This window comes from Andreprevotia chitinilytica DSM 18519, from assembly GCF_000711875.1.
Lineage (GTDB): Bacteria > Pseudomonadota > Gammaproteobacteria > Burkholderiales > Chitinibacteraceae > Andreprevotia > Andreprevotia chitinilytica.
In genome coordinates this window covers 57,672-115,342 of the sequence record NZ_JONM01000011.1, presented here as the reverse complement: position 1 = coordinate 115,342, position 57,671 = coordinate 57,672, and the positions used below count along the sequence as shown (strand labels likewise).

Annotated in this window: 48 protein-coding genes (2 of these 48 cut by a window edge); 21 read left to right on the top strand and 27 right to left on the bottom strand. The window is 58.9% G+C overall.

The window, feature by feature from the left end:
- The 3 genes in view from BR41_RS23060 to BR41_RS15210 are tightly spaced (each overlapping or abutting the next) and all read right to left on the bottom strand, a layout consistent with a single transcriptional unit that may run on beyond the window.
- A protein-coding gene (locus tag BR41_RS23060) for a PulJ/GspJ family protein (RefSeq protein WP_156970725.1) crosses the window boundary here: on the bottom strand, window positions 1-401 show its 5' portion. It extends 49 nt beyond the left edge of the window; only the first 401 of its 450 coding nucleotides appear in the window; the start codon lies at window positions 399-401; the stop codon falls past the left edge of the window.
- Window positions 379-822 (bottom strand): type II secretion system protein, encoded by a 444-nt coding sequence (locus tag BR41_RS15215; protein ID WP_084187235.1) that lies wholly within the window; start codon window positions 820-822, stop codon window positions 379-381. The genes BR41_RS23060 and BR41_RS15215 overlap by 23 nt, the downstream gene beginning before the upstream one ends.
- Window positions 816-1,172 (bottom strand): type IV pilin protein, encoded by a 357-nt coding sequence (locus BR41_RS15210; RefSeq protein ID WP_051711042.1) that lies wholly within the window; start codon window positions 1,170-1,172, stop codon window positions 816-818. Before BR41_RS15210 ends, BR41_RS15215 begins: the two co-directional genes overlap by 7 nt.
- Before the next feature lie 37 nt (window positions 1,173-1,209).
- Between BR41_RS15210 and BR41_RS24690 the strand changes: the two genes are divergently transcribed.
- Entirely contained in the window at window positions 1,210-1,569 is a 360-nt protein-coding gene (locus tag BR41_RS24690) for a hypothetical protein (RefSeq protein WP_169741310.1), read from the top strand.
- 863 nt (window positions 1,570-2,432) lie between these two features.
- Here BR41_RS24690 and BR41_RS23670 read toward each other — a convergent pair.
- From BR41_RS23670 to BR41_RS15195, 3 genes are read right to left on the bottom strand one after another with little or no spacing between them, the layout of a single operon-like run.
- Window positions 2,433-4,463 carry a ferritin-like domain-containing protein gene (locus BR41_RS23670; RefSeq protein WP_084187234.1) on the bottom strand — a complete coding sequence of 677 codons (2,031 nt, stop codon included), beginning with the start codon at window positions 4,461-4,463 and terminating at the stop codon, window positions 2,433-2,435.
- Window positions 4,464-4,465: 2 nt separating this feature from the next.
- Complete coding sequence (locus tag BR41_RS15200) at window positions 4,466-5,236, bottom strand: type 1 glutamine amidotransferase domain-containing protein (protein WP_035058506.1); 771 nt, start codon at window positions 5,234-5,236, stop codon at window positions 4,466-4,468.
- 46 nt (window positions 5,237-5,282) lie between these two features.
- Window positions 5,283-5,588 (bottom strand): putative quinol monooxygenase, encoded by a 306-nt coding sequence (locus BR41_RS15195; RefSeq protein WP_035058504.1) that lies wholly within the window; start codon window positions 5,586-5,588, stop codon window positions 5,283-5,285.
- 107 nt (window positions 5,589-5,695) lie between these two features.
- Here BR41_RS15195 and BR41_RS15190 point away from each other — a divergent pair, with 107 nt between their 5' ends.
- Window positions 5,696-6,619, top strand: coding sequence for a LysR family transcriptional regulator (locus BR41_RS15190; RefSeq protein WP_035058501.1), 924 nt, complete (start codon window positions 5,696-5,698; stop codon window positions 6,617-6,619).
- Window positions 6,620-6,740: 121 nt separating this feature from the next.
- On the opposite strand, the gene BR41_RS15185 is transcribed toward BR41_RS15190, so the two are convergent.
- From BR41_RS15185 to BR41_RS15170, 4 genes are all read right to left on the bottom strand, one after another.
- Window positions 6,741-7,445 carry a YoaK family protein gene (locus tag BR41_RS15185; RefSeq protein ID WP_051711072.1) on the bottom strand — a complete coding sequence of 235 codons (705 nt, stop codon included), beginning with the start codon at window positions 7,443-7,445 and terminating at the stop codon, window positions 6,741-6,743.
- Entirely contained in the window at window positions 7,445-7,873 is a 429-nt protein-coding gene (locus BR41_RS15180; protein ID WP_051711040.1) for a DoxX family protein, read from the bottom strand. The genes BR41_RS15185 and BR41_RS15180 overlap by 1 nt, the downstream gene beginning before the upstream one ends.
- A gap of 8 nt (window positions 7,874-7,881) precedes the next feature.
- Window positions 7,882-9,726: an amidohydrolase gene (locus BR41_RS15175; RefSeq protein WP_035058498.1), complete on the bottom strand. Its 1,845-nt coding sequence runs from the start codon at window positions 9,724-9,726 to the stop codon at window positions 7,882-7,884.
- Window positions 9,727-9,852: 126 nt separating this feature from the next.
- The gene (locus BR41_RS15170; RefSeq protein ID WP_035058495.1) at window positions 9,853-10,506 is read right to left on the bottom strand and encodes a hydrolase; all 654 of its coding nucleotides are present in this window, start codon (window positions 10,504-10,506) and stop codon (window positions 9,853-9,855) included.
- 173 nt (window positions 10,507-10,679) lie between these two features.
- Here BR41_RS15170 and BR41_RS15165 point away from each other — a divergent pair, with 173 nt between their 5' ends.
- The gene (locus BR41_RS15165; RefSeq protein WP_035058492.1) at window positions 10,680-11,600 is read left to right on the top strand and encodes a LysR family transcriptional regulator; all 921 of its coding nucleotides are present in this window, start codon (window positions 10,680-10,682) and stop codon (window positions 11,598-11,600) included.
- 227 nt (window positions 11,601-11,827) lie between these two features.
- On the opposite strand, the gene BR41_RS15160 is transcribed toward BR41_RS15165, so the two are convergent.
- Window positions 11,828-12,628, bottom strand: coding sequence for an alpha/beta fold hydrolase (locus BR41_RS15160; RefSeq protein WP_035058490.1), 801 nt, complete (start codon window positions 12,626-12,628; stop codon window positions 11,828-11,830).
- Window positions 12,629-12,809: 181 nt separating this feature from the next.
- Here BR41_RS15160 and BR41_RS15155 point away from each other — a divergent pair, with 181 nt between their 5' ends.
- The 6 genes from BR41_RS15155 to BR41_RS15135 all read left to right on the top strand — a co-directional run bounded on the left by BR41_RS15155 (window position 12,810) and on the right by BR41_RS15135 (window position 20,598).
- Window positions 12,810-13,721 carry a LysR family transcriptional regulator gene (locus BR41_RS15155; protein ID WP_035058477.1) on the top strand — a complete coding sequence of 304 codons (912 nt, stop codon included), beginning with the start codon at window positions 12,810-12,812 and terminating at the stop codon, window positions 13,719-13,721.
- Window positions 13,722-14,209: 488 nt separating this feature from the next.
- Window positions 14,210-15,274, top strand: coding sequence for a TMAO reductase system periplasmic protein TorT (torT, locus tag BR41_RS15150; RefSeq protein WP_308417276.1), 1,065 nt, complete (start codon window positions 14,210-14,212; stop codon window positions 15,272-15,274).
- 147 nt (window positions 15,275-15,421) lie between these two features.
- Window positions 15,422-15,562 carry a hypothetical protein gene (locus BR41_RS24220; RefSeq protein WP_156970723.1) on the top strand — a complete coding sequence of 47 codons (141 nt, stop codon included), beginning with the start codon at window positions 15,422-15,424 and terminating at the stop codon, window positions 15,560-15,562.
- A gap of 209 nt (window positions 15,563-15,771) precedes the next feature.
- The gene (locus BR41_RS15145) at window positions 15,772-17,286 is read left to right on the top strand and encodes a hypothetical protein (RefSeq protein WP_051711038.1); all 1,515 of its coding nucleotides are present in this window, start codon (window positions 15,772-15,774) and stop codon (window positions 17,284-17,286) included.
- Between the two features lie 311 nt (window positions 17,287-17,597).
- Entirely contained in the window at window positions 17,598-19,838 is a 2,241-nt protein-coding gene (locus tag BR41_RS15140; protein WP_035058474.1) for an NHL repeat-containing protein, read from the top strand.
- Between the two features lie 91 nt (window positions 19,839-19,929).
- Window positions 19,930-20,598 carry a dihydrofolate reductase family protein gene (locus BR41_RS15135; protein WP_245615919.1) on the top strand — a complete coding sequence of 223 codons (669 nt, stop codon included), beginning with the start codon at window positions 19,930-19,932 and terminating at the stop codon, window positions 20,596-20,598.
- Between the two features lie 24 nt (window positions 20,599-20,622).
- Here the strand turns inward: BR41_RS15135 and BR41_RS15130 are convergent, their stop codons facing one another.
- Window positions 20,623-21,525: a LysR family transcriptional regulator gene (locus BR41_RS15130; RefSeq protein WP_035058595.1), complete on the bottom strand. Its 903-nt coding sequence runs from the start codon at window positions 21,523-21,525 to the stop codon at window positions 20,623-20,625.
- Between the two features lie 149 nt (window positions 21,526-21,674).
- Here BR41_RS15130 and BR41_RS15125 point away from each other — a divergent pair, with 149 nt between their 5' ends.
- Both BR41_RS15125 and BR41_RS15120 read left to right on the top strand, forming a co-directional pair.
- Window positions 21,675-23,111: an aldehyde dehydrogenase family protein gene (locus BR41_RS15125; RefSeq protein WP_035058468.1), complete on the top strand. Its 1,437-nt coding sequence runs from the start codon at window positions 21,675-21,677 to the stop codon at window positions 23,109-23,111.
- Between the two features lie 149 nt (window positions 23,112-23,260).
- Window positions 23,261-23,878, top strand: a complete 618-nt coding sequence (locus BR41_RS15120) for a hypothetical protein (protein WP_035058465.1) — start codon at window positions 23,261-23,263, stop codon at window positions 23,876-23,878.
- A gap of 390 nt (window positions 23,879-24,268) precedes the next feature.
- On the opposite strand, the gene BR41_RS15115 is transcribed toward BR41_RS15120, so the two are convergent.
- Window positions 24,269-26,047: a glycoside hydrolase family 64 protein gene (locus BR41_RS15115; protein WP_211251762.1), complete on the bottom strand. Its 1,779-nt coding sequence runs from the start codon at window positions 26,045-26,047 to the stop codon at window positions 24,269-24,271.
- A gap of 312 nt (window positions 26,048-26,359) precedes the next feature.
- On the opposite strand from BR41_RS15115, the gene BR41_RS15110 reads away from it, so the two are divergent.
- From BR41_RS15110 to BR41_RS15100, 3 genes are read left to right on the top strand one after another with little or no spacing between them, the layout of a single operon-like run.
- Window positions 26,360-26,932 (top strand): hypothetical protein, encoded by a 573-nt coding sequence (locus BR41_RS15110; RefSeq protein WP_156970722.1) that lies wholly within the window; start codon window positions 26,360-26,362, stop codon window positions 26,930-26,932.
- 5 nt (window positions 26,933-26,937) lie between these two features.
- Complete coding sequence (locus BR41_RS15105; protein WP_035058459.1) at window positions 26,938-27,585, top strand: suppressor of fused domain protein; 648 nt, start codon at window positions 26,938-26,940, stop codon at window positions 27,583-27,585.
- 55 nt (window positions 27,586-27,640) lie between these two features.
- Window positions 27,641-28,087, top strand: coding sequence for an HD domain-containing protein (locus tag BR41_RS15100; protein WP_035058593.1), 447 nt, complete (start codon window positions 27,641-27,643; stop codon window positions 28,085-28,087).
- Window positions 28,088-28,167: 80 nt separating this feature from the next.
- Here BR41_RS15100 and BR41_RS15095 read toward each other — a convergent pair whose 3' ends face one another.
- From BR41_RS15095 to BR41_RS15080, 4 genes are all read right to left on the bottom strand, one after another.
- Window positions 28,168-28,653 carry a hypothetical protein gene (locus BR41_RS15095; protein ID WP_035058456.1) on the bottom strand — a complete coding sequence of 162 codons (486 nt, stop codon included), beginning with the start codon at window positions 28,651-28,653 and terminating at the stop codon, window positions 28,168-28,170.
- Window positions 28,631-29,707, bottom strand: a complete 1,077-nt coding sequence (locus tag BR41_RS15090) for a hypothetical protein (RefSeq protein WP_035058453.1) — start codon at window positions 29,705-29,707, stop codon at window positions 28,631-28,633. The genes BR41_RS15095 and BR41_RS15090 overlap by 23 nt, the downstream gene beginning before the upstream one ends.
- Before the next feature lie 302 nt (window positions 29,708-30,009).
- Entirely contained in the window at window positions 30,010-32,745 is a 2,736-nt protein-coding gene (locus tag BR41_RS15085) for a glycosyl hydrolase family 18 protein (protein ID WP_156970721.1), read from the bottom strand.
- A gap of 368 nt (window positions 32,746-33,113) precedes the next feature.
- Entirely contained in the window at window positions 33,114-33,575 is a 462-nt protein-coding gene (locus BR41_RS15080; protein ID WP_035058450.1) for an Mpo1 family 2-hydroxy fatty acid dioxygenase, read from the bottom strand.
- A gap of 545 nt (window positions 33,576-34,120) precedes the next feature.
- On the opposite strand from BR41_RS15080, the gene BR41_RS15075 reads away from it, so the two are divergent.
- The 3 genes from BR41_RS15075 to BR41_RS15065 all read left to right on the top strand — a co-directional run bounded on the left by BR41_RS15075 (window position 34,121) and on the right by BR41_RS15065 (window position 41,136).
- Window positions 34,121-37,585: an alpha/beta fold hydrolase gene (locus tag BR41_RS15075; protein WP_035058448.1), complete on the top strand. Its 3,465-nt coding sequence runs from the start codon at window positions 34,121-34,123 to the stop codon at window positions 37,583-37,585.
- A gap of 290 nt (window positions 37,586-37,875) precedes the next feature.
- On the top strand, window positions 37,876-39,780 hold the full coding sequence (locus BR41_RS15070; RefSeq protein WP_051711068.1) for a c-type cytochrome: 1,905 nt from the start codon (window positions 37,876-37,878) through the stop codon (window positions 39,778-39,780).
- A gap of 177 nt (window positions 39,781-39,957) precedes the next feature.
- Window positions 39,958-41,136 (top strand): metallophosphoesterase family protein, encoded by a 1,179-nt coding sequence (locus BR41_RS15065; RefSeq protein ID WP_035058446.1) that lies wholly within the window; start codon window positions 39,958-39,960, stop codon window positions 41,134-41,136.
- Window positions 41,137-41,245: 109 nt separating this feature from the next.
- Here the strand turns inward: BR41_RS15065 and BR41_RS15060 are convergent, their stop codons facing one another.
- The 3 genes from BR41_RS15060 to BR41_RS23055 form a co-directional block, all read right to left on the bottom strand.
- Window positions 41,246-41,731, bottom strand: a complete 486-nt coding sequence (locus BR41_RS15060; protein WP_035058444.1) for a hypothetical protein — start codon at window positions 41,729-41,731, stop codon at window positions 41,246-41,248.
- Entirely contained in the window at window positions 41,709-42,785 is a 1,077-nt protein-coding gene (locus BR41_RS15055; protein WP_035058441.1) for a hypothetical protein, read from the bottom strand. The genes BR41_RS15060 and BR41_RS15055 overlap by 23 nt, the downstream gene beginning before the upstream one ends.
- A 195-nt stretch (window positions 42,786-42,980) precedes the next feature.
- Window positions 42,981-44,024, bottom strand: coding sequence for an IQM protein middle domain-containing protein (locus BR41_RS23055; RefSeq protein ID WP_051711037.1), 1,044 nt, complete (start codon window positions 44,022-44,024; stop codon window positions 42,981-42,983).
- A gap of 462 nt (window positions 44,025-44,486) precedes the next feature.
- Here BR41_RS23055 and BR41_RS15045 point away from each other — a divergent pair, with 462 nt between their 5' ends.
- A complete protein-coding gene (locus BR41_RS15045) occupies window positions 44,487-44,687 on the top strand; it encodes a hypothetical protein (protein ID WP_035058439.1) in 201 nt (66 codons plus the stop codon).
- A 27-nt stretch (window positions 44,688-44,714) separates the two neighbouring features.
- Here BR41_RS15045 and BR41_RS15040 read toward each other — a convergent pair whose 3' ends face one another.
- Both BR41_RS15040 and BR41_RS15035 read right to left on the bottom strand, forming a co-directional pair.
- Window positions 44,715-44,972 (bottom strand): hypothetical protein, encoded by a 258-nt coding sequence (locus BR41_RS15040; RefSeq protein WP_035058436.1) that lies wholly within the window; start codon window positions 44,970-44,972, stop codon window positions 44,715-44,717.
- A gap of 126 nt (window positions 44,973-45,098) precedes the next feature.
- Window positions 45,099-47,228 carry a multicopper oxidase family protein gene (locus BR41_RS15035; protein WP_211251761.1) on the bottom strand — a complete coding sequence of 710 codons (2,130 nt, stop codon included), beginning with the start codon at window positions 47,226-47,228 and terminating at the stop codon, window positions 45,099-45,101.
- A 397-nt stretch (window positions 47,229-47,625) separates the two neighbouring features.
- Here BR41_RS15035 and BR41_RS15030 point away from each other — a divergent pair, with 397 nt between their 5' ends.
- The gene (locus BR41_RS15030; protein WP_211251760.1) at window positions 47,626-47,793 is read left to right on the top strand and encodes a hypothetical protein; all 168 of its coding nucleotides are present in this window, start codon (window positions 47,626-47,628) and stop codon (window positions 47,791-47,793) included.
- Window positions 47,794-48,226: 433 nt separating this feature from the next.
- Here BR41_RS15030 and BR41_RS15025 read toward each other — a convergent pair whose 3' ends face one another.
- The 4 genes from BR41_RS15025 to BR41_RS24210 all read right to left on the bottom strand — a co-directional run bounded on the left by BR41_RS15025 (window position 48,227) and on the right by BR41_RS24210 (window position 53,112).
- On the bottom strand, window positions 48,227-49,693 hold the full coding sequence (locus BR41_RS15025) for a hypothetical protein (protein WP_156970720.1): 1,467 nt from the start codon (window positions 49,691-49,693) through the stop codon (window positions 48,227-48,229).
- 509 nt (window positions 49,694-50,202) lie between these two features.
- Window positions 50,203-52,314: an EAL domain-containing protein gene (locus tag BR41_RS15020; RefSeq protein WP_051711036.1), complete on the bottom strand. Its 2,112-nt coding sequence runs from the start codon at window positions 52,312-52,314 to the stop codon at window positions 50,203-50,205.
- 226 nt (window positions 52,315-52,540) lie between these two features.
- Window positions 52,541-52,933 carry a hypothetical protein gene (locus BR41_RS24680; RefSeq protein WP_035058429.1) on the bottom strand — a complete coding sequence of 131 codons (393 nt, stop codon included), beginning with the start codon at window positions 52,931-52,933 and terminating at the stop codon, window positions 52,541-52,543.
- Window positions 52,934-52,953: 20 nt separating this feature from the next.
- Window positions 52,954-53,112 carry a hypothetical protein gene (locus tag BR41_RS24210; RefSeq protein WP_156970719.1) on the bottom strand — a complete coding sequence of 53 codons (159 nt, stop codon included), beginning with the start codon at window positions 53,110-53,112 and terminating at the stop codon, window positions 52,954-52,956.
- Window positions 53,113-53,850: 738 nt separating this feature from the next.
- Here BR41_RS24210 and BR41_RS15005 point away from each other — a divergent pair.
- Window positions 53,851-54,465 (top strand): CAP domain-containing protein, encoded by a 615-nt coding sequence (locus BR41_RS15005; protein WP_169741311.1) that lies wholly within the window; start codon window positions 53,851-53,853, stop codon window positions 54,463-54,465.
- Between the two features lie 152 nt (window positions 54,466-54,617).
- Here BR41_RS15005 and BR41_RS23050 read toward each other — a convergent pair whose 3' ends face one another.
- Window positions 54,618-56,219 carry a carbohydrate-binding protein gene (locus BR41_RS23050; RefSeq protein WP_156970718.1) on the bottom strand — a complete coding sequence of 534 codons (1,602 nt, stop codon included), beginning with the start codon at window positions 56,217-56,219 and terminating at the stop codon, window positions 54,618-54,620.
- Between the two features lie 805 nt (window positions 56,220-57,024).
- On the opposite strand from BR41_RS23050, the gene BR41_RS14995 reads away from it, so the two are divergent.
- On the top strand, window positions 57,025-57,671 hold the 5' portion of the coding sequence (locus tag BR41_RS14995) for a glycine C-acetyltransferase (protein WP_035058581.1). It continues 553 nt past the right edge of the window; 647 of the gene's 1,200 nt are visible here — the first part of the coding sequence; its start codon is at window positions 57,025-57,027; its stop codon lies off the right edge, out of view.

Sequence of the window (57,671 nt, the reverse complement as noted above, 5' to 3'; positions counted from 1 at the left end):
CTATCCGTCGCAGCAGTACCCACGGTGGCGTTGATATACGGTGCATTGCTGCTGCTGATCGCCCCGCTGGGTACACCTGTTCCACTGATTGTTACCGCCGCTCTGGTGCAATTCGTGGCCTGCAGGGTGGAGGACTGACCGCCGATCTGGATGCTCGCCCCGGTTGTGCCTGCCGCACACAGCCCTGACAAGCCGGTGGTCTGCAGCTTTTCGCGCAGTTGCTCCACGGCCAGGTTCTGGGTGTTCATATAGCGTTGGCTTGTCATGGTGCGCGATGCGGCATAGGTCAGCCCTAGCCCAAGGACTGCCATCAGTAGCATGCCGACCAGGGCTTCAATGAGCATGTCGCCGCGCTGGCGGTGCGGCACGACGGCGCGATTATTGCAAGGTGCCACTGACACTGCGGCCTCCGTTACTGATGGAATAAGAAGTGCCTGCAGCCGGGATGCCTGTGCTGCTGAATGCCAAGCTCCAGCTGTTGCTGGTGCCGTTGAGCGCGACGCTGGCGGAAATGGTGCTTTGCATAACGAAGGTGGTGCCTGTTGCCGAGCACGTGCTTGCAGTGGGGTCGCCCGCACAAATGAGCAACATGCCTTGGCTGAGCTTGAGCCCCGCCGCGGTTGTGCTGTTGCCGGTCGGATTCCGCAGGGCGACTGCTTGTGCTTGCCGATACGCTTGGACCAGTTGGCTTGAAGTCTTCTGTAGCGTGGCCGTTGCCATGTAATCGTTGACCGACGGGATGGCGATGGCCAGCAGAATCCCCATGAGGGCGACGACGATCATGACTTCAACCAGGGTGAAGCCTCTTTGGCTCGTTACCATGTGGTAAACCCGCAGGTAGAAGTCGCAGATCGCGAATTGGTGTTATTCAGCGTGAGTGTGCAGCCGGTCATGCTGCCGGTGCCGTCAGCAGTCAGGGTGTAGGTGCTCGCGGTGGAGACAACCTTGTAAGCGAATGCCGAGGATTGCGACGCGGCCCACCCGTTGATGCCTGCAGTGGTGAGCGACGAATTGGTCGTCGTCGTGTCGGTGGTTTGAGCGATCGTCGGGTAAGCCAGCGTCTTCTGGAAACTATTCTCCAGAAACAGGCTTAATGCCGTTAGGTCACCGGCGGCGGATTTGGCTTTTCCCTTGCGCAGATAGCTTTGGTAGGCTGGGATAGCGATTGCCATCAAGATACTCAAAATGGCAATGACAACAAGCAGCTCAATGACCGTAAAACCAGACTCTCTTCTAAAGTGCCTACTCATAATTGTATTTATTGTAAATAGGGTGATTTATTTGGTGGCGTTTTTACCAGAGAAGCGGGCGGATTTGCGATTGCCATTGGTCAGCAGACGAACGGGTTCTCGTCAGGATGGAGGCATGTACCGTTCAGTAGCGATGGCTGATGAAAGCTATGGGTATGATTTAAAAGATATTTCTTCTGTTTTGAACGATGTGGCAGGTTTGGTCATAAGCAAGACCGATGTGCGGGATAAAAAAGCAAGCACTTTAGTTTGCAAATCCGCAGCGGAGGGAGGGAGGCTGCAGGTGCGCCAGTCACTGCCAAGGTCATGCCCAATCTAGCAATGGAATGGCGCGTCAGAGAGACGGCCGACGGAACATCGCCCGTGTGTTGCCTTGGGTTTTTGGTAGTAAAAAACTTGGTGCTAGGGGCCCGTCCGCTTCGCACGGAGCCTTGCATGCCAAGTGACTTCTAGGGGACATTGGTCGGAATTTGGCATCCGCTTCACATATCCCAAAGGCTATTCCCAACTAATAATTGCCGAACATCCGTTCGGATAACCTTATACCTTTACCAATCTCCCTCATCGCTCGTTTCCTAACGCCCTCTCCAGGCCGATATGCCGATCTGTTTATCAATAAGCTACGGGCACTGGGAGACACCCGTGCTTGGCAATACGATGCGCAGCAGAATCGCCTGACCATCCCCGCCGCGAATGGAAAGACGCATGTAGATATTGTTAACTTGGTAAACATGTATCACGAATATGCAGCAGCGAAGCGCAGGGTACGAAAAGACACCCTTCAGCGCCAAGCAATGGGGATGATGCAACGATACATTCCCGAAACGCTTTTAGAAGCCAAGCCCCATCTCAGGCCTGTCGTTCGAAGCAGCACGGAGCGAGGGCAGGCTTACTCTCGCACAGATCGCCTACCGTCGTTTTTCCGGTGCCCTGACGGCCTGCCCGCACGACTCAATGACTTCGGCTTTTGCAAGGGCTGACCAAGACGGGCTTCTATGAAGCGGTGCCCGTTCACACTACGGCCAGAAAGACAAAAGTCCCGCAGGTCGGGGCTTCATGCCTGATACAGGGATCACCGGTTCAGTACGATCAGAATGCTTTCGTCGTTCGCGCACGTTGCTTCCAGATCGATCACAAGAACCAGCATCATGGTGACGTCTTATAAGTGCGCGTAATGTACGGTTACGCACCCGGCGCGATAAAGCCAATCGCGCGGTGACTACCATCGCAGAACGGCTTGGCTTGGGAATGGCCGCAGCGACACAACCGCGTCTCTGTCACCCGTTGCACCACACGGCCGTTGCCAGTGCAAAGCTCCAGATTGCCGGAGACGGCAAGTGGCCCATTTTGCTGCGGTTCGATCTGCAACGTGCCGTCACGGGCGGCTAAAGGCTCTAGGCTGACGGTTGCCGGTTCGCCACTGGCAACAAAATCTGCTGCTGCGTGGGAGCCATCGCAATAGGGTTTGTTTTTCGAAGCCCCGCAGCGGCACAGCGTGGCGCGAAAGCCTTGTTCTCCTCCCGCAATCACCAAGGGGGCATGGATGGCATAGGGGCCGTTTTCCCGCAGGCGCAGCATGTTGACCGGCGGTGCGGCCTCATTGGTCTTACCGTCCTTGCGTCGATAGGCGACCGCACCGGATGGGCAGGCATGGGCAATCCCGACCAATGTCTCCACATCGGTCTCATCGGGGTGCAACCATGGGCCCACCACATTCGCCACGAAGGTTTTCGGTGCGCCCGTCACGCAATGGCGGGCGTGGATACAACGTTGCCCGTCGACGATCAGGGTGAGTTTTTCACCCTCGACGATTTCCGGCTGGCCCGCAGCTGGCGGCTGCGCAGTGGGCAGCGCGGGTTGCGCTGCAACGCCTGGGGCAGCCGCAGTGATGACCTGCGGCTGGGTGAATGCACTGGCAAGCGGCTTGCCCCCAAAGGCGGCAAGCTGTGCATGCACCCGTTCGAGCGCGGCGACCGCCGTGCGCATGCGCGGGGTCTGCAGCTGGGCTTGGCCTGCATCAACCAGCGTCTTCAACCGATGGGCAAACGTGGGGATGGCCACCTGCGCGGCGGCGGGCGAGGCCACCTGCCGCAAGGCGGCGAAGCTCATGCCCGCATTACAGGCATCCTGATCATTCGCCTTGATGCGGGCCAACTGCTTGCCGAGCGGATCGACCGCCTGCATCAACTTGATGGCGGCATCGATCATGAGCTTTTTCTCGGCCTGGTCATTGGCGGCAAAACCTTGCGCCAGGCATTGCAGCATCAGCTCATAGGTTGCATTGGCGAGATCCAGCACGGATTGCGCCTCCGCATTTGCTACCCAAACGCGGCCTTGTGGGTCGGGCGGTTTGCGCATGACCGGGTTGGTGGCCGCCGGATGGGCCGGTACAAAGTCCGGATTCCGGGCCAGCATGGCCTCATAGGCCTCGCGCACGGAAATGAAACGGTGGTAGTGCCCGTCGGGAGCGTTGTCCTGCGCGCCTTCGCCTTGCTCGACGATGGTTGCAATCGCCTGGCAGGCGGATGCGAGGTCCGTGACCGCGATCAAGCCCTTGAGCCCGACCACCGAAGGGCCGACCTGCAAAGCGGGATCGCCGCAGAACAGCGCAGCTTCGCCGAGTGTTTCGCTCAAGGCGCGCAGGCCCGCCTCGACCGAACGGTAAAGATGGCCGACCGTGAGATAGTCCTGCGCGGTGGGTGTCAGCGTCAGGCCATGCAAGCCGCGCACATAGGTGCTGGTATGCGCGAAGCCGGCACCATCGGGCTCATCGTCGCCTTCGGGGCGCTCCAGGTGCACGAAATGCTGCAGTGTGTCGCGATTGAACGGTGCCAGCCGTACCTGCATGGCGGCAGGATGGTAGCCCGGCGCGATCGGAAAATTAGGCCGGTTGAAATGCGCAACGCCGCCGATGGCGTTCATGAGGTTGCCGACCAAGGCCAGGTGCGCCATTTCGTCGATGGCGACATCCAGAATGATGCGCCGCCAACGCTGTAGTTCGTCGCGCTCATCCGGCGGATCATCGGCTTCGGTCTTCAAGCTCCAGCTGGCATAGAGGTAGCAGCACATCAGGTTGTGCTCGATCTCGGCGGCTTCGCTCAGGGTGTGCAGCAGTTGCTCTCGGCTATGGATGACGAGGGCAGGTTCGGCGGCGCTTGGGGCACCGCTTGATCCAGCGGCCATGTGCATCTGTTGGTCGACGGGCTCGGTCATCTTCAGGCCCCCAATGCTTCGATCACCAACTCGGCGGTTTCCATGCCCGAAAAATTCTGCTGGCCGGTGATTAGATTGCCGTCGCGCACCGAAAAGCTGCGCCACAGCCCGGCCTGAATGAAATTGGCGCCCATCGACTTTAGCGTGTCTTCGATCCGCCAAGGCATGACGTGCTTGTCTTTGGGCAACAAGTTCATCGACCACACGGCCTCATCGGCAAAGTCTTCCTCGACATTGGCAAACCCGGTCACGGTTTTGCCCTTGGCGAGAAACTCGCCGTTTGAAAGCCGTGCGTACTTCAAGATTGCAACACCGTGGCAGAGCGCGGCGGCCACCTTGCCGGCTTCGTAGAACTCAACGAACTTGGCGACCAGCCCGTCGGCCGTGTCGAAGCTGAACATGGGCGATTGGCCGCCGGCGACCAGGATGGCATCGAAGGCATCGAGTTTGATGGCACTCACTGGCTGTGTGTTTTCGACCAAGGCCATCAATTCGGGCGTTGCGATGAACCCCATCGAAATCAGATCGGTTTTGGAATAGCCGGATGGATCACGCGGATCGCTGAGCGAATCCGCCTCGCATTTGCCGCCCTCGGGTGAGAACAGCGCGACTTCATAGCCCTGTTCCGAGAAAGCGAAGTACGGATGGGTCAGCTCGCTCCACCAAAAACCCACGGGCCAGCCGGTGGTGGTGGAGGTCGCTGGATTTGCCAAGACGATGGCAACCCGTTTGGGTTTTGCAGCATGAACGCGATTGGGGTTTTTCAAGCTCATTGCAACGTGCTCTCCGTGGTTTTGGGGGAAATCGGCCTGACCGCGCTCAACGTGTCCACGCGAGCCCGGTGCTCGCGTAGTGACGCATCTCGACGATTTCGTCGATAAAAGGCTTCACCGCAGCAAAGAAATCGGGAAATTGCGGGCCTTTGCGGAATTTCTGCAGATGGTCCTCGGTAGAGGTCCAGTGGATGCGCAAGACAAATGAGGTTGGTGCCTCTTCGCACCGGGTCAGGTCGTAACCGAGGCACTCGGGCGACGCTTGCAGGCACTCGCAAGCCGTCCGGTAGGCCAGGATCAGTTCTTCGCCGCTGTGCTTTGTCAGTTCATAACGAATGTATTCGGTAGTCATGATCGGTCCTTGGTGAGGAAGGCGTTGCGATCTGCAAGCGAGCACGTTTGGCAATCAGCGGCATGGTAGGCTTGGGTTTATTACAATCAAACTGATATCTTTTCATTATGGATATCGATAAAGCTAAGATCAGGCGATTGGATTTCTCACTGCTCCTGATTTTTGACGAACTGGTGCGGCATGAACGCACGACCGTGGTGGCAGAGCGGCTGGGACTGAGCCAGTCGGCGATCAGCCATGCCTTGGCGCGGCTGCGCGATCTGTTTGACGATCCACTTTTCCTGCGTCGCCCCGACGGCCTGACCCCTACCCGGCGCGCGCTCGAATTGACGCCCAAAGTCCGCGCGCTTTTGCAACTCACTCAGGATGTCGTCAGCACGCCGTCCGCATTTGATCCAGCGACGTCAGGCCGGTTGTTCAGATTAGCCGCCAATGACCTCGTTTCAACCTTGATTGGAGAGCCACTGCTGGCGAAGTTGATGGTGGAGGCCCCAGGAGCAGGGCTGACAACGCGCTTTGCCGTGGGCAGGCCCGCCCTTGAAGCCCTGCGCAGGGACGACATCGATCTGGCGATCGGTCGTTTCTATGAACTGCCGGAGGAGTTTGAATCCACGATTCTTCTGCAAGAGCGCTTTGTCGTCGTCGCCCGTCAGGATCACCCGGCCGTGACCATGCCGCTGAGCCTGGAGACCTATATCTCCCTGGACCACGTGCTGGTGTCGTTTACCGGACAACTGACCGGCATGGTCGATGAAGCACTGGCAAGACAAGGTTTGAAACGTCGTGTGCGCGTTAGCGTGCCAATGTTCCTGACCGCCTTGGCTGCGGCTGCCGCAAGTGATCTGGTCGCCACGGTACCCAGTCAACTCGCCAAGCGGTTCGGTGCCAAGTTCGGCCTGCGTTTACTTGACCCACCGTTGGAGATAGAGCGCTTTCCCATCAGCCTGATGCGGCACGCATCAACCCGATCCGACCCGGGCCTGGACTGGCTGGTCCAATCGGTTCAGACCATCGCCGATACGCTGCGTTGAGACCTTAAAACGTGCAACCATCGCCTCTCCTGGTGCGCGCCCACCCAATGTTCGGACTCTCACGATGTCGAGGTCATGCGCGACACGGCGTTGAGGAAGCCAGTCAAAAAGGTGCGGGCCGCTAAAGGGTCGCAGACCCTTGGATTGGCTCAGGCGGGGTGAGCGTTGAGGGCTCCAGGGCCAAGGCGGCCACCAGCGTGATGGGGGCGAGCAAGGCCATGAATCCCAGGTGCTCATATCCCAAGGCACCGGCGAGCGCGCCCAGTCCGAAGCCTGTAATCGGCCCCAATTGCTTGATGATGCGGGCACGCGTTTCCGTCTTTGTACTGCCTATGGCCATGTCGACCAGGTCGATGACGAGCTGGGTGACGTTGCCCGTCATCACGGTCGTCGGCGTTAGCTTTGCCAGGGCCAACCGCCCGAGTCCGTTCTGGATGCCCATGGCCATGGCGCCGGCTAGGCCAGCGATGATGGCCATGGGCGTGCCCGGCGACGCGATCGGTGCGGCTTGCATGCCGGCAGCCATGAAGGCGAGCAGCAGAACCGCCTCCAGCATCAACAACAATCGCACGGGCGAACGCGCGCGGCGCTCGTAGTGCAGGCTGATCAGGCGGCTGAGGGCCACGGCCAGGATAAAAGCCGGGAAGACCAGCAGCTTGAGCAGCACGCCATGCCCTGGCTTTGCCAGCTCGCTGCCGATCAACACGAAGTTACCGGTGACGTGGGCCGTGAACAGGCCAAACAGCGCCACGAACCCCAGCGTGTCGACATAGCCCGCGACCAGGGCAAGCGCCGAGGCGCCACGATTTGGATTGATCAGCGCCATCAACATGCTCCCAGTTGTTGCGCGGTCAGGGTGAGCAGTCCGCTCACCATCACCAAGTGTTCCAGAAAGGCCGTTAGCTGATGCTGCCGCACCTCGCCCCGCGTGAGCCAGAAGCGGTGGAACAGCACCGTCGCCACCAACGTGAAGCTGGCCAGCATCAGCGCGCCCAAGGCGACCAGAATCGGCGTCAGGCTCAGCAGCATCAGCCCGCCCAGTGCCTGGACCAGGATGGTGCCGCTCAGCATCGCGGCCGGCAGCTGCAGGCCGCTCTCCCGTATCTCCGCCAAGGCCGCCGGGCGATGGCGCAGCTTGTCCTGCGCGCTATAGACGAAGACTGCCGCCATGCCGGCACGCAGCAGCCAGGCACCGCCGCCGTGTCGCAACGGCGCCAGTACCCCGGTAAGTTCGCTGGCGAGATGATCGAACATGGCCGGCCTCAGAAGGCGAAGCAGGAGCAGCCCAGCGCGCCCCAGAAGCCCTGGGGTTGCGCTGCCGGCACCTCGCTGCGCCGCGCGCGGTCATGCGAGTGGCCATGCACACCACAAGCGCCCACGCACTGATGCGGCAGACGGCTCGTGGCCGGAGTGGGGCGGTAGTGCCCAGGGACCAGCTTGACCGGCGACCATTCAGGCAGCACGGGTAGCGGTGCCGGGGCCAGCGGGGCGAAGTCGCCATCGCCATATACCACCTTGCCGCCCACCATGGTCATCACCGATTCGATGGCCTTGATGTCTTCCTCCGGCACGTGCATGTAGTCGGCCGAGAGCACGGCAAGGTCCGCCAGCTGGCCGACGGCGATATGGCCCTTCTTGCCCTGCTCGTTGGAGAACCAGGCGCTGCCGGCCGTCCAGAGTTCCAACGCGGTTTCGCGGGTGAGGCGGTTCTGCGGCGCATACAGCGTCATGCCTCCCACAGTCTTGCCCGATACCAGCCAATACAACGCCGTCCAAGGGTTGTAGCTGGCGACGCGGGTGGCATCGGTGCCAGCGCCTACGGGCACGCCCATTTCCAGCATGCGTGCTACCGGTGGCGTGGCCTCGGCGGCCTTGGCACCGTAGCGGTCTACGAAATACTCGCCTTGGAAGGCCATGCGATGCTGAATGGCGATGCCACCGCCCAGTGCTTTCACCCGCTCGATATTGCGTGGCGAAATGGTTTCGGCGTGGTCGAACAGCCAGTGCAGACCATCGAATGGGATGTCGCGGTTCACCTTCTCGAATACGTCGAGCATGCGGCCAATCGACTCATCGTAGGTGGCATGCAGGCGGAAAGGCCAGCGATGCTCCACGAGGTGGCGCACCACCTTTTCCAGCTCGCCCTCCATCTCCGGCGCCAGATCGGGGCGGGGTTCGAGGAAATCCTCAAAATCGGCTGCCGAGAACACTAGCATCTCGCCTGCGCCGTTGTGGCGATAGAAGTCACTGCCGTCGCCGGGTTTGACCTGCGCGGTCCAGGACTTGAAATCGTCCAGCTCCATGCCCTTGCGCTGGGTGAAGAGGTTGTAGGCAATGCGCACGGTCAGCTGCTCGTCCTTGGCCAACTGCGCGACCACCTCGTAGTCGTCAGGGTAGTTCTGAAAGCCGCCGCCGGCGTCGATCGCACTGGTCACGCCCAGGCGGTTGAGCTCGCGCATGAACTGCCGTGTTGAATTCACTTGCAGTTCAAGCGGTAGCTTGGGCCCCTTACCCAGGGTGGCATACAGGATCATGGCGTTGGGCCGCGCGATCAGCATGCCGGTGGGGTTGCCCTGTGCATCGCGCTGGATCTCGCCGCCAGGCGGGTTGGGCGTGTCCTTGGTGTAGCCCACGGCCCGCAGCGCCGCGCGGTTGAGCAAGGCGCGATCGTACAGATGCAGGATGAAGACCGGCGTATCGGGCGCCGCCGCGTTGATCTCGTCGAGGGTGGGCATACGCCGCTCGGCGAACTGGAATTCGGTCCAGCCGCCCACCACGCGTACCCACTGCGGCGATGGCGTGCGCGCGGCCTGCTCGCGCAGCATGGCCAGCGCATCGGCCAGCGAAGGCACGCCCTCCCAGCGTAGTTCGAGGTTGTAGTTGAGCCCGCCGCGGATCAAGTGCAAGTGCGAGTCGTTGAGGCCGGGGATGACGCGCTTGCCCTTGAGGTCGATGATCTGCGTATCGGTATGGGCGAAGGCCATCACTTCGTCCAGATCGCCCACCGCGCTGAACTTGCCACTGGTGATTGCCACGGCCTTGGGGTTGGGGTTGCGGCGGTCTAGCGTGGTGAAGCGGCCATTTGTCAGGATGATGTCGGCGTGCATGGTGGGCTCCTTGATGTCGTTTGTGTGCTGGCTGGTGGCGGTTTGTTCGCGGGTGGCAATGGCGCAGCCAGGGCCTTGGTGCCCTGGCCGCGAGCCGGCCCTTCGCAGTTGTTTTTCAACGGTCTGTTAGTGGCCTTCTGCGCCGCCGAACATGGCCTTGGCGTAGATCAAGCCCAAGCCGTAACCGCCGCCATGGGCGATGGAGGTGGCGACCGTCTCGTGATAGGTTTCGCCGCGCGCCCAGTCGCGTTGCAGTTCGAGGAGGTACTGCAGCGAGGTCATCGGGCGGGCACCTTGCTGCACCATGCGTTCTACCGCCCGCTGGTGCGCCTCATCGCTGATGTCGCCGCTGGCATCGGTGATCACATAGACTTCGAAGCCCTGGTCGAGGGCGGACAAGGCCGGGCCGACGATGCAGACGGAAGTCCACAGACCGGCCAGCACGATCTTGCCCTTGCCCAGACGATTGACCTCAACGGCGATGCGCTCGTCTTCCCACGTGTTCATCGTGGTGCGGTCGATCACCGGGTGCTCGGGGAAGACCGACTTGATCTCATCGAACATTGGGCCGGAGAAGGATTTTTCGGCAACCGTGGTCAGGATGGTGGCGACCTTGAATTCGCGGGCGGCCTTGGCAACGAGCGCCGCGTTGTTGCGCAACTGGACCGGATCAATCGACTTGGTGGCGAAGGCCATCTGCGATTGATGGTCGATCATGATGAGGGTGTGGTCGGTCGGGTTCAGCAGGCTTTTGCCGGGGGTGGCCTTGGCGATGGGCATCGTAGACTCCTTGAGTGTCTCTTTGTCGAAAAATTGTAATAAGCTTTGCAAGTACGACCTGTGCTGCAGGATCGTTAAATTTCAATGATTGCAAGCGAGTTATGCCACTATATGCCGTACGAAAAGCGCAGGAAAACGGATAGTTTTAACCAGTTAAATCGAAAATTTTGACCATGAGAATCAGCCTTGAAGCCCTTGCCGTGCTCGACGCCATCGATCGTCGCGGCACTTTCGCAGCCGCAGCTGAAGAACTGCACCGCGTGCCATCCTCGCTCAGCTACCTGGTGCAGAAGCTGGAGAGCGACCTGGACGTCACCATCTTCGACCGCAGCGGTCATCGCGCCCAGCTCACCAAGACCGGCGCTTTGCTGCTGGAGGAGGGAAGGCGGCTGCTGCACGCCGCCGCCACGCTGGAGGCGCGCGCCAAGCGTATCGAAACCGGGTGGGAGACCGAGCTCAGCATCGCCGTCGATGCGATGGTGCCATTCGGGCGTGTGATGCCGGCGCTCGATGCGTTCTACGCCGACAACCCTCACACGCGGCTACGTTTCAGGCACGAGGTGCTGGGCGGGTCGTGGGATGCCCTGGTTACCCAGCGGGCCGATTTGGCTATCGGTGCCAATGGCGATCCGCCGCCAGGCGTCGGCCTTTCGTTCCAACCGCTCGGCCAACTTCAGGTCGTATTTTGCGTGGCCCCGCAGCATCCGCTTGCTGCCGCGCCCGAGCCGCTCGAATGGGAAACGCTGGTCACCCATCGCATCGTATCCATCGCCGATACCTCGCATCGCCTGTCGGTACGCAATCTCAATGTCATTCCCGGCCAGGACAATCTCAGCGTGCCCAATGTGGCCGCCAAGCTCGAAGCCCAACTGGCTGGGCTGGGCTATGGTCACCTACCGACCTGCATCGCCCAGCCATACATCGACCGTGGCGAACTGGTCGTCAAGCAACTGCGGGAGGCCCGGCCGCCCCAGCGCTTTTACTTGGCCTGGCGCAGCAACGACCAAGGGCCGGCCTTGCGCTGGTGGATCAAGCACTTCGACGATGCTGACTTCATCAACGATGAAATGATGGCTGCGCCTGCTGGCCGGTAGCGGCTGCAGTCAATGGACCAAGGGAAAATCTATTCGCTCTGCTTTCCGTCGATACCCACGCCGGTCAGCGATCCGGCTCCGATTTGTGCAACAAAGCCGTATATCAGCGGCAATTGCCAGCGAAGGGCGTAATGCATCTTGGCACTTGCGGCCCTCTTCTTCGGAAGAGGGCCGTGCATTTTCAAGCGTGCCGCCTTGCCGGCCAGTGCCGCGCCTGCCTAGTCCAGTCAGGTGGCGGATTGCAAAAACGCCAGTACCTCGCCCACAAACGCTTCGGGAAATTCGACGTTCGACAAGTGAACCGCAGGCAGAACCACGAGCTTGGCACCGTGGATGGCGGTCGCGATCTGGTCGCTATGGCTGAGCAGCGTGACCGTATCGTATTGCCCGGCGATGATGAGGGTCGGTCGCTCGATGAGGGCGACAGTGCGGCGCAAATCCATGTCACGCACTGCAGCGAAATTGCCGGCAAGCCCTTGCGGCGAGGTGGTCTGCACCATCTTGTGAAAGCCCTCAACCACGGCGCTCTTGTTCTCGCGCATGGACGCAGGGAACCAGTTGCCAATGAACATATCCGCCATGCCCACCATGTCCTTGGCGTGAGAGAGCTCGCGAATCATTTCATCAAAATAAGCAGCCGGGCCGAGGTAAGGCGAGGTGTTGCACAGGATCAGGCGGTCCACCCGGTCTGCAGCATAAATGCCGAGCCATTGTCCGACCATGCCGCCCAGGGATAAACCGCAGAAATGCACCTGTTCGATACCCAGCGCATCCAGTAACTCCACGACATCCCGACCGAGGCGATCAAGCGAATAGGCACCGGCCGGCGCTGCGGATTGTCCATGACCGCGCAAGTCATAACGCAGAACCCGAAAATGCCGGGTCAAGCTGGCGATTTGCGCATCCCACATCTCCAAGGTCGTCGCGATGGAGTTCGCCAGCATCAGCACGGGTTTGTCTGCGGGGCCATCGAAGCGGTAAGCAATCTTGCAGCCATCGCCGGTGGTGAAGAAGGAATGATTTTCCATGTGGGTGCACCCTGTCCAAGTCATCGTTTGAGGGAACCTGAAAGCCCCCTTGAGGTTGTGAGGCCGGTAGCGCTCGATGCCGCGTAATGCGTTTCGGCGTACTCGGTTGAACTGAAGCTTAGTGGCGGGAGCATCCAAGATATATTACAAAGATTGGAATATCTTTGTAGGTAAAACAGACATGAGTGATTTCACGCTTCACGAGCTTCAATGCTTCGATGCGGTGGTCAGAACCGGTGGCTTCCAAGCAGCGGCAGCAGCGCTGCATCGCTCTCACCCCGCCGTGTTTGCTGCAGTCGCCAAGTTGGAGCGACAGCTCAATCTGAGCTTGCTAGACCGCAGCGGATATCGAGTGCAGGCAACCGAAGCGGGCCTGTCATTTTTGCAGCGTGCACAAACCTTGCTGCGGGAAACAGAAAGCCTGCAAGCGCATGCCGCGCAATTGGCGATGGGCGAGGAAAGTACGTTACGCGTGGTGATCGGCGACGTGTGCCCAAGGCCGCCGATACTGGCACTGCTCAGCCGCTTCTTCTCGAGTTGCCCGGTAACGCGCCTGGATCTGCATTTCGAAGCGATTGATGGCCCGCAGGAACGCCTTTTCGACAATGAGGCAGATCTCATCCTGCATCACGTGGACAAAAGCAACCCACGGCTGGAATGGATCGAGTTAGGCACAACGCCATTCGTGCCGGTGGTTGCTACCGGCTTTCTGCCCTTTCCGGTCTCGGACACCATCAGGCCGGATCAGATGCGCGACTTCACCCAATGCGTCATCCGCGATACGGCCCGGCATTCGGCACCCAGCAACTATTTCATCATCGAGGGGGCACACCAATGCACGGTCGCCGATCAGTTGATGAAAAAAGAGATCATCTTGCACGGGATGGGTTGGGGCCACCTGCCAGGCTTCTTGATCGACCAGGAATTGCGCGACGGGCAACTGCAGTCGATTGCGGGGCACTACTTACCGGGGAATGTTGTGGAGCTGGTCGCGGCACGCAGGCGCGATCGACCACATGGGCCTGTGGCTGGGCGGCTGTGGGAGGCCATCCGTGAACACGCGAGCCAATGGCAGCAGAGTGTGGCGCGTTAGGGTGTGTTCAAAGTCTTGTATTCCCGCCTTTTGGAAGGGGGGTAGGGGGGGCGGCGACCGATGCTACTTGATGTGAATTTGCCCAATCCGCTAGCGCACCGATTTGCCAGTTTCATCGCACGGCTCGAAAAGCCCAGCATCGGCACCAGGCAGCGGAAACTCTTTAGCCCAGCGTTGCGGTAAGAGGGCAGTTTGGCATGCAAAAATGCAAGCTTATGTGTCGTTTGTAGCTATTTGGGCAAGCTTATGTGTCGCTCGACGTTAATCTGCAAGCGGCACATAACCTGATGCAGGATGATCTGGAGGGCTGGTGCATGGCGGCGCAGCAAGGCCGGTTGGCTGACGATCAGGCCAACTGATCCATTCACAACCGTTCACCGAAGCGGGGCACAGCCCCGCTCGTTGCCATCCCGATCATCAGGCACATCCAAGTCTATAGTGACTCACAGCGCCATCTCGGCACGAGGTAGCGCTACCTTGGCGCAATTTTGCTGAATGGAGGCGCTTTGACTCGGAGCAACTGGATTGGCCTATATCGAACATGGCTATATTTCCTGCTGGTTGCCGCGTCGCCCGTCTTTGCCACAGACTGGTTTCCGGTTGCAACCATGGCGGATGGCAAGCCGTTTGATTACCGCCCGCTCAGCGCCGTATCGAAGGAGTGGCGAATTTGTGCGCTCTTGCCACACGGCATGGACAGGTTCTGGTGGGGCGTTTCCTGGGGGATTTCGGAGGAAGCGCGCCGGCTCCACGTCAAACTTGGCATCTATCAGGCTGGCGGGTATGAAAATGTGCCGGTTCAGCGCAGCCAGCTCAAAAGTTGTATTGCCCAGAACGCCGATGCGATCTTGCTGGCGGCGGTTTCGCCTGCTGCATTGAATCCGGAAGTCGCCGAAGCGCTCAGCCATCATATCGTGGTGATTGGCATGATCAATGGCGTGAAATCAGTCAACGGGACCGCCAACGTTGACTCCGATACCGAGCAACTCAGCGCCATTGCTGCGCAATACATTCGTGACGATGCGGGTAAAAAATCGATCGCGGTGGGTTGGTTCCCTGGCCCCAAAGGCATGCTCTGGGTTCAGGATGCGGAGAACGGCATGCAGAAAGTGCTGGGGCCAACGCGGACGAAACTCATACCGGGCGGGTATGGCATGCCGGAAATTGGCGCTCAGATGGACTTGGTTCGCGCCCTGTTTGCCAAGACGACACCAGACTATGTCTTGGCAAATGCACCTGCCGCTGAAGCCACTGTTCGTTTTTTGCATCAGCAACACGGCATGAAGACCAAGGTCGTTTCCTATTACGCGACAGAGCCCATCGTCGAGATGATTCGCAATGGCACCATGCTGGCCGCCCCATCGAATTCCCCGGTCATTCAGGCTCGAATTGCATTCGATCTCGCACTGCGCGCGCTGGAACGAAAGCCTTTTCCAAGAGTGGTGTTGGTGTCGCCTGAAATGATTGACGCCAAGACGGTTGGTCAATTCCGGACTGAAAAATTATTCGCCCCGGATGGCCAATGGATGGTTCAGCAGAAGCTGCCTGACTGAGCGAAATCCCAACAAGGCAGCCAACCCCGGCTGCGATTGATTCAAGCGGCGCTTCCCGGCCGGCGAAGCCGTCCGGGCTACCTCCTGCAACTCCCCCTTACCCCATCCCCTCGTCATCAGGACAATCAGCCCGTCACGTTCAATAGCGTGAACGGGTTTGAACCGCAGTATCTGGTGCAGATGGTGGTGTCGCGCCTGCAGGCAGCGCACAACCTGATGCAGGATGATCTGGAGGGCTGGTGCATGGCGGCACAGCAAGACGGGTTGGTCGACGGTCAGATCAACTAATCCATTCACGATGTGGCGTTAATCAAGCGGGGCATTTGCCCCGTTTGTTGCGGGATGAGCGGGCATGAAAAAGCGCCAAGGCTACAGTAGGACTCGTTCCGGCCGTGTATCTTTTCCGGCTTCGCCTTCACATTTGGAGAGGGTGAGGACTGAGATATGCGACAAAGGCAGTAAAATCAATTTCCTCGAAAATCAGCCTGCTCGTACACATGAAATCTCATCCACTAAAGACGTCGGCACTGGTCGTCAGCCTATGCATCGCAGCCCTTGGCGGCCTCTGCAAAAGTGCATATGCCGCCGAATCCGAGCAGGGCTCTGAAGTGCTGAAGGCCGAACATGCTTTGCTCCATTTCGGTCTGGAAAAAATCAAACTGCCCGGTAATGAAAGCATGGGCATGCTCAATACCAGCTACCTGATTGAATTCTCGCCTGAGTGGTATTTCGGTCCTTCGGTGTATGGGTCGGTCAGCGGCAAGCATGGCGGCTTTTATACAATTGGCGGCGAACTGACCTGGCGTCACCCACTGGTATCGCGTTTAAGTCTGGAAACCGGGGTGTATGCGGGTGGCGGCGGTGGCGGCACCGCGCTGGTTGGCGGCGGTCTGATGCTACGGCCGCATGCTGATCTGACATGGGATTTCGGTGCTTACCGTGCCGGCATTTCTGCGTCGCAAGTGCGTTTTCCAAACGGCCATATCAACAGCAATCAGCTTGGCTTGATATTGGACTTCGATACTGACTTCCTGCATACCGACGTAGCCGCTGGCGATTATGCATGGTCGCCCACTGAGCGCAGCGGCGTCGGTTTTGACCGCGCGATGATCGTGGTGGGGCGCTATCAGCCCAAGCATAATTCCAGCTTCATCAGCGGCGCACCGCTGCAGCAGTCGATAGCCTATGCAGGCACGCGCATGGAGCGCTATCTCAACCCTAACGTTTTCGCCGGCTTGGAAGCGAACGGCGCTGGCAGCGGTGGCGTGGCCGGCTATGCCGAATACCTCGCCAACATCGGTGCCGAAATCCCGGTGACCAACAGCCTCAAACTCGGCACGCGTGTCGGCCTCGGCATGGGTGGTGGCGGTGCGATTGCTGTCGGTGGCGGCATCATGGTCAAGGCCGGTGTTTACGTTAGCGCGAATGTGAGCAAGGATTTCGACGTCAATCTGGAAGGTGGCATGGTCGATTCGCCGAACGGCAATTTCCGTGCGACCTACGGCTCGGTCGCGTTGCAATGGGATCTCGATCATCCGTTCAGCACCGACGGTGGCGCGACAGTGGTTGCGAATGAATGGATCGGCGGCACCCAACATTACTTCGGCGCCGCGCGTAAAGATGGTAGCAAGCGCGACATGGACAGCGTCACGCTGCAATTGAACCGCTACGTCAGCGACAATCTCTACCTGACTGGCCAGGCACACAGCGCCTACAGTGGCAATGCGGGCGGCTACTCTGTCGGCCTGATCGGCGGCGGTTATCGTGTCCCGGAAATCGGTTCCGGTTTATACGCCGGTGCTGAAATGCTGGCTGGTGCAGCAGGCGGCGGTGGCGTCGATACCAGCGGCGGTTTCCTGGTGCAGCCGGTCGCGTATATCGGTATGCAGTTCAGCAAAAACCTGGCTGCCCAGCTGAATGTGGGGCGCATCAAATCGCTGAAAGGCAAGCTCAACAGTAACCTGCTCGGTTTGGGGGTCAGCTATTCTTTCGATACCGTGAATCGTCTTTAAGCCGCGCTGCAAGCGCGGAACCTCATCACCCCGACATCTGTCGCTTTACGTAGCCCGGACGGCTTTGCCGGCCGGGGGCGTTGCCCAAAGCAGCCAACCCCGGCCGTGATTGATTCAAGCGGCGCTCCCCGGCCGGCGAAGCCGCAACGCGTTCACAACAGGGCAACCACAGTACCGATCCTGTTCCGTAAGCACAGGCGGCCCTGAACAATTCTTATGGGGTGCATTCGCTCGTTTGTGCACTGGCTGTCCTACATCTGTCTGCTATGGTTATTTATTGAACAGAAAACCAGCCGGGTGTGGGGGAAGCAATGGCAGCAACGCCGAAGAAGACGACCAAAGCGGTATTTCAGCATGTGACCCTGTATGGGCAGTCCGCCAAGGAAAGCCCCAATTTCCGCGGGCCGGTGCCGGAGGATTTCACGTTCAACTCGCCGGTCGGCGTGTGCATGGACCGGCAGCAGCATGTCTGGGTCTGTGACACGGGCAATAACCGCGTGCTGGTGCTCGACAAGACGCTGGCGCGCATCATCTACGTGCTGTACAGCCCCGCACCGGCCGGCCAGGGCGAAGGCAGTGTGCCGTTCCGCATGCCGTTCCATGTCTGCCCGCATCCGCAGAAGAATCTGGTGTACATCACCGACATGGGTAACTCGCGCGTCGTGGTGATGGAATATCAGGGCGAGCGCATCGACTTCGCGTTTGCCTTCGGCAACCGCGCTGAAAATGGCGGCGACCCGCTGCAGGACCCGAATGGCGTGACGGTCGTCACGCAGCGCGATGGTAGCTACACCATCCACGTTAATGACGAGTTCTTCCACACCGAAACCGACAAGCTGCGCAACCGTTGCGTGCGTTACGACGAGCACGGCCGCTATGTGGATGAATTCCGCACGCTGATCGACCCCGACGGCACCCGGCACGATCTGTACTGGCCGCAGGGCCTGAGTTCCGATGTCGAAGGCAGCCTCTACATCGCGAATACCGGCAGCTACGAAATCCTCAAATGTCCGGCCAATGCGCCGGTCAACGCCAATTACGAGCTGAAGGCAGAAAAGCCGGTGGTCAACCACCGTTTCGGCCAGCCCACCGGCGTGGGCATGCTCAACATCATGCGGGATGTCAGCGTGATCGGCGAGCGCGTCTTCGTCCCCGATCACGTGCTCAACACCATCACCGTCTACAGCCTGGATGGCACGCTGGAATCCACGCTGGCCGGCGTGCGTCCGTCGTGGAACCACGGTGACGAGCCGGTGCATTCGCTGACCGATCCGCTCTATTACGCGATGGAAGATGCCGCGCTGCTCAACCCCTACGTGATCTGCCAGGGGGAAGAGGACGACATTTTCTTTGTCAGCGAGCCGTTCTCGTCGCGCCTCATCAAGTTGCGTATTCCGCACCTGGACCGGCGCTTCCCGCAGGCGCAGATGATCGCCACGCTGGGCGCGCGGCGCGATATGCCGGGTACGGCCCGGGTCGATCCGCAGTTCAACTGTGTGACCGCCGTGACCGGCTTGCAACCGCCGGCCAAGGCGCTGATGTCCGCCAGCACGGAGGCTGCGCTGCCGGACTATCTGCAACTGAACCCCTTTCTGCAGTGGTACGACCAGCTCAGCCAGACCATGCTGGACGCCTACCGCCTCTGGTTCGGCGACGTGGCGAAACTGGCCCCCGCCCTGTTGTCCGGCCTGCCGCTGAAAGACCTGCAGCTCACCGTTGATGCCGGTAACTGGCGCATCAAGGGCTACCGCGAGCGCGAGGAGACATTCCAGGCCATTGCCGGCAATCTGGTCGAGGGCTACTTCCTCGCCGGCAACCTCGGCGTGACGGTCTATCACCCGAAAGTGCCGCTGTTTGGCCAGCTCTGCCCAGGCACGCCGCTGGTGCTGGTGGACAACTTCAATTTCGGCACCGTGACCATGTACCAGATCGGCCCGTTCGGCCGGCTGCTCAACTACGGCCTGCCGTTCGGCTCGTATGGCAAGGGGGAGGGCTGCATGCGCGGCCCGCAGGGCATGGCGGTGAGCGACGAGGGCGAAGTCTTCGTCGTCGATTCGCTCAACTGCCGTATCGCCAAATGGCAGATACTGCCCACCGGGTTGGTGATCTTCATCAAGAATTTCAGCTGGGATGGCAAGGGCGAACAGGCCGCCTTTACGCCGACCGACGTAGCGCTGGATGCGCACAATCGCGTGCTGGTCACCGATCAGTTCAATAACCGTATTTGCTGCTTTGACCGCAACGGCAACGCACTGTGGGCGTGTGGCCGGGAAGGCTACTGGGAAGAGGGCCAGCCGGACGGCGACAAGCTGATGTTGCCCACCAGCCTCGCCATCGATGGCGACAAACTCATCCTCAATGATCTGGTGAATCGTGCGCTGAAGCTGTTCCGCATCGAAGAGAACGGCCTTGCCTTCCTGGGCGGTATTTCCCTGTTCAAGCTGCAGGTGGACGAAGGGGGGGTCTGGATGCCTTACTTCATGCACGCTCACAACGGCCAGGTGCAGATTGCCGATTCGACCTACAACATCGTGCAGGTGTTTGAGTACTGACTCGCTGCATGGCCGGTTGCAGATGTTTGCGGGTGATGCTGCGTCCGTGTCGTCCGTGTAAACCCTGTTAGGCGTCAATCGAAAGGAAGGCATGAACATGACACGCGTCCGAGTTGAGGGCTTGACCATCTCGCTTGACGGATACGGAGCGGGTCCGAATCAGGACATCAGGAATCCGCTTGGTGTGGGCGGGACAGATTTGCACCAGTGGTTAGTCCCGACACGAACGTTCCAACGGGCTCAATTTGGCGCCGACGGTGGCACAACGGGGATCGATGACGACTTCGCTGCGCGGGGCTTCAAGAATGTTGGCGCCTGGATCCTCGGAAGAAACATGTTCGGACCGATTCGCGGTGCCTGGCCCGACATGAACTGGAAAGGCTGGTGGGGGGACAACCCACCCTATCACGTTCCAACTTTCATCTTGACTCACCACGCGCGCGCGCGCATCCAGATGGAGGGTGGAACGACGTTCCATTTCGTCACGGGCGGTATTCACGAGGCGCTCGACCGGGCGCGCGACGCAGCCAACGGTATGGATGTGCGCATTGGCGGCGGACCGAACACGATCCAGCAATATCTGCGTGCGGGCGTCATCGATGAGCTGCACATCGCTATCTCACCGGTCCTGCTGGGCGGGGGAGAGCGACTGTTCGAGGGGACGGACATGCGTGCTCTGGGATACGAATGCGTTCAGTTCGTTGCGTCGGAGAAAGCCACCCATGTGGTACTCCGGCGCCAAGGGCGCAAGGACGCCTGATAACCGGTTGCAGCGGGACAGAAATCAGCGCGTGCTCAAGTGCAACTCGTGAATCAGGTCGATGAGTGCGCGCAAACGGGCCGGCACAAAACGGTGGCCGGAGTAATAGAGCCTTAGCCCGCCAAATGACGGGCACCATGGCACGAGCACGGGAACCAGCGCGCCAGACGCCAGCTCATCCTTGATCAGCCATTCGGTGATGAAGCCTATGCCCAGCCCAAGCAGGACCGCCTGCTTGATGGCAGGCAATTCATTCAATGCCAGGCGCACAGGCAGGTCCATGCGCAGCTTCTCCCCACCCCGCTCCAGTTCCCAGTGATAGATGCCGCCGTGGGACATGCGCATGCCGATGCTCTGATGCTGGAGCAGATCACTGGGGTGGCTGGGTGTGCCGTGGCGTTCGAGATACTCGGGCGTGGCGACGACGAGCATGCGGAGATCACTGGATAGCGGTACTGCGATCATGTCTTTCGGGACAGACTCGGCCAGGCGGATGCCGGCATCAAAGCCGTCGGCGACAATGTCGATCATGCGCGACTCGCTCACGATATCGAGTCGTACCTCGGGGTAACGCTGCACATACTTGCTGAACAGTGGCTCAAACAACAAAGATGCAGCCCCCTGCGGAGCATTGATGCGCAATGTCCCGCTGAGTGTTCCCGGTGTGCCGTTGGCTTCGTCGCCGGCACTCTGGATTTCGGCCAGGGCCGGTGCGATGCGCGCCACATAGCGCTGTCCTGCATCGGTGAGTGCCACGCTACGTGTCGAGCGATTGAACAGTCGCACTTTCAGGCGCGCCTCTATGCTGGCCACGGCGCTACTCACCGCAGTGGGAGACATTTCCAACTCCAGTGCCGCCCCCCGAAAACTACGTCGACGAGCCACGGCGAGCACCACCTCAAGCTCGATCAATCCAGTGCGATGCATATAATTATCCTGATAATCAGTGCAGGTCATGCGCCATAGGACGGCTTATCAGGACAATAAACAATTCCTAGACTTGGTACCAGCACGGCTCAGAAAGCCCGACTTCCAGCCTTCCCCGTGCCGGAAACTTCACTGTCAAAGGAATCGACATGCAACGTCTTGAACACATCTACATCAACGGCGAATTCATCGTGCCCCATGGGCAGGAATGGTTTGACCTTCACAATCCCAGCACCGAAGAGATCATCGGCCAGGTTCGGCTGGGGGACGAGCAGGATGTGCAGCGGGCCGTTGCGGCTGCCAAAGCGGCATTCCCGGCCTGGGCACGTACCACGCGCGAAGAGCGTATCGCTGCGCTGCGCCGCATGCATAAGGCCATTGCTGCGCGCCAGGCGGATTTGATGGAGGCAGTCGTGCTGGAGTACGGCGCGCCCAGAGAGCGAGGCAGCTGGATGGCGAGCTATCCGGCGGATGTGATTGCCCAGACCATCGATGCACTGGCGTCCTTCGAGTTCGAGGAGCAAGCCGGCGTGGCAAGCGTCATCATGACGCCAGTCGGTGTTGCCGGCCTGATCACGCCGTGGAACAGCAACGCCGGGTTTATCTGCAACAAGTTGGCGACCGCGCTGGCTGCGGGTTGTACCGCCGTCATCAAGCCCAGCGAGCTAAGCGCACTTCAAACACAGGTCGTCGCGGAGGCACTGCACGAAGCCGGCCTGCCCAAAGGCGTGTTCAACATCGTGAATGGCCTTGGCAGCGTGGTGGGGGAAGCAATTACACGCCACCCCGACATTGCCAAGATCTCTTTTACCGGCTCATCCGCCGTGGGTCAGCATCTGGTGAGCACTGGCGCGACCACGATGAAGCGTGTGACGCTGGAGCTGGGCGGCAAGTCACCCACCGTGGTGCTTGATGATGCAGACTTCGCCAGCATCATGCCGATCGTGCTCCACGCCGGATTTGCCAACAGCGGCCAGGCTTGCATCGCAGGCACACGCATCCTGGTGCCACGCAGTCGACTAGCGGAGTTTGAAAGCATCATCAAATATGCTGTTTCGCATATCAGGTCCGGTGATCCGCGCGATGCCGAAACCGACATCGGCCCGATGGTGAGCGCCAAGCAGTGGGAACGCGTGCAGAACTACATCCGCATCGGCCAGGAAGAAGGGGCGACATTGCTTGCCGGCGGTGAGGGGCGCCCTGATGGCTTGCCGGGCGGGTGGTTCGTGAAGCCCACGATCTTTACCAACGCCAACAACCAGATGCGCATTGCGCAGGAGGAGATCTTCGGCCCCATACTCACCCTCATTGCCTACGAGGATGAGGCCGATGCCATTTCCATCGCCAACGATACACGCTACGGTTTGAGTGCCGTGGTACTGGGGCGTGATGTCGAACGTTGCGAACGCGTCGCACGTCAGATTGACGCCGGTCGCGTGCTCATCAATACATTGGCGCACGAGCCGCGTGCCCCGTTTGGTGGTTTCAAGTATTCAGGGCTCGGGCGCGAGATGGGGAAATGGGGGCTGAGCGCGTATCTGGAGCCCAAGACGCTGCTGGGAGCGGCAGAGGCTGCCAAGGCGTGAACCCCCGTCAATTGTCCCAGACACCAGTGCCATATTGGCGGGCATTCAAGGGTCCATTAGCATAGGCGCAGCTGCCGGAAGCCAGCGCGGCCAGCCAGGCTGCGCCAGTGCAGGCTGCGCACTTTTCTTATCTATCGGGAGGCTGGGACGTGGATATCAAACTCAACTTTGTGAATCAATCGAACGATGCGAACAATGCCACCATCGTGATCTTCCAGAAGAACGTGTCGACTGATTTCGACGGACTCTCTGTCGCCTGGAAGGTGATCAGGAACTGCGGCCGGGGTGACAACCACCCCTTCATCTTTCCGATACCGATGTTCGTGGGCGCCAGCGACAGCTGGGGTGACCACACGCCGCAGATAGCGGCCGAGAACGGCCAGTTGTACGGAATCTTTCAGACCGCTTCGGGCACTACGTTATCGCCGCTTGGCCCCGCTACCAGTAGCCGCCAGGTGCAGGTCCGCAACAACCTGACCAAGGGTGGCATCAACACCAGCATCTACAAGGCGGGCAAGCTACTGGCCACCAAGGCCAATATCGCGCCAGGCAAGACGGCAGTATTCGAATTCAAGCCGACTATCTGGATCGGCGTGGTTGCGCAGGCCGTCGAAGGCCAGGTCATGAATCCGGCTGACCTCTCCAAGAGCATCACCGAGTTGTCGTTGCTGGGTATCGCGAGTGCCGACATCGTTATGACTGGCGGCGGCAGCGGCCCAAGCGCGACGCCGCACCGGTTCACGCTCGAAAACATCGTCATGCCCTGAGCGGGGCCAGGTCGAAAAATCGCACCAGCCCGATACAAAGCTGCTCGACCACATTCAGCGGTTAAAGTCGCTGTTGACCGGCGCCGGGATAGGCCATTTCTTTTGCGACGGGGCCACGGTTTGCGTGCATATCACCGCGATAACCCGGCGACGGTGTTCCAGCAATTTGCCGCTTCTGGTTTCGATGCGCGGCGGATGAACCCATCCCGCTGGCGCTATTTCCTCAGGGCTGTGTGTACCGGCAACGTGCGATTCGCTGCGTCGACACGGTTGTCCGGCTGGGGTCTCCGCTCTGGTTTGGGTCGCGTGTGGCTGGTCGCAACCCATGAAAAAAGCCTCGCTTGCGCGAGGCTTTTTTGTCACTCACTTAAAAGCCATCAGGACGGTCGATTACCAGCCAATCGTAATCGTTGCCACCGTCGGATTGGTGCCGATCAAGGACGAGCTGAAGCCACTGACATCGTCATACGGGAAGCCATAGCTGAAGCCGTTGATGCTATGGGCATGCCAGAACGCGGAGTAGGCGTTGGTCGGTGCCGTTTGATAGAAGCTGCCCGAATTGGTCCAGTTGGACGGGGTGTCGGCGACATGGCGGTTGAGCGCGGCACAAAGCTGCGCCTGGATTTGCAACTGCTTGGCGGTCGGCAAACCGGACGCTGCATTCGAGGCATCGTTGAGCACGCCATCGCCTAACAGCACCATGGCCGTCGTCGGCATGGCATTGATGTAGTACGTACCCAGTCCATCCGTGAATTGGAACTGCCCGCCCACCACATGGCCGGTGAACGTGCCCTGCGCATCGGTAAACGTCAACGTGCTCGTGGTGTACTTGTTCCAGATCGACTGGATATAGCTATCCAGATAGGTTGCATTGGCGCCGCCAGTGTTGAAGCTGCCGTGCGCGGGCGCCACGATGCGATACGGTGCATAGGGCGCCTGGGCCAGCGTCTGGAATGGCCCCGGCACCTGTGCCACGAATTCCTGGAACAGGCTGGCGCGGGATTCAGTTTCACCAACGGTCTGGTTGAACCCACCTTGCCCCTGCAGCTGTAACCGCACCGGGAAACCGAACTGGTCCACGCGCGTCGTGTTGCCAAAGAAATTGGTGCTGTTGATATCCATCTCGACGAAATCGAAGATCACATCGATGTTGGGGTCGGACGGGTTGTCGATATTCGGGCCGGTATAGCCAGTAACGGGCGAACCCACCGACTTCAGATACATCGGGCTGCCGACACTCAGATACATCCGCCCGGAAGTAATCTGCGGCACGGTGAATGACTTGCATTGCGAGAGCGGAATTGAATAGTTGGCATAACTCGATCCGTTCTTGGTTTGCGCGTTGTTGTCGCTCGCGGTCATCGGCACAAGCTGGCCAGCGCAATTGACGTGAGAGTAAGCGCCATGATTGTTGGGGTCCTGGCCAACCATGGTCCAATAGACGTTATTGTCGGCATAAGTGCCGTTCGTGCCATTGACCAGATTGAAGGTCGTACCGGCGGCCGGGAACGTGACGCCGGTATTGGATTGCGTCTGGACTGGCAGGCCCGGCACGTAGCAGTGCTTGGCGTTGCCCGGGCTGGGGTCGCCAAAGGTACCGTTATTGCAGGCTGCACCGTTGGTCAGGCTCTTGGTGGTATAGCTGCCGTTGGCGCCATACAAGACGATCTGCGTGCCCGAAAAACTGCATTGTCCGTTCTCGGCACTGCACTGGGTCCAGGTGGTTGGCGCGGCATCGCAATGCTTGGCAATACCCGGATCAGGGTCGCCGAAAACATTGTTGTTACAGCTTTCGCCACCGGTGACGACGTTCGCGTTGTAAGTGGTGCCTGCGCCATATCGGACTGTTTCGGTATCCGAGAAACTGCAAGTCCCGTTTTCGCTGGCGCATGAATGCCAGGTGTTGGATACCTCGCAATGCTTGGTGACACCGGGTGCCGGATCACCAAAGGCCGCATTGTTGCAGGACGCGCCCCATGCCAGCGTTTGCGTGACGAAGGTCGTCCCCGCGCCATAGCGGACAGTCTGCGTGCCGGTGAAAATGCAATTTCCGTTTTCCGCGGCGCAGTAACTCCAATCGCCGGTGGTCGCGCTCAGCGCTGCCGAGGCGGTGAGCAGCGAACCGCCGCTCAATAGGAGAATCGTTAGGCTCCTGATCATTCTTCTCATGACATCCTCCAGATATGACCTGTTGTGTAGTTAGTATTTGGTATGTGCATTTCGACAATGAAAGCGCTTTCAATGCTAAGGAAAAGATGCGTGCTTAACAATTCACGGGCTCAGAAAACCGACGGAAGGATGGAAGTCATACTGCGCGACGTATCGCGAGCAGCAGGCGTTTACGGCTTGCGTGATCTTTCGGCTGAATACCGGCTAATTCATACCGGATGTCGGCAACGATGAAGAGATGGAATCACCGTGCGCGATGATGGCTTGAATACCCGACGGCGATCAGCCCGGTGAAGCGGCGTTGCGATACCTATGACTACAAAAATACTGATCTGGATCACCATGCTGTTTGCCTTGCACAGCTTGGCCGTGGCACAGGCGGACATGCCCCTGAAAATCATGTTCAGCGACCGGCCGCCGCTGTACTTCTTGAGTGTCGAAGCGGACGGCCGGCAAGTGATCAGGGGGAGTGTTTACGATCTGGTCAAAACCGCAGTGCAAACAGTCGGGTTGACTGCCACGTTTGCCCGCTTGCCCAGCAAGCGAGTGATCAACGCCATTCGCGACAACGACGAAGCCCTCTGTGGCATGGGCTGGTTCAAGACCCCCGAACGCGAGCTATTCGCCCAATTTTCAGCGCCGTTGCACGATGATCAGCCGTGGGTGGTGATCGTGCGCCCCGGCGTCGAGCCTGAAATCATCAAGGCAGGATCGCTGAAGGCGCTATTGGAAAACCAGGTACTACGTCCCTCGCTGATGGATGGCATTTCGTTTGGCACGTATCTCGACGAGCAACTTGCCACAGCACGTATCCTAGATGCACTGGCGTTGGCTCGGTCGGTTGATGGGCCGCAGCAACAGGTTCCGATGAGGGCAACAATGTGAGTTCGATGGAAAGCGTCTGGGAATACCGGGAAGAAGTCTTGTATCCCCGATTATTTGGTGAGCGGAGGACAGGGATATATGTCCTCGATATCGAGATCTTCACCGAGGCTTTTGGCCAAGCCACTCTTGACCCCTGTTGGCTGCATTTGGGCGTATTCGAATTCGAGCCAACGGCTGAGCGCGGCTCTTGGTTGTACGTGACGTCCGGGGCTTCCACGCCTTGGGATTCCGAACCGTCCGAATACGATCAAGATGATTATTCTTGGCTGGGTGTGGAGCTGGTGATGGAAACATCGGAGAAAAGCCCGTGGGCGATTTCTATCCTGCGGCGGTTGTTGGCTTTTCATGTCCTGATTTGCCATGACCGCTTTGGCGATGCGCCACCACTCGATTATGGGCACCGGATTCCGCTCGGAAGGCCGATTGATGGCAGCGAGTCCTCCGAATTGCGGCATGTTGTGCTTGCCGAGCCAACACATTACCCGGCTACTGCGCAGCTGGATTCCGGCAAATTCGATTTTTTGCATGCGGTCGGGGTGACCGAGGCCGAGCGTGATTACGCAAAGGCTCATAGTACGGAAGCGCTGATTGATATCCTTGCGGCGAAGGGGGGCTTTCCAGTCACCGACCCGCATCGTACGTCAGTGCTATAAGCAACATTGGATGGTGCAACGATCCATCATGCGTTGATCTGCTTGAGGAATGGTCATGGCTACATTGGAACGCGCAATTGCGCTGGCAGCTGCAGCGCACGCAGGGCAAATCGATAAGGCGGGGCAGCCTTATATTCTCCATCCGCTACGGGTGATGCTCTCGCTTGAAGGGGAGCATGAGCGGATCGCTGCGGTGCTTCACGATGTGGTGGAAGACACCACGATCAGCCTGGCAGCACTGGAAGCCGAGGGATTTCATCCGCAGGTGCTCGACGCGATTCAGGCACTCACCAAACACGCCGGCGAATCACGGCTTGCCGCCGCTGCCCGCGCTGCCCAACACCCCGTGGCGAGACGAGTAAAGCTTGCGGACAACGCCGACAACATGGATATGCGCCGGTTACCCAATCCCACCGAGAAAGACTTTGCGCGCCTCAAGGAGTACGAGGAAGTGCGCAAGCTTTTGCTCTCCTACGATGTCCCTGATTCACGCAGGTTGTGAATCTACTCGCAAGACGCCTGATAAAGCCTTGCGATTAAAGAGGCTTTTTTGCGAATAAAGCGCGCATGAATATGGCCCAATCAATCCGGCTTGCCGAATGGATATGGCGGCGGATTCAAGATGCTGGTGCCGACAGTCCGCAGACAGTCAGGATTTTTTTCAGCGAAACCAAAATCGATGGCACTGTTTGCAAAAGTCGCAGTGTAGTTGGTTTCCGAAACAGGTACGCCGAGTTTTGGCCACCCGGTCAGGGGTAATTGACCATATTGCTGCATGATATCCTCTCGAATGATGCATATTCCAGATATTTTGAAATTTCCAAATATCTCCAGGCGGTTGCCATTCATGGCAATGCGTCCTGGCGTAATCATCGCCCCACCTGCCAAGTGAATTGGCGGAAATTCATAGTTCCGCCAATATTTGTTTCTTTCTGTCAAAATAAGCGACCCCAGCAGCGCTTCAATTTTTTTTGGGCTCTGTGTCGCAATGGCATCGTGGAAAGCCGCGATGAATTGGAGTACGGCTTCCTTGGCGTCGGTGCTGTTAGTTTCCATAGCGGCGGTCATATTCATTTCCATAGTAGTCTGCATAGGGCTCATGGGTAATGGAGTTGATTTCTCCGCGCCCGTAGATTTGTCCAATGGCGTTTTTGGCGGCTGTGGCGTTGCCATTGCGTTTATAGCGGTCATAGGCGGCATTGTAGCCGGCGTGATTGCCGCGGCTGCCAGCGAGCTCGATATCAATACCAGCATTGGCAAGAATTTCACGTTGCACCTCGATGTTCTTGAGGGTGGCCGCGCCCTCGTTGGCTAAATTGCTATTTACATAGGCTTCGCGAGACGAGATATCGGGCGTAAAGAGGTAGGTGGCATGGCCAATTTCGTGTGCGAGAGTTTGTAATGTGGCAGCTGGGTGGCCTTGTAAATTCCCGTCCAGGATGATTTCCTTAGTACCGGCGCGCGCGTCCATCCACGACCCGTCGCCGGCCACACCGTACCGCATAGCCACGTTTTCTTCTTTCAACCGCTTCAAATCTCGCTGCAATGTTGGTGAATGCGCCGCCAATTCATCCACATCCTCCCCCAGCCCAGTGCGAATCGGTCTAATCGCCGCCTTGGCAACGGCACGGATCAATTCCGGCAATTCGGTATCGGGGGACGGTTGGTATAGATAACCCTTGGGCCTGACCCAGTCCGCATCGAACGATAAATCAGCCGCCCGCTGCATGCGGATCAGCTTGTGGTTGACCTGTGGCCCCCAGCCCCACAATGGTTCGGGATCGCGCCGCAGTATGCCGTGTGCTGCCTGTTGCAAGGTGTAGTGGGCCGCGCGGGAGGGTTTCCAGTCTTTCGCGTCGCCGGCGAGGTCGAGCACCGGATCGTCATCCCATTCGCTCCGGCGCAGGAACAGTGGATGCGGCGCGGGATAGTTGAGGACGTAGAACACGTGACCCTGGGCGAGTTGCGTTGCCAGATCGCTGTCGGAGCGGATGTCGGCAAACGCTGGCCCCGCCTGCGACAGCACGATGCTCAGTGCGGCAGGGGAGAGGAAGTGTGGGTCTTCGATGCGGGGGTAGTGCACGCGCTTGAGCTGTTTGGCGCGCAGGAGCGTCGCGGGCATGGCGGCTTCGTGAAACGAAAACAGCCAGCTTAGTACGAAAGATCAGCGAAACCGGGAGTCAGAATTTGCCAGGTAGATATTTACAAAGTTTGCGCGCTTAGCAGTGCCCTGCTGCCGTGGCGTGGAAGTGTTGGCTATGGCACTGCGGCAGCGCTCCCCGGCCGGCGAAGCCGTCCGGGCTACATCCCCAGCAACTTCCCCTGGCGCCATCTCATACACCGGCATTGGTTAATCCAAAGAAAAGGCCGGCATTGCAGCCGGCCTTTTGCAGTACAACCGGGCCTAAGCCCGGCTGGATCAGCTTACTTCAGACCCACCGGCAACAGCGGGTATTCCTGCGACAGACGGTACGAGTTGGCGCCCACTGTGACTACATAGTTGGACGGGCCGGAGATCGGCAGATCGTAGCTGAGCTTCAGGGTTTGCGTCGCTCCCACTGCCAGTGCCTTGGGCAGCGTGAACTTGGCATGGTTGAAGTCAGCCTTGAAACCACCGATGTTGTTCGGGCCGTTGTAACCGGCCTGAGTCACGGCAAAGTTCACCGCCGTGGTGGTCGAGCTCATGGTTGACGGGGCCGATACCGGGTAGTCGAACTCGACGGCAGTGCCGGCCGGCAGGCTGGCCGCGGTGTTGTTGACCACATTCATCGATACCACGAACGGGTAGTTGTTATCACCCGTTTTCCAGCCGCTGAAGGTGATGCCGACATTGGCGGTGGAAGGCGGTAGTGTGGCACCGGCACGCTGGTTGCCATAAGCCGTACTGGCCTTGAACTTGTTGTACAAGTCGGTCGTCAGCACATTGCCCATGTAGTACTCGCCCTTGCCGCCGTTCTTGCTGGCGTTCCAGGCGTAGTCACCGGCCATTTCCCAGATCATCGCGCCGCCGATGCCGTGATTCACGATGTAATCGGCCTTGGTGTTGATGGTCTGCTCGTTTTCCACCGACAGGAACACCTGCTTGGTCGGGTTCCAGACCCACGAAGCGACGAGCGTCGGATCGTAGAACTGCTGGTAGCTGCCGACGATGGTGTTGTCAGTCACCTTGTACGCGGCCAGGTAGTCCGGAACGATGCCGTTGACGAGGTTCAGGGCATGCCAGACCGGGTTGCCACCGGCGTTCACCGGGTTGCCTTTGGTATCGAGGTCATACCAGACGTTGTCGATGCCCGATGCGCCACCACCGCACGGTGCCGCGCCCGCGCAGGCGACCGCATCGTTGATGACCGGCGCCGTACCCCACAAGCCGTTGGTGCCGCCGGTGACGGTCTTCCAGCCATTGGTGTAGTACGGGATACCCATATTGATCCGGCCGGACTGCATGGCGCCGCGATAGTAGTGGTAAGCCCAGTCCACGTTCAGATAGCCGATGTTCTGGTACTGATAGGCTGCACCCGCCACCAGTTCGGCATCCTTGCCGTCGTCATACAGCGGCGAATTCGGCCCCACATACTGGTTCCAGGTACCGTGCAGGTCGTAGGACATGACGTTGACGAAGTCCAGATACTGCAGCACCGGCAGGTTTTCCTCGCCACGCAGTACCCAGCCCGAACCGGAACCGGCAATGCTCAAGAAGTAGTACTTGTTGTCCTGCACCGCAGCGGCATCCAGCTTCTGGCGCAATACCTGAATCATCTGCTTGTAGCTGGTCATCAGGCCGGCAAGGCGCGGTTGCGAGAGCGGGAAGTCAGCCGGTGCGCCGGCTTGCGTATCGGTGCTCGGGTGCTCGTAGTCGATATCCACGCCATCGAAGAACGGATACTGGCGCAGGAAAGCCACGGCCGAATCGGCGAAGGTATTGATGCCGGCCGTATTGACGGTGCCATCCGCATTGGTGGTCATGGTGTAGAAGCCGGTCGAGCCGGCCCAGCCGCCAATCGACATGAGAATCCGCACGCCGGGGTACTGCTTCTTGTACTGGGCCAGCAGGTTGAAGTGGCCCTTGTACGGCAGCGTGTTATCCATCTGTGCACCGGCCACGTTGGGCCAGCTCATGGCGATATCCGGGCTGGTGGCGCTGGTATCGATCTGGAGGGTGTATTTGTTCTGGTCGACCGTGGCGAACGCATAGTTGATATGCGACATCATGTTCCACGGCAGGTTGTTCACCAGATACGTCGGCTGGCCATCGGCACCATGCCGCCAGTTGGTGAAGTAGCCGACGATGCGGCGCGACAGGCCGTTGGGCAGGGTTTCACGGCCGGTGTTGTCATAGACCAGGCAGTACGGCACGTTGGCCACGCTGGAGGTCATCCCGTCCGGACGGCAGACATCATTCGAACCGGGCACTGGTGTAGCGGTTGGCGTCGGCGTGGCGGTCGGGACCGGTGTTGCTGTTGGCACTGGTGTAGCCGTTGGAACCGGGGTCGCAGTGGGGACTGGCGTTGCGGTGGGTGCCGGCGTTGCAGTCGGAACCGGTGTTGCCGTCGGCTTCGGGGTCGGGGTGGCAGTCACGGGAACCGGCGTTGCGGTCGCGCCGCTGCAGTTACCCAGCACCGTCCAATCCTTGCCGGAGCCGGCCGGGCCGCTGTTGGTCGCCGGGCTGGCGTTGGTCCACCAGTTGGCAACGTAGTTGACGCCATTCAAGGTGACCTTGTCGCCGCCGTTGTAGTTGGCCTTGGTCGAGTCCCAGGCTGCGTAGCACGTACCGGACGGTGTCGGTGCCGGCGTGGCGGTCACTGGCGCAGGTGTCGGGGTGGCAGTCACCGGGACCGGCGTCGGCGCAGGTGTTGGCGTCACGGGCTTCGGGGTCGGTGTTGCTGTGACCGGAACAGGCGTGGGGGCCGGCGTTGGCGTGGGTGTGGCTCCGCCGGCGCTCGCGCCAAGGTCTGCCCACAGGCTGGCGACCGTCGGATTCCAGCCGGAACTGCTGTAATCGGTCTGGTTCACCAGCGCCTTATAGTCATGCCCGTTGTAGGACACGATCGTACCGGCGGTGTAGTAAACGTCCGCCTGCCAGGCGGGATAGGCGGCATAGGCGAACACGGCGGCAAGCGCCATGGGCAAGGCCGCCATGCTACTGCGATGGAGCATCGACATTTCTCTTCCTTCTTAAGATTGGATAAGTGCCGCTGTAATTGGTATTGGAGATGCGGCGCACCAGGGGTCTGGTACCGTCACGGCCTCATCCGGATGAGGGTAGAGGCCGCGACTGAGCGCGATTTACGGCGGGAAGGAAGTAAATGTCAATGCCATGCAAGGATGGTGGTTTGTCAGGAAAAATCATGGTTTTGTCCTGATCGAACCAGCCGGCCGACCATGCCGCAGACGAACGAAACCGGGCCTTTCTATCTCAGCAAATGCTGCTTTGTCTGATTCGGATATTCCGGTTGTCGGGTCAGCGGAAATTTTTTTGTACATGCGGCGGCTGGGCTTTGTGGCCTGAGCCGGATTTTTGGCCCGGCTGCCTAGTAGCGGATGCCCAGGCGTCGATAGAGGAACGACAACGTCCACGCCGGCCCGATCAGCAGGAATTGCAGGTCGCGGAAAAAGGATGGCTTCTTGCCTTCGATCTTGTGCCCATAGAACTGGCCGACCCAGGCCACGACGAAGATCGCCACCGAAATGTGCAGAATGGGTAGGCCCGCGTGCTGCATTCCCGCCAGCAGCAACAGGAATCCCCCCGACAGCAGCGCCATGCCCAGCATCATCGGCAGCGACAGGCGGGCATAGAACACCAGGCCAGCCAGGACGAACAAGGTGCCGAGATTGGCAAAGGGGAGGCTCGCCAGCGCGGCCGGCAGCGGCACGCACCACAGCAGACCCAGTACCGAGAACATGATGGCTGGCACGCATACCTTGTGGATGGCGATATTGGTCGGGTGACGGTGGCTGTCGCCGTATTCGTTCAGCCATTCATTCAACGTCATGCTGCCTCCTGAAAAGGAACGTGCTGCAATTGGCTAGTGCTAACAAGCGGAGCAATTGCTTCACCTGTTGCGAGATTCAGAGTGCCAGAAAAAGCGCCCGGATTGTTGCCGATCAATGCGTAGCGAAGAAGGCTTCCTGTTAATAAGCTGAAGCCAATTGCGTAATGTCTTGGCGATGGTATTGGCAATTTGCAGCCAAATTGTTATTGGCCCGTTTTTCAAATTCAGGATTCGAGAAAGTAATTGTTTTCCAGCAAAAAATCATACCGTGGATAACTGAATAAGCTGACGTAAGGTCGGGATGAATGGTTTTAAAGAAAGAAAACAGTCATCACTAACGTAAGTTATATGCTCGCATATTAAGTGGATGTTTCTCGAAGATGACGTTGACATGACGGTATTTGAGTTCTAAATCAGATGAGGCTGGAATGCGATCGCACGCATTTCGGCCTCATTTTCCATATGCCGTGCGGGCGCACAGTGCGCTTATCTAGCGCGGCTTCGTGGTTTTGGGGCTACCCGCCATCATCCCTGGAGCAAGTTAAATGGCACGCATTGCAACGCCAATCAGCGAGATTAAGGAACATTACGACGTTGTGGTGATCGGGTCCGGCTATGGCGGGGGGATCGCTGCATCGCGCATGGCGCGGGCGGGGCGCACGGTGTGCTTGCTGGAGCGGGGCAGGGAGATCATTCCGGGCGAATATCCGAATACCCTGGCGGAGGCGACGGAAGAGTTTCAGGTCCATCACCCCGACGGCCATATCGGCTCCCGCACCGGTTTGTACGATTTGCACGTCAACGCCCAGCAAAACGTGATGGTGGGCTGTGGCTTGGGCGGCACGTCGCTGATCAACGCCAATGTCTCGCTGGAGCCAGAGCCGCAGGTGTTTGCCGACCCGCGCTGGCCCAAGCGTGTGCGCGAGCATGCCGATACCTTGCTGCAGGACGGGTTCCGCCGGGCGCGGGATATGCTCAAGCCCAATCCGTATCCAGACTCTGCCCCCGCCTTGCCCAAGCTGCAGGCCAACGAAAGGTCGGCAGAGAAGTTGCAGGCGCTGCATACCTTTTACTACCCACCGATCAATGTCACGTTCGAGGCCCTGCCGGATAACCGCAACCACGTCGGCGTCGAGCAATTGCCCTGCAACTATTGCGGCGACTGCGTTTCCGGCTGCAACAACAAGGCCAAGAACACCACGCTGATGAACTACCTGCCCGACGCAAGCAACCACGGCGCGGAGATTTTCTGCCAGGCCTCGGTGCGCTATCTGGAGCGAGACGGGGAGAGTGGGGGCGACGGCTGGATCGTGCACTACCAGTACACGGGCACCGGCCGCGAAAAATTCGATGCGCCTACGTTGTTCGTCAAAGCCGATATCGTGGTGCTGTCTGCCGGCACGCTGGGGTCGACCGAAATCCTGCTGCGCTCGCGTGACCAGGGCCTGCCGCTGTCCGACGAGTTGGGCAAGCACATGAGCGGCAACGGCGACATCCTGGGCTTTGGTTACAACAACGACGACAAGATCAACGGCATCGGCTTTGGCGCGCATTCGGGCAAGGACATCGGCCCGGTGGGGCCCTGTATCACCTCCATCATCGACATGCGCGACGAGAACGACTGGCGCAAACGCATGGTGATCGAGGAGGGCTCGATTCCGGGCGCGATTGGCGGGGCCATCGTGCCGGCCATGGCTGCGGCGGCGGCGGACATCGGCCGACCCACCGAAACCGGCCCGGTTGCCAAGATCAAATATGCCGCCCGCGAGGCGGAGAGCGCGCTGCTCGGGCCTTATCACGGCGCGGTCAACCGTCTGCAAACCTATTTGATCATGAGCCACGACAACGGCGCAGGGCGGATGGTGCTGGATCAGGCCGATCAATTGCGGCTGGATTGGCCCGGCGTAGGCGAGCAGCCCAACTTCAAGATCGGCAACGACCGCCTGTATGAGGCCACCCGTGCGCTGGGTGGCACCTATGTGCCCAATCCGATCTGGACCGACCTGTTCAAACACAGCCTGATCACCGTGCACCCATTGGGCGGCTGCGTGATGGGCGAAGGCGCAGGGCAGGGCGTGGTCAACCACAAGGGGCAGGTGTTCTCCGGCAAGGCGGGCAGCGACGTCTACTCGGGGTTGTATGTGACCGATGGCTCGGTGATTCCGACCTCGCTGGCGGTGAATCCGCTGCTGACCATCTCCGCCGTCAGCGAACGGGCGATGGCCTTGCTGGCCGAGGATCGCGGCTGGCAGATCGATTACACCTTGCCGTCCGCGCCGCGCAAATCACCCGCGCCGACCAAGCCGGGCATCGAATTCACCGAGACCATGAAGGGCTTCTTTTCCACCGCCCATCGTCAGGCGCAAGGCACTGATCTGGCGGTGTACGAGGCCGCTTACTGGGCAGGCGAGGATGCCGGTTCCAGCATGGGCTTCACCGTCACCGTGGCATCCGACGATGTGGAGCAGCTGATTGCCAATCCCCAGCATCCGGCCACCATCGTCGGCACCCTGAACGCACCTGCGTTGTCGCCGCAGCCGCTGACGGTGAGCAACGGCGTGTTCAATTTGTTCGAGGAATACCCGGAACAGGTCGGCGTGCGGCACATGAACTACAACATGAAGCTCACCGCCGAGGACGGCAGCGATTACTTCTTCAGCGCGTTCAAATCCGTGCCCAGCAACCACAGCGTGCTGCAGGTGTGGAGCGATACCAGCACCTTGTATGTCACGGTCTATCGCGGCACGGACAACTCAGGCCCGGTGGTCGGCAGCGGTGTGCTGCATATCGCCCCGGCGGACTTCGCCAAGCAGATGACCACGATGAAGGTGCTCAACGCATCCAGCGAGGCAGAGCGCCTCAAGGAGATGGCCCGCTTTGGCGAATACTTTGCCGGCGTGCTGTGGGAGAGCTACGGCGGGGTACTGGCCGGCAACGTCTATTTCAACCCGGATGCGCCGCCGCGCAAGAAGCGCCCGCTCAATGTGGGCGCGCCGTCGGTGTCGTTCTTCCAGACGGAAGACGGCGTCAACCTGCGGCTCACCCGCTATCAGGGCGGAACCAAAGGGCCGGTGATGCTGGTGCACGGCTTGGGAGTGGGCTCGAACATCTTCTCCACCGACACGATCCCCACCAACTTGCTGGAGTACCTCTACAACCACGGCTACGACGTGTGGCTGCTGGATTTCCGGGTCAGCATTCTGTTGGAGGCCAGCCAGCAGCAGAGCGACGGCGACCAGATCGCGCGTTACGACTTCCCGGCTGCCATCCAGCAGATCCGCCAGAGCACCGGGGCCAAGGACGTGCAGTGCGTCGTGCATTGCTACGGCGCGACGACCTTCTTCATGTCGCTGCTGGCCGGGTTGGAGGGCGTGCGTTCCGTCGTCTGCTCCCAGATCGCGACTGATCTGGTCGTCGCCCCGATCACCCAGGCCAAGACCGGGCTGCATCTGCCGTCGGTGCTGGACAAATTGGGAGTGCAATCCCTGACCGCATACACCGAGGTCAACGCCGACTGGTTCGAGAAACTGTACGACACGGCGCTGAAGGGCTACGCACTGGCCGAGGCGCAAGGGTATTGCAACAACCCGGTCTGCCACCGCATCACCTTCATGTACGCCTCGCTATACCGGCACGAAACGCTCAATGAAACCCTGCACGACAACCTGCACGAGCTGTTTGGCGTCGCCAACATGCGCACCATGGAGCACCTGGCGCTGATGTGCCGGGAAGGCCACCTCGTCGGCGTGGATGGCGCGGATATCTACATGCCGCATCTGGACCGGCTGCAGATGCCCATCCTGTTCATCAGCGGCGAGCAAAACGTCTGCTACCTGCCGGAAAGTACCGAGCGCACCTATCAGAAGCTGGTGGATCGCTTCGGGCCTGAGCGCTACAGCCGCATGGTGGTGCCGGACTACGGCCACATCGATTGCATGTTCGGCAAGAACGCGGTGGTCGATGTCTACCCGTTCATCGTGGCTCATCTGGATAAAACCGCTTCCGTTTGAAAGGCTGTTCAAAGTCTCGCAAGCCGCCAACTTGAAGCGCTACAGGGTTTTACCTCCCCCTTTTTGAAGGGGGATTGAGGGGGATTTCGACGTCATTGCAATTTGAGATGTCGCAGAAATCCCCCCTAGCCCCCCTTCAAAAAGGGGGGAAGGCAACGTCATTGTCGCCACAAAGATTTTTAACAGCTTCTGAGGCACTGGCCGCATGGCCAACACCCGTCCGGGGAGCAAGGGGCATGCCCCTGAAAAACATAAACATGGTTGCTAGCAATCGTCACAAGGACATCAACATGATTAAAAAAACAGGTGCCGCGCCAACAGGCGCCGCAGGCCCGTGCATCCGCTGGTTCCAACGCTTCATCTGGATCGGCATCGCCATGAATATGGTGTTCGCCATCCCGGCCTTGTTCTGGCCCGATTTCCTCAATACCCAGTTCGGCTTGCCGCTGCAGGCCACCTACCCGTGGCTGCAGAATGCCGGCATGTTGCTGGTGGGCGTCAGCCTGTTTTACGCGCCGGCCGGGGTCAATGGCCTGAAATACCCGGTGTATTCGTGGCTCTGTGTGCTATCGCGGCTGATTGCCGTCGTGTTCTGGATTTACCTGATCAATACCTCCGGCTACCCGGACGCATTCCGCCCCTTGCTGTACTCGGACGGTGCGATGTTCGTGATTCTGGGCGGCTTGCTGTATGCGGGGATGCCGGCCGAGCAGCGGCCGTGGCCCTTGATCCGGGCGGGGTTGAAGTGCCTGTGGCAGTGCGTGGCCAAGTGCTTGACCGGCAAGCGCCGCATCGTGACGCTGGTCATTGTGCTGGTGCTGGGTTTTGTCGGCGTTGAAACCTGGCTCAACTTGTTCCGCGAAGTGCCGCAACCGGTCTTGCAGTCGGACGAAGACCATTTCAAATACGCAGCGATCGGCCTGGGGCCGGATGCCCGCATTCCCCTGTATGTGCTGACGGTGATGCCGCAGGCTTGTTCGCAGCAGATGCCCAAGCGCGGCTCGGGGTGGGAGTCGTTTGGTTTCATCACCGAAGGCGGCCACGATCTGCCCATCGGGCTGGCCAAACGGCAGATCGGCTACCCCTCGGTCGAGGCCAACTGCGCGCTGTGCCATACCGGGCAATACCGCAAGAGCGCTGACGATGTGCCGGTGCCCGTGCCGACCGCCCCGGCGGCCATGCTCAATCTGGAATCGTTCCAGTGGTTCCTGTACGACTGCGCCAGCAGTCCGGACTTCACCACCAAGGTGATGACGGAAATCGACAAGCGCTACGACCTGGGCTTCGTCGAGCGGCTGTTCTACCGCTTCGCCATCGTGCCCGCCACCCAGCAGGCCTTCCTGAAGCAGAAACAACAATACACGTGGCAGAAGCTACGGCCGGAGCAGGGGCCGGGCCGCACCGATACCTTCAACCCGACCAAGATGGTGATTTTCGGCTTCCCGGATGATTCCACCATCGGCACGGTCGACCTGCCGCAAATCTGGAACCAGAAGCCGCGCGAATCCATGTATCTGCACTGGGATGGCAACAACAACGACATCCACGAGCGCAATTACGCCGCCGCCATGGCGGTGGGGGCCACGCCGCAATCGGTGTTGCCGGGCGAGTTCAAGCGGGTGACCGACTGGCTGCTGCCGCATCAGCCACCCAAGTGGCCATTCGGCGGGCTGGATCAGGTGAAGATTCATCGCGGTCAGGCGCAATGGGAGAAGAGCTGCGCCAACTGCCACGATTTCGGCAAGGCGGCCACGGGCCAGGTCACCGTCGGGCTGAGCCAGCTGGGCACTGATCCGTACCGGCTCAACTCCTTCACCGTGGGGCTGGTGGACAAATTCCACGAATTCAAGACCCCGCCGTTTGCCTTCAACGCCTATCGCAAGACCCAAAGCTATAGCAACACCCCCACCGATGGCGTCTGGCTGCGGTCGCCTTATCTGCACAACGGCTCCGTGCCGACGCTGTGGGATTTGCTGCAAAAGCCGGAAAGCCGGCCCAAGGTGTTCTATCGCGGCTCCAGCGTGTTCGACCAGAAAAACGTCGGTTTCGTCACGACCGGTCCGGGCACGATTGGCGGTGGTTACTTCCAGTTCGATACCAGCCTGCCGGGCAACCACAACACCGGCCACGAGTACGGCACCGGTCTGACCGATAGCGAGAAGTGGGATTTGATTGAGTACATGAAGACGCTGTGATGTTTTCTCCCCTCGCCCACTTGTGGGAGAGGGGCCGGGGATGAGGGTCTTGCCGTGAGCAACTTCCCTCTCTCCACCCTCTCCCTAACCCTCTCTCTAATCGCTGAACAAGGCTGCAGCCTTGCACGCGAGGGCGAGGGGACGAGCATCCCGATCAGCAACATGCGGAGGTAGCAAATGGACTTTGATTTTGGCAATTGGAAAACCCGGATCGAAGCCGGTCTGCAAGATGTGGACCAGCGAGCACAGATTCTGGCCAAGCTGACCGACATCCATCAGCAGGTGCAGCAAATCATCGATTCCGGATCGACCTCGGCCGGTAGCATCCCTTGGGAGCTGGCAAATGGGTTGTCCATTCTGGAGGGGGTCGTGGAGGGCAAGCCTTTACCGACCACCGAGGCAGAACTGCCCACCCGGGTGATGGACGACGGCACGCTGCTCGGCTGCCGTAAGTGGGAGCTGCTGGATCCGCTGTGGGGCGAGGCGCTGGTGCAGTGGATAGAACACCTGACGAACCGTGCGCCGTGGGCCGCCACGCCCAACCACCTGATCCTTCCCGATCAGGTCGACTTTGCCATCGCCGGCGATTGGGGCACCGGCGACTACATCGCCCAAAAGGTCGCAGCCGCCATGAAGCAAGTGCCGGTGGATTACACCTTCCATCTGGGCGACGTTTATTACGCAGGCCTTGGCTCGGATGAACAGAACGACTTCGCCGACTGGCCAGCCGGGGGCAAAGGGCAGTTCACCCTCAATTCCAACCACGAAATGTACAACGGCGCATTCGGGTATTTCGGCGAATTGGCCGCGCGCTTTCCGCTCCAGAACGGCACCAGCTATTTCAGCCTGTCTAACGCCAACTGGCTGATCATCGGCCTCGATACCGCCTATTACTCGGACGAGATGAACCTGTACATGGACGGCGCGCTGGGGGATCAGCAAACCGCCTGGCTAAAACAGTTGGCCCAAGGCTGCACCAAGAAAATCCTGTTGCTCTCCCACCATCAGGGCTATTCCATCGATGGCGGCAGTAAAACCGATCTGTACAACCAGGTGGTCGCCGCGCTGGGGCGTGAGCCGGATTACTGGTACTGGGGCCACCTGCACAACGTCATCTGCTACCAGCCGCAAGGCAAGCTGAACGGCCGCTGCGTGGGCCACGGCGCCATTCCCTACGGCCGTGCCAGCGTCCTGGCCGGCAACCCGCATGTGGCCTGGGCTGAAACCCAGTTCGCCAACGATGCCCAGTATCCGGTGCGGGTGTTGAACGGGTTTATCAGGGTGAGACTGGATGGCGGCGCGCTGATCGAAGAATTTTTCGATGAGAACGGCAGCAAGCGGTGGCCGTTGCCTTGAATGTGCGATTCAACACAATCCACGCCAAGGGGTAAACAAGGGATAAAGAGTAGTCGCGGTGGTGCTTTTGGTGGCATGCCAAGATGAGGCGCGCATGAAGATGGCTTGATCAATCCGGCTTGCCAAATGGATACGGTGGTGGATTCAGGATGCCGGCGGCGGATGATCGTAAGCAGTCCGGGTTTTTTTCGGCAAAACCGAAGTCGATGGCACTGTCTGCAAATGTTGCGGTGTAGTAGGTTTTGGACATGGGTATGCCCGGCATGGGCCATCCGGTGATGGGTAACTTCCCATACCGCTGCCAAACGTCTTCACGGGTAATGCAAACGCCAGAAATTTCGAAGTTTCCGAATATTTCAACCCGATTGCCATCGCTTACCACATTCCCTTGCTGAATGATTGCGCCGCCCGGTAAGGCGATCGGGCCGAAAATATAATAGCGCGCATATTTTGTATGAAAATCGAGCTTGAACTCGCCAACGAACTCTTCGATGCGCTTCTCACTTTGCGTAACGATGGCATCGTGAAAATCGGCAATAAACTGGAATACGGCTTCTTTGGCCGCGTTGGTTTCATTGTCCATAACGGCGGTCATATTCTTTTCCATAGTAATCGGCATAGGGTTCGTGAGTAATCGAATTGAATTCTCCTTGCCCGTAGATTTGTCCAATGGTGTCTCTGGCGGTTGCGGCATTGCCGTTACGCTTGTAAAGGTCATAGGCAGCGTTATAGCCGGCGTGATTGCGGCGGCTGCCAGCAAGGCCGATATCAATACCAGCATTGGCAAGAATTTCACGTTGCACCTCGATGTTCTTGAGGGTGGCGGCGCCCTCGTTGGCAAGATGGCTGCTCACATAGGCTTCGCGAGACGAGATATCGGGCGTAAAGGGATAGGTGGCATGGCCGACTTCGTGCGCGAGGGTTTGCACAGTCGCGGCTGGGTTACCCTGCAAGCTGCCGTCCAACACGATTTGCTTCTCGCGACGGTGAGCATCCATCCACGACCCTTCGCCAGCAGTGCCGTACCGGATGCGCCATTTCTGATCCAGCAACGCCTTCAAATCCCGCTGCAATGTTGGCGAATGCACCGCCAATTCATCCACTGCCTCACCCAGCCCAGTGCGAATCGGTCTAATTGCCGCCTTGGCAACCGCACGGATCAATTCCGGCAATTCGGTATCGGGGGACGGTTGGTATAGATAACCCTTGGGCCTGACCCAATCCGTATCGAACGACAGATCAACCGCCCGCTGCATGCGGATCAGCTTATGGTTGACCTGTGGCCCCCAGCCCCACAATGGTTCGGGATCGCGCCGCAGTATGCCGTGTGCTGCCTGTTGCAAGGTGTAGTGGGCCGCACGGGAAGGTTTCCAGTCTTTCGCGTCGCCGGCGAGGTCGAGCAACGGAGTGTCATCCCATTCGCTCCGGCGCAGGAACAGTGGATGCGGCGCGGGGTAGTCGAGGACGTAGAACACGCGACCTTGGGCGAGTTGCGTTGCCAGCTCGCTGTCGGAGCGGATGTCGGCAAATGCTGGCCCCGCCTGCGACAGCACGATGCTCAGTGCGGCAGGGGAGAGGAAGTGCGGGTCTTCGATGCGGGGGTAGTGTGCGCGCTTGAGCTGGTTGGCGCGCAGGAGCGTCGCGGGCATGGTGGCTTCGTGAAACGAAAACGGCCAGCTTAGTACGAAAGATCGGCGAAACCGGGAGTCAGAATTTGCCAGGTAGATATTTACAAAGTCTGTGTGCTTAGCTGTGCCGCGCTCCCCGGCCGGCCAAGCCGTCCGGGCTACATCCCCGGCAACGCCTCATCTCCCCGTCTTCAGGACAATCAGCCCGTCACGTGATCAAAGCGTATCGTCGTAAACCGCAGGCACATAGTTCGCTTTCACAACGTCATAATTCGTGGTGACGAATTCCATGAAGTAGATTGCGGCGTAAACCACGGTAATCGTCTCCTTGGTCAGGTTGCTTTTGATGGCGTCGATCAAGCTCAATGCATCCTCAATCTTGTCGGATATTTTCTTTATTTCCTTGAGCACCATTTCGCGATATCGATCGATGTTGAAGTCATTGGCCAATTGTATGTTGTCCACGGCCTCTTTTTTCTGGCTTTCGTAGCGCGAGAGCATATCCAGCATGATGCACAAATCTTTTGTGCCCTCAACCTCCTCCAACGCTTGGGTGGCCTCAAGTATTTTTTTGGTTTTGTATTCGGATACGGCAATTTCCGTGACGGGCTGCTTTAATTTATCCAATTCAAGCTGGAGCTGAATGATTTCCTGCTCCTTCTCTAAAATGGTCTCCTGCTCTTGCTTCCCCAGCAAGCATGAAAACTGCACGCTGTCGGCCTTGGTGGGCTGCGGCATTGCAATCGAGACAAACGGGTCTGCCACGAAGCCCACTTTTGCGTCAACGGCGAGCGCGCCCAAATCCCTGAAATGCTTGACCACCAGAAAGATGTTGAGCACACCGGGGCGAAAATGCCCGCTGTGTGCGTGGACCAATTTGACCTTGCCGCCGACGATCATCAGTTCGCCAGCGCCTCTGGCGAACTTCCCGACAAACGACGAATGCGCAACCAGATCGGTCTTGTTCAAATGGTTGAACAGGTAAATCTTGCCTTCAATAGAAATCACAAATGCCGCAATCGCTACTTTGTCGTGTGCGCTAAACCCGGTCGTTGATTCAAGCACCTTGCCATCGACAGCAGATTTGATCTGGCCGCTGTCGATGACGTATTCGCACTGTAGCAAATCCAGTGCGTCGAATTTTTTTGTGCCTTGTGCAATATCGTTCCGCAGATTGCCGCGCGTAATGGCGAGCAGCCGCCCGTCTTCGATGGGGCCTTTAAGAATGCGCGCTGCTTTGCGGAAAAATTCCTTGCCCATTACTTGCCTCACACGATTTCAAATTTGATTAAATTGATATGCATTCATAGTAACCAATGCAATCTTCACCGGTCTTAATTCGCATTCAATCTAGAGCTGGCGAGCGGTACTTGCAAGTGATGGTTTTGAGCGCAGTTCTGCAATTTTTCTCGGCATGCTTGCCCGGCAAGCAGGACATTTACCCTGCTGGTTAAACGTCGTATTCGGGGGTGATCACATGAGTCAGTGCGATGGAAAGCCGATGCTGGAGCCTATTGGCGCGATGACTGCCCTGTGCCACGTTCTGGGCCGGCCAAGGTTCTTGATCGAGGCTAGACAGAATGTGCGCAAATGCAACGCTGGCATGACGCGAAGGTGATTCATCCGCTCACTAGCGAGTAGGGTAGATGCAGGCACTGGCGTGCTGTCATCAAGGGCGTTTAATCTCGACGAAGTTCGAGTGACTTGGGAGGAACCACGCAGATGAAACAAATGGCCCGCAAACCACAACCGCACCAGCAATTCAAGCTGGCCACCCCCGCCAAAGAACGCAGCGCAAGCCATGCTGCCGCTGAGGCGTTGGCGCTGCAGATCAACGCGGCGGAGCACCGCCGACAACTCGCGCGTCGTGACTTCGACAATCGCCTGGATGCGGCTCGCGACGTCGATCCCCTGTTTGCCTGATCCGGCGCGCCCTTTGCGGCGCACAAATTATTTGGTGCTGTAGCCAAATGCCCACAGCGCTTGGGCACGGTTCGGCGTTACGTCGTCAGTGGATGCGGTGATCGGCGTGTCATGTTGGGGCGTCTCCGAGGCGTGCCACGCTTGGGCAATCTCCTCTGGTGTGGAGGGCAGCGCGGTCATGAAGTAGAAGTGTGGTTCGTATTCAAAGCGGACGGACTTATCGACATCGCTTGGCGTCACGGTCTGCCTGTCGTTGCCATCCCCATTGCCGTTGATATCAGTCATTGCATTGGTCTCGCTGATGACGCTACCCCGAGGGGAGCGTGGATTGCGCCTGCATAGGATTGGGCGTCGCAAGTCATCCCATGCCCAGAGCCACTTGCGCGGCCCCGGTCACGGGATGACCTGAGATCAATGATGCGCCGAAGCAACCCCGCCAGCCCCATCCGGCAAGGCGATGCGGACGTTCTGCATCATCCCTTGGTCTTCATGATCGAGGATGTGGCAATGCAGGACAAAGTCGCCGACATAGCGCTCGTAGCGGGTACGGAAGGTCACGATGTATTTACCCACTCGCCCTGGCGGGACAGTGCCGTCCTTGTTCTGGCTCTGATTTAGCACCCAGATCGAGTCTTTCCACATGCCCTTCATGCCGCGGAACTGATCGTCGAACGGATCAGCCGTCGGGCCGTCTTTGCTCACGTCTGTTCCATCCGGCGCAATGATGCTGACGATCTGGAAGGGGTTCACGTGAATGTGGAACGGGTGGCTGCCCACCTTTGAACTCAACTCCCATTTATCCACGCTACCCAAGAGCAGGGTGCGGTCGATCCGGGTCGGGCTGTACGGTTGCGTATTCTGGTCATTGGTGCCGACCTTGAATGCGCCCGCCGAGATATCGAACACCAGGGTTTGCGTGCCGATTACTTCACTCGGGTCGATGGTCCGATGTGGCTCGAAGCTGGTCAGCTTCAGGCCGCTGCGCAGCTCGTCGCCAATCTTGGTTTGCACATCGGCTGGCATATTGGCCTTGGTGGCTTCCAGCAGCTTGCTTTCCACATACTGGGGAATGCTCTTGATCGGCTCGTGAACACCCGGCTCGACTTTCACCAGCCCCAGTAAGCGTGCGGAAGGCACGGCATGGTCGACGGTATCGGCCACTTTCACATCATTGATCACGCAATAGTCGCCAGCCTCCGGGAAGACCACCAGTGCGTCCCAGCGATAGCCCGGCTGGAAGGTGACGGACTGCCGGACCAGTGCCTTGGACAGGGTCAAGCCGTCAGCCGCAACGAGCGGCATCTCCAGCTTGGGGCCGGTGCAATATTTGTCGACGTATTGCTGGGTCTCCTCCGCCTTCAAACCGGCCGGCTTCGGGGCATCATTGGCAAGACGGCGAATCACAAGCGCAATGGAGTCCCGCACCCCGCCGTGAATCATCCGCCAGCGCTCGATTTCGCCTGCTCGGGCCTTGGTGAGCGAGCCCATGACGACACCATTGATGCTGGTATAGCGGCCAGACGTGTTCCACGAACTGAACTGGTCGTAGCCATCGATCTTGCCCACATCGCCGGCATCGCACACATAGCGGCCCTGGGCATCCTTCTTGATCTTGCCTTGGGCATCGCGGCAGCCGTACTGAATCTGCTGGAACACCAGCACGCGTTCCGGGAAAGCCGTCGCGCCGTAGGGCTTGAGCAGCGTATCCAGATCGCCATTCTCGGTCGGTGTCGGCAAGCGCGTGCCGCGCACGATCAGGGGGCCGGCCATGCCGCTCGATACCTGCAAGGCCGTCGAGCCGTGGCGGTGCGTGTGATACCAGAAAGTGCCGGCCGGATGGGTCTGCGGGATGTTGTATTCGTACTGGAAACCCACGCCGGGGTTGATCGACAGCAGCACGTTGTCGCTATTGCCGGCCGGGTTCACCCACAAGCCGTGCGAGTGCAGGTTGGTGCCGTTGAAGCAATGCGGCTTGTTGACGTCGAAATCCGGGCCATGCGCCGTGCAGCTGGGGTCGCGCGGCAGATTGTTGTTCAGGTTGATGCGGATGGTCTGGCCCGGATAAGCCTCGATCTCGGGCGCCATATAGACGGTCGAGCCTTCCTTGGGCCATTGCGTGGACGGCTCGGTCGGTTTGGCCGGTTTGCCATCCCCTTGCGCATAGCTGCGCAGCTGCACCTTGTCGTACTTGATCTCGCCCGGTTTTTCGCGTGCCGGGTTGCGAATCCAGCCATTCACATACTGAATGTTCAGGTCGAAATACACCTCGCGTGCTACGCCGGGCGATAGCTCATTGGCGCGTGGCAGGCTCAGCAGATTGAGCCGGCGCGGTTGCTCACTGCCAGTTTCCTGCACCGGTGGCTGCACCGTCGGGGTGAGGGCCTTCAGCAAGGGGGGATTGGCGACAACGGGCTCGTCCGCGAAGGCGGCATAGGGGGCAAACAGGGCAAGGCTGGTGAGTACCGCTGCGGGTAGGCGATATCCGGGGCGGATACCTGCCGTCTTGGCAATCGACATGCTGCTTTCTCTCCTGTGGGTCATGAACCATTCCGGCCGGTTATGCCGATGGAATGATGGCTAACTCTATTTAGCGCACCCTTCGTGACAGTCACAACTCATTTATCAGTAAGCAGCTGTTTTTTTGGGAAAGTGAGACGCAGGGTCAAGTCGCTGTTGTTTTCAGGACACTGGGCCGCGCCCGGATGGCGCAGAATGCGGCAGGGGTGGGGCAACTTGGCCTTGGTCAGCACTGCTGCAGCAAGCAGATGGAACTCATACCGCCAGCGTCTCGCCGATAGTTCTATTTGAGCGCTGGGAACGTGCGCCTTACTGTTCTAGGAGAGACCGGCTGATGCTCGCTATCGGTCCGGATGGCGACTTTTCCTTGTTCCGAGTGCGTGGCTGCCGTCACGGTCGCAGAACGCACATCATGGGTGCCATGCGCATTTGGCTCCCTTCGAATGGCAAGATGTTGGTCGTGCCGGGCGGCACCCAAGCCCCCTCCTGGCTGCACTACATGGTGTACCCGCTCGGCAATAAGCCATTGATCAGCCGGGGCATCGGTGTCTTTGTTGGAGGCATCCCGCTCAATCTGGCGAAAACCTAACGCATGGGCAGATCGAACGGTGGTCAGGTGATGACTCGCACCAACACTTCCGTGTTCTGCCGATGGATTGGGTCCGGTCATATGCGGAAAAGGAGCCATATCTTTCTTTCCCGCACCGGGAGCGCTGGAAGGCACTTCCCAAGTCACTCCTGGACCTTTTCCACGTCTTTGCGCTAGCCCGGCCTTATCGGGATCAGTAACACCGACGGGCATCGATGGCCGGGATACCGGTTCTTCACCCGATTCTTGGCGCAATGCTTCTTGGGCATCGCGTATGGTTGCGTTTCTCTTGGGGGCAGCTGACATCTTTTCCTCCTGACGAAAGTAATCCCCTCTTGGTGCCAACGGTGCTCCGCAAATTCGTAATGGCTGGTTCTGGCTGCGGCAAGTTTGCTGGCCTTTCCTTAGTCTGCAACAAGAGCGGCGGCTGGAGTCAACCGCCGTTAGCTTGGTAGAGCGCGCTGCAGTCGGGGTCCTTCCTCAGTTGGTCCTCGACGGCCTTAAGCATTGTTGCGGCGCTACTGTCGTCCAGTGTCTTGATATTGGCGACCTCGACTTTTGATGTGTCCTTGCCGTTATACAGTTGCTTGAAGGTGGCGAGCATGTCGGTTTGATATTTGGCCTGTGCCTGGAGAATGTTGTCCCGCACACCATTCATGACGTCATAGACGAGGCTGCTCTTCGCTCGCAGCAAATTTTGGCTAGCCATGAGCACCTGTTTATCACTTTCAGTCAGCGTAGGATCTGCTAGCTTGGCGGTCTGTTTGGTATAGGTGCCGGCATCACTCTGCAGCTTGGTACTGCAGTTGTTGCTCATTTTGTTGTACAAGTCATAGACCTTGCTGAAACCCGTGAGCGCTTTATTAAAGCCCTCGGTCATGTTTTCGCCGGTTTTAATCGGCAGTTGGGCAGCTTTTAAAGCGGTATTCAGTTGATCGCTATAGTTGGCCAGTGCTGTGCTGGGAAAGCGGGAGTCGTACAGCTTGATCGCACTGAGCGCAGGACTATTTTGATGCCCCGCGTCCGGCATGGCGGTGAGGTTACCTCCGACGGTGATGAAGCGGCCGGAGCTGAATAGCGGACTGTCCTGTAACTTCCTCAGGTCTTCATTGATCTTGTCCAGATTGTCGCCATTGTTGATAAGGGATGCCGTAGCTTTGGTTTTCAGCAGGATACGGTTGGCAGCGTCGATGCCTGGATCGGTGGCGAAGTTAATCGCGGCCTGTGCTTCTTCCATGCCGCTGACGGCGCTGCATGCGCCGTCGTAGATCAGCACGTCGTCGATGGCCTTTTGTAGCGTGTATTGCTCAATGGTGAGCTTGCGGCTGCTGCTGATCCGGTTGTAGATATCATTGCGTGCCAGCGTGATGCCGGAAGTGATCACTGTGGCGGTCAGGTTGTAAAAATAATCCTGATTGATCTCGGCGCGCGCGCCACCCAGGCCGCCGGCCAGCACGGCCAGGTTCTTGCTGCCGCGGTCGCCAAACAGCGGCCCCATCACACCGGCGATGGTCGAGCCCAGGCCCAGCCAGAAATTGGCGTTGGACTGGGTTTCGAACAACAGCTTTTTATACATACTGCAACGCACGTCCGCGGCCTGGATAATGCGATCCTGAATGCGGTTACGGCGCTCTTGCAGATCGAGGGAGGTGTACCCATCGTAAAATGCGTGATAGCCGTACTCATATCTTTCATCTAATGTCAAGTCTTTCCAGTCACGGCTGTACGACGCTCTGTTGTTGTCATAGTTGACCCTGGCTTTGCCATTGGGATCAATCATGATCATCAGGTTGATCGGTTCAACCTTGTATCTTGCAAGTACCGGGTCAGGCCCGGAAATTCGCATGCCGGGAACGGGATCATTGGCGTCGTCCTTGGCACGGGTGATCTTGTCGTCCATGAATGGCCCCACCCCAGTCGTGCCGCATCCCGTTAGTACCAACAGCACAGCGATTGACAGCATGGCATGCGAAATTTGCATGTACTGCTTCTCCATAACGTTTACGATTTTTACGATTGCATCGGCTTGATGTCTTCATGGGAAGCCCTGCCTCCGCACAATGGTTTGCTTGATTTTGTAAGTTTTTCTCTGAGGTGCTGATATTTCGCATTGAAACTATCTTAGAAATTACATTATCATTTTTGCAAGTTTTATCAGGTTTGCACTGGGTTTTTGTGGGTAAATAATCTTTATTCACGAAAGGATTTGTCCCGAGTGCAGAAAAATTGCTTTTGGCAATGCCCTAGCCACGCAGGACGTGGATCTGTTATGGGGTGCGCGTAAGCGTGTGCGATTTTGAATCGCAGCTGAAGCGACAACAGTGGTCAATGATCGGACTACTGATCAACTCGACTGGAATACGCAATCCCGCGCATCGCACTCACTGAACTCGCCCCCCGCCCGGCAATTCATGAATGCCGATGCTGCTCATAAAGCTCGAATGCCTCGCGCAAGCGTGCTTTCAACACCTCGTCCTCCCACGGTTTGAACAGGAATTTGTGCGCCGCGCCGTCGTTGATCGCATCGCTGAGCGTATTCAGGCTGGCGTGGCCGGACAGCAGGATGCGTACGGTCTGGGGGTAAAGCTGCCTGGCTTTCCACAGCAGCTCCACGCCGGTGCCGCCGGGCATGCGTTGATCGCTCAGGATCACCCCGATGCCTTCTCGTGCCAGCAGTTCCAGCGCTTCGTTCATATGGGTGGCCTGCAGCAGCCGATAGCCCTCATGGCGCAGGCTGCGTGCCAAGGCCGCCAGTGTCCGGATATCGTCGTCCACCAGGAGCAGCGTGCGGACGGACTGGTTGCCATCGGGCAGCTGCAGCCGCCGTGCCTCCGCCAGCAGCCCGGTCATCTCGGCGACGGGCAGCGGCCGGCTGAACAGATAGCCCTGGATTTCATCGCAGCCATGCCGTTGCAGGAATAGCGCTTGCGCTTCGGTTTCCACCCCTTCGGCAATCACGCGTTTATGCATGTCCCGGGCGATGGAAATGATCGAGCGGGTGATGGCGGCGCTATCCGGGTCGACCGTCATGTCGCGCACGAAGGATTGATCGATCTTGATCTTGTAGAGCGGCAGGCGCTTGAGGTAGCTGAGCGAGGAATAGCCGGTGCCGAAGTCGTCGATCGCCAGTTTGACGCCGAGCATTTCCAGCCCGCTCAACAGCGGAATCAGCTGCTCCGGCTGGTCGATGATCATGCTCTCTGTCAGTTCCAGTTCCAGCTGGTTGCCGTCGAGCCCGGTGTCGGCCAGGGCACGCTTGACGGCCAGCAGCAGGGGGCCGGGTTGGTGCAGTTGCTGGGCCGACAGATTCACCGCCACCGTTAGCGGCGGCAAGCCGGCCTGCGCCCATGCGGCGGCTTGTTGGCAGGCTTCGCGCAATACCCATTCACCGATCGGCACGATCAGGCGGCTGGCTTCCGCCACCGGGATGAACTTGGCCGGGGGCACCAGGCCAAGCTCAGGATGACGCCAGCGGATCAGCGCCTCCACCCCGGTGATCAGCCCGGTGCGCAGGTCAACTTGTGGTTGATACCAGGTCTCGAATTCCCCGCGTTCCAGCGCCGTGCGCAAGCCGGCGCCCAGCGCCAGTTGCTCTTGAGCATTCGACAGCATCTCGCGTGAGAAAAAGCCCAGCCGGCCGCGTCCTTCCGCCTTGGTGCGGTGCAGGGCGACGCCGGCGCACGCCAGCAGCACCGCCGCGTTGTCACCGTCCTTTGGATAGCAGGCAATGCCGACGCTGCAGCTGACAAACAGCTCGCGCCCATCGAGCTGGAAGGGGGTGTCGAGTTGCCCTTGCAATTTCTCGGCGACGGGCAGGATGGCTTCCTCGCGCTCGAAGGCGGAGAGCAAGACGGCGAATTCGCTGCCTTCGGATCGCGCGACCGTATCGCAATCGCGGATCGCCAGTTGCAGGCGTTCGCTCAGGGCTTGCAGCAGCCGGTCGCCAGCATCGCGCCCCAGCGAGTCGTTGATGAGCTTGAATTCGTCGATGTTGAACAGCAGCAGGGCGACCACCTGGCGCTCGCGGGCCGCGACGGCAATGGCCTGGGTGAGCCGGTCGCGCAGCAGGCTCAGGTTGGGCAGCCCGGTCAGCCGGTCGTAGTAGGTTTGATACGCCAGCTCGGCTTCCGCAAAGGTGTTTTCCTGCATCTCGATAAGGATGCCGGCAAAGCCGAGGCATTGTCCGCCCGCATCATGGCGCGGCATGGCGTGATCCAGCACCCAGCGGTAGCTGCCATCGGGGCGCTGCAGCTGGTAGCGCAGCTTGTACGGCTGGTGGCGACTGATCGCCGCATGTTGTGCGACCAGCACCCGTGCCTGGTCATCGGGGTGGACGGACTCCAGCCATTGTGTGCCGAGCAGCTCGTGCGTGGCCTGGCCGGTGAGCTGTGTCAGCGCGGCATTGACGGAAATCCAGCGGCCCTCGGCATCGCTGACCCAGCAGGCAAACGGGAAGGCATTGAGTGAAGCGTCGGAATGGGATGCGTACTGCGTGACTGCGGGTTCGTTTGGCGGCCTCATGAAACCTCTTCGTCGTAACCACTCAAGTCTGGATTCGCTCCCTTGAAGGAGGGGCGAAACCGGACGCCTGAAGGCCCTGCAGGCAGAAGCGGTGCAAAAACGGGTCGTGGAAAAAGTGACCGGATGACGATACGTGCTGTTGCGCAAGCACCATCCGGTCACGGTTTGGCTGATGGATCGGTCTGATGGATCGGTTATGTATTGGTTGCGGCTCGGGCTGGCCGTCTTAACGTCCTCCCACGCAGGTGCGGTAAAAGCCGGATGCGTTCCCGGTCTGGCGTTGCCCGCAGAAGTCGCAGCGGGTGCCAGCCGGAAAACAGCCGCATGACAGCACGCCCTTTTGAATTTGCTGAACGCAGGCATTGGGCAGCGGTCGGCACATGTGCTCGCTGGGGATGGCCGCTACATCGGTTTTGATGGTTTCGCAGTACATGGCGCGCCCATCGCAATAGCCGTCACCGCAGGCGACGGAATGCTCGTTCGGCGTTGTGCTGGGGCGCTTCATGTCTGGCGTGGACCAGGCCCGCTGTATCGGCGTCTGGGTCACCGTTTCTGCCCCATGCAGCGGTGCCACAGTCAGGCCGATAAACATGGCGATAGCCCCAAGCATCAGCGCCATGCCGCGTTTGCATTTAGCCGTTATTGCGTGGCTTGCCACGGTGCGGACCATTGTTCGTTGGCGTTGGCGGCATGGGCCATTACTTGTGCGCGCAACATGGGCGCGATGATGAAGCCAAGCCGCTTGCACGGCTTTTCCTTGCTCACGTCATCTCTCGCAACTTTGGTTTCGGTTATCATCTGAAAGCGCTATCAAAACAAGTAGGAATATGACCTTAATACCAATTGAACGCAATTGCTGTCAGCTTGGCATGCGCTACAAGGTGATACCGCTCACCCGGATCACGCATCCATGCATCGGGGTAATTCAAGCAAAATTGCTTTCTAATACATTCTTGCACGCATCATTTTCTGTCATTCCGAATGACACGCTTCAGCATAATACATAAGTGAAGAAAGCGATTCGGATAAAAAACGCGTAGTCATTTGAGTCGTTGCTACGCCATTTTTATGCGAATTTATTACAACATTAAATAATGATATTGCGATGCAGTGTGATTGAGTCTGAAGAAATGCATGGACAATAACTGAATCTATTCAATGGCTGCTGTTGTGCAACATTTGTGTAATCAAAAATGAATGTAGTTGGGTCGTTTGTGCAAAAAGTGATCGATCTTTTCCCGACAAACGGAAGTTTTGTAGGTAATGGCAAATATGTTGATATGTGGGCCAATGACTACAGGCGCTGGCGAGAGTCTGCTTGTAGACAGATGGATTGCCGGGGCGATAAAGAGAACCTGTTCCATACCATGTCAGGTATCTTTTTGGCTAGAGACCACTTGAGTGGCGTCCATAACGCCAATTGCACTTGAAAACCGGAGCGGAAACGCGCCGGTTTTTGTCGATCAACGCCTTAATAACCTGGCCTGATGGGCCGGAGCAGGTCACATGATTTCTGCATCGTTTGTACGACCAGTCTTGCCGCGCATCCGCTGCGGGTGTGCCTTGGTGCTGCTGGCCTTTGGGCTTGCTGCTTGTGGTGGCGGCGGTGGGGGAGGTGGATCGGGTTCTGCCGCCACCAATACCAGCACATCAAATACGACGACGCCAACCCCCACTCCCGCGCCAACCTCGACGGGTTCCACTGACAGTTGCGGCTTCACGTCGGCCAATATGCGCGCGACCTTTTTGCAGTTGGTCAATAACGTGCGTGCTGCCGGTTACACCTGCGGCTCCACGGTGTACCCCCCAACCACGCCGCTGGCCTGGAATGACAAACTGTTCGCTGCCGCCACCGGGATGTCGAACGATATGGCCGCAAACAATTTCACCAGCCACACCGGTTCAAATGGCTCAACGTTGACGACTCGCCTGACCGCCGCCGGATATACCTTTTCTACAGCCGGTGAAAATGTCGCGAGTGGGTTCAGCACAATGGATTCAGTCATACAGGGTTGGCTGAGTAGCCCCGGCCATTGCGCCAATATCATGAGCGCCAATTATGCGGATATTGGCGTTGCCTGCGGCCAGGGGCCGGCGGGGGCTGCCAATGCCGGTTCGCGGTATTGGACGATGGATTTCGGCAAGCAATGAACTGGTCATTTGCTTGCTGTTGATTTGTATGCGGATTGGCGTCGTTGTCCGGATCGATCTGCATAATGACAAATTCCTGAAAAAGGCCAATAAAAAAACCGGAGCGTTTCCGCTCCGGTTTCAAGATCCTGTTTCAGTTTATTGTTGGTAAATCAGAAGCCGGCAAAGATGTTGGTGAATCCCCACAGGCTTTGGCTGATGCCGCTGCACTGCCAGTTGGCGGTGGTGCTGCCGGCGCAATTGCCGTTATCGCGGCCCAGTGACCAGAATGCGGTGCGGCCCAAGCCGTTGGTCTTGGCGAAGTTCAGTACCGTTTGCGCATCGGCCAGTGAGAACACCTCGGTCGGGTCATCGTTCTGCCCGATCATCGGCGTTGCGCCGATCATGGCCCAGTACTGTGCATCGGTCTTGCCCGGCAACAGGTTCTTGATCTGGTTGAACGACAGCTGCAACGCCGTGACCGAACGCGAGCCCATCTGGCCGGACGATGCGCCGCCATCGTAGTAATCCATCACCATCAGGTTGACCAGATCGATACGGGCACCGGCATTCTTGGCCGACTGCAGCACATAGAAGCTTTCTGCCGGGATACCGTTGACCGGGTTGACCGCCAGCGTGAACGACACGGTGAAGGCCTTGCCCAGGCTGGCGTAGTGATCCTGCAGGATCTTCACGGCGGCGCTGCGACGGTCCACCACGGTGGTATCGAGGTTGTTTTGCTGATCGCCGTGCTCGGCATCCAGATCGAGGTGATTTACGCCGAACTTGTCGAGCTCAGCCTGATATACCGCAGCCAGGCTGGCGGCATCGGTACATTGGCGTGCCAGATCAAGCGCGTTCCAGCCACCGCTCGAAATGATCACGTTGCCGCCCAGCGCCTGCAGGCCCTGCGCCTTGGTCAATACCGTGGCTTCGTCGATCGGCCACTTGACGCCGCAACCGCCGTTCGAGTTCACGAACGCCAGCGTCAGGTACTTCTGGCCGGTGGCTTGCGACCAGCCGACCGGATCGAACGTACCGCTAACATCGACATACGGTGTGAAGCGATAACCGCCGCTCGGTGCCGGTGTGGGAGCTGGCGTTGGGGCAGGGGTTGGCGCCGGAGTCGGTGCAGGGGTGGGGGCTGGTGTCGGTGCAGGTGTTGGAGCCGGGGTGGGCGCTGGCGTCGGTGCCGGTGTCGGGGCTGGTGTGCTGCCGCCGCAGTTGCCCAGCACGGTCCAATCCTTGCCGCTGCCGCTCGGGCCGCTGTTGGTGGCAGGGTTGGCGTTGGTCCACCAGTTGGCGCTGTAATTCACACCTTGATACGTGACCTTATCGCCACTGTTGTAGTGATCCTTGGTCGAATCCCAAGCCGCATAGCAGGAGCTGACTGGGGTCGGTGCCGGTGTCGGCGTGGCGGTCGGCTTTGGTGTAGGCGCCGGTGTCGGGGCTGGCGTGGCGGTCGGCGAGGGCGTTGGTGCCGGTGTGGGGGCCGGGGTAGGTGCGGGCGTCGGCGCAGGAGTCGGGCTGCCGCTGGTATCCGCGCCCAGGTCTTGCCACAGGCTGGTCACAGTGGGGTTCCAGCCGGTGCTGCTGTAATCGGTCTGAGTGACCAGCGCCTTATAGTCGTGACCGTTGTAGAGCACGATGGTGCCGGCGGTATAGGTCACATCCGGCTGCCAGGTCGGGTAGGCGGCGTGGGCTTGTGCTGCCAGCAGTGCAGCCGGAATGGCTGCCAGAACGAAACAAATTGAACGTGGGGTTGTGTGCGACATATCGCGATCTTCCTCTTTGGCAAATTGGCGTTGTTTACGCATCTCTACTGGTCTTCGTCGAGCGTTCTTCTTAGTCAACTTGAAGAAAGATTTTGTTGTCATTCTCGACTGCCATCCTGCTCACGAGCCCTGATCTACTCGCGTTTAGATGGCATTACGGATGCATGACGAATCGTTGTCAACGTGCACAAAAGCGCCGTTTGTCGGAAAGAAAATCTGCTTTTCATTATGTAGTTTTGAAACTACGGAATACATGCCGACTGCAGTTGTTGCTATGCAGCAAATAGCTGATATTTACATATTCTTAGCCGAATTTTGGTCGTTTATTTGTGTTGCTACGCAATATAAGCGTGATCTGTTGTATGTAAGGTTATATGGGGTTGTGTAGTATTTGTGTCTGAGCTACATGTATTTTCTCCAGAAATTTGCATTTTTCGTGAACGCAGATCGTTTCAAACGCAGGTGACGGGCTAGAGCGTTACCCGCACAAAGGTATTGGAAAACAGCCCTGCTTGTTGTTCGTTGCCCTAGAAAGCTAATCGTTAAGGTTTGTGAAATTTTGGAATAAATCGCTGAAAAGCTGACAGAGCGCTCAGGGCACTGGTATCGAACCGACACCTCGTGCCGCCCCGAATGCCCCACCGGGGTGGTGTGGCCTTGGGGTTTCGTTCGCTGAGAGTGGCATGTCGGTTTGCTTGCCAGCCGGCCTGCTCCGCCATTTGCCCGCCGTCGCTCGTCTATAACTTGGTTAATGTGCGCGCCTGCCCTGCGCGGCAAACCGCTTCCAGACAGCCAAGAGGCGCTGATGAACGACCGATATCTGTCCCATCTGCGAGCCACCATCGACGAGATTCGGGCGGCCGGTTTCTACAAGAACGAACGCGTGATCGCCAGCCCACAGTCCTCCGCTATCCGGCTTGCCGATGGTCGCGAGGTACTGAACTTCTGTGCCAACAACTATCTCGGTCTGGCCGACGACCCGCGTTTGATCGCTGCCGCCAAGGCTGGCCTCGACGCCGACGGGTTCGGCATGGCGTCGGTGCGGTTCATCTGCGGCACGCAAAGTGGGCACAAGGTGCTCGAACACGCCCTCGCGTCATTCCTGCAACGCGACGACGCAATCCTGTATTCCAGCTGCTTTGACGCCAACGGCGGGCTGTTCGAAACGCTGCTCGGTGACGAAGACGCCATCATCAGTGACGAGCTGAACCACGCCAGCATCATCGACGGCGTGCGGCTCTCCAAGGCCCAGCGCCTGCGCTACAAGAACAACGATCTCGCCGATCTGGAGGCCCGCCTGCAAGAGGCGGATGCAGCCGGTGCGCGGTTCAAGCTGATCGCTACTGATGGCGTGTTTTCCATGGACGGCATCATTGCCAACCTCGCCGGCATTTGCGATCTGGCCGATCGTTACGACGCACTGGTGATGGTCGATGACTCGCATGCGGTCGG

What these genes read in the sequence shown, in the direction of transcription:
- BR41_RS15215 (WP_084187235.1), bottom strand. Translation starts at nt 822, where the DNA reads ATGGTAACGAGCCAAAGAGGCTTCACCCTGGTTGAAGTCATGATCGTC.
- BR41_RS15210 (WP_051711042.1), bottom strand. Translation starts at nt 1,172, where the DNA reads ATGGCAATCGCTATCCCAGCCTACCAAAGCTATCTGCGCAAGGGAAAA.
- BR41_RS24690 (WP_169741310.1), top strand. Translation starts at nt 1,210, where the DNA reads ATGACCGTAAAACCAGACTCTCTTCTAAAGTGCCTACTCATAATTGTA.
- BR41_RS23670 (WP_084187234.1), bottom strand. Translation starts at nt 4,463, where the DNA reads ATGACCGAGCCCGTCGACCAACAGATGCACATGGCCGCTGGATCAAGC.
- BR41_RS15200 (WP_035058506.1), bottom strand. Translation starts at nt 5,236, where the DNA reads ATGAGCTTGAAAAACCCCAATCGCGTTCATGCTGCAAAACCCAAACGG.
- BR41_RS15195 (WP_035058504.1), bottom strand. Translation starts at nt 5,588, where the DNA reads ATGACTACCGAATACATTCGTTATGAACTGACAAAGCACAGCGGCGAA.
- BR41_RS15190 (WP_035058501.1), top strand. Translation starts at nt 5,696, where the DNA reads ATGGATATCGATAAAGCTAAGATCAGGCGATTGGATTTCTCACTGCTC.
- BR41_RS15185 (WP_051711072.1), bottom strand. Translation starts at nt 7,445, where the DNA reads ATGGCGCTGATCAATCCAAATCGTGGCGCCTCGGCGCTTGCCCTGGTC.
- BR41_RS15180 (WP_051711040.1), bottom strand. Translation starts at nt 7,873, where the DNA reads ATGTTCGATCATCTCGCCAGCGAACTTACCGGGGTACTGGCGCCGTTG.
- BR41_RS15175 (WP_035058498.1), bottom strand. Translation starts at nt 9,726, where the DNA reads ATGCACGCCGACATCATCCTGACAAATGGCCGCTTCACCACGCTAGAC.
- BR41_RS15170 (WP_035058495.1), bottom strand. Translation starts at nt 10,506, where the DNA reads ATGCCCATCGCCAAGGCCACCCCCGGCAAAAGCCTGCTGAACCCGACC.
- BR41_RS15165 (WP_035058492.1), top strand. Translation starts at nt 10,680, where the DNA reads ATGAGAATCAGCCTTGAAGCCCTTGCCGTGCTCGACGCCATCGATCGT.
- BR41_RS15160 (WP_035058490.1), bottom strand. Translation starts at nt 12,628, where the DNA reads ATGGAAAATCATTCCTTCTTCACCACCGGCGATGGCTGCAAGATTGCT.
- BR41_RS15155 (WP_035058477.1), top strand. Translation starts at nt 12,810, where the DNA reads ATGAGTGATTTCACGCTTCACGAGCTTCAATGCTTCGATGCGGTGGTC.
- BR41_RS15145 (WP_051711038.1), top strand. Translation starts at nt 15,772, where the DNA reads ATGAAATCTCATCCACTAAAGACGTCGGCACTGGTCGTCAGCCTATGC.
- BR41_RS15140 (WP_035058474.1), top strand. Translation starts at nt 17,598, where the DNA reads ATGGCAGCAACGCCGAAGAAGACGACCAAAGCGGTATTTCAGCATGTG.
- BR41_RS15135 (WP_245615919.1), top strand. Translation starts at nt 19,930, where the DNA reads ATGAACATGACACGCGTCCGAGTTGAGGGCTTGACCATCTCGCTTGAC.
- BR41_RS15130 (WP_035058595.1), bottom strand. Translation starts at nt 21,525, where the DNA reads ATGCATCGCACTGGATTGATCGAGCTTGAGGTGGTGCTCGCCGTGGCT.
- BR41_RS15125 (WP_035058468.1), top strand. Translation starts at nt 21,675, where the DNA reads ATGCAACGTCTTGAACACATCTACATCAACGGCGAATTCATCGTGCCC.
- BR41_RS15115 (WP_211251762.1), bottom strand. Translation starts at nt 26,047, where the DNA reads ATGAGAAGAATGATCAGGAGCCTAACGATTCTCCTATTGAGCGGCGGT.
- BR41_RS15110 (WP_156970722.1), top strand. Translation starts at nt 26,360, where the DNA reads ATGACTACAAAAATACTGATCTGGATCACCATGCTGTTTGCCTTGCAC.
- BR41_RS15105 (WP_035058459.1), top strand. Translation starts at nt 26,938, where the DNA reads ATGGAAAGCGTCTGGGAATACCGGGAAGAAGTCTTGTATCCCCGATTA.
- BR41_RS15100 (WP_035058593.1), top strand. Translation starts at nt 27,641, where the DNA reads ATGGCTACATTGGAACGCGCAATTGCGCTGGCAGCTGCAGCGCACGCA.
- BR41_RS15095 (WP_035058456.1), bottom strand. Translation starts at nt 28,653, where the DNA reads ATGACCGCCGCTATGGAAACTAACAGCACCGACGCCAAGGAAGCCGTA.
- BR41_RS15090 (WP_035058453.1), bottom strand. Translation starts at nt 29,707, where the DNA reads ATGCCCGCGACGCTCCTGCGCGCCAAACAGCTCAAGCGCGTGCACTAC.
- BR41_RS15085 (WP_156970721.1), bottom strand. Translation starts at nt 32,745, where the DNA reads ATGTCGATGCTCCATCGCAGTAGCATGGCGGCCTTGCCCATGGCGCTT.
- BR41_RS15080 (WP_035058450.1), bottom strand. Translation starts at nt 33,575, where the DNA reads ATGACGTTGAATGAATGGCTGAACGAATACGGCGACAGCCACCGTCAC.
- BR41_RS15075 (WP_035058448.1), top strand. Translation starts at nt 34,121, where the DNA reads ATGGCACGCATTGCAACGCCAATCAGCGAGATTAAGGAACATTACGAC.
- BR41_RS15070 (WP_051711068.1), top strand. Translation starts at nt 37,876, where the DNA reads ATGATTAAAAAAACAGGTGCCGCGCCAACAGGCGCCGCAGGCCCGTGC.
- BR41_RS15065 (WP_035058446.1), top strand. Translation starts at nt 39,958, where the DNA reads ATGGACTTTGATTTTGGCAATTGGAAAACCCGGATCGAAGCCGGTCTG.
- BR41_RS15060 (WP_035058444.1), bottom strand. Translation starts at nt 41,731, where the DNA reads ATGACCGCCGTTATGGACAATGAAACCAACGCGGCCAAAGAAGCCGTA.
- BR41_RS15055 (WP_035058441.1), bottom strand. Translation starts at nt 42,785, where the DNA reads ATGCCCGCGACGCTCCTGCGCGCCAACCAGCTCAAGCGCGCACACTAC.
- BR41_RS23055 (WP_051711037.1), bottom strand. Translation starts at nt 44,024, where the DNA reads ATGGGCAAGGAATTTTTCCGCAAAGCAGCGCGCATTCTTAAAGGCCCC.
- BR41_RS15045 (WP_035058439.1), top strand. Translation starts at nt 44,487, where the DNA reads ATGAAACAAATGGCCCGCAAACCACAACCGCACCAGCAATTCAAGCTG.
- BR41_RS15040 (WP_035058436.1), bottom strand. Translation starts at nt 44,972, where the DNA reads ATGACTGATATCAACGGCAATGGGGATGGCAACGACAGGCAGACCGTG.
- BR41_RS15035 (WP_211251761.1), bottom strand. Translation starts at nt 47,228, where the DNA reads ATGACCCACAGGAGAGAAAGCAGCATGTCGATTGCCAAGACGGCAGGT.
- BR41_RS15030 (WP_211251760.1), top strand. Translation starts at nt 47,626, where the DNA reads ATGCGCATTTGGCTCCCTTCGAATGGCAAGATGTTGGTCGTGCCGGGC.
- BR41_RS15025 (WP_156970720.1), bottom strand. Translation starts at nt 49,693, where the DNA reads ATGGACGACAAGATCACCCGTGCCAAGGACGACGCCAATGATCCCGTT.
- BR41_RS15020 (WP_051711036.1), bottom strand. Translation starts at nt 52,314, where the DNA reads ATGAGGCCGCCAAACGAACCCGCAGTCACGCAGTACGCATCCCATTCC.
- BR41_RS24680 (WP_035058429.1), bottom strand. Translation starts at nt 52,933, where the DNA reads ATGGCGCTGATGCTTGGGGCTATCGCCATGTTTATCGGCCTGACTGTG.
- BR41_RS24210 (WP_156970719.1), bottom strand. Translation starts at nt 53,112, where the DNA reads ATGATAACCGAAACCAAAGTTGCGAGAGATGACGTGAGCAAGGAAAAG.
- BR41_RS23050 (WP_156970718.1), bottom strand. Translation starts at nt 56,219, where the DNA reads ATGTCGCACACAACCCCACGTTCAATTTGTTTCGTTCTGGCAGCCATT.